53 protein-coding genes, 1 tRNA gene, 1 riboswitch and 2 other annotated features (2 of these 57 cut by a window edge) are annotated in these 57,671 nt (G+C 41.3%); of the genes, 6 read left to right on the top strand and 48 right to left on the bottom strand.

What is annotated here, in order from left to right:
- On the bottom strand, positions 1 to 671 hold the beginning of the coding sequence (hemA, locus tag QFZ72_RS08640) for a glutamyl-tRNA reductase (RefSeq protein WP_307431921.1). Its footprint begins 685 nt before the window's first position; only the first 671 of its 1,356 coding nucleotides appear in the window; the start codon lies at positions 669 to 671; its stop codon lies beyond the left edge, outside the window.
- Positions 672 to 884: 213 nt separating this feature from the next.
- Between hemA and QFZ72_RS08635 the strand changes: the two genes are divergently transcribed.
- Positions 885 to 1,370: a LiaF transmembrane domain-containing protein gene (locus tag QFZ72_RS08635; RefSeq protein ID WP_307431918.1), complete on the top strand. Its 486-nt coding sequence runs from the start codon at positions 885 to 887 to the stop codon at positions 1,368 to 1,370.
- Positions 1,371 to 1,472: 102 nt separating this feature from the next.
- Here QFZ72_RS08635 and yihA read toward each other — a convergent pair whose 3' ends face one another.
- The 26 genes from yihA to QFZ72_RS08505 form a co-directional block, all read right to left on the bottom strand.
- Positions 1,473 to 2,066 (bottom strand): ribosome biogenesis GTP-binding protein YihA/YsxC, encoded by a 594-nt coding sequence (gene yihA / locus QFZ72_RS08630; protein ID WP_223437030.1) that lies wholly within the window; start codon positions 2,064 to 2,066, stop codon positions 1,473 to 1,475.
- Positions 2,063 to 4,387 carry an endopeptidase La gene (gene lon, locus QFZ72_RS08625; protein WP_307431917.1) on the bottom strand — a complete coding sequence of 775 codons (2,325 nt, stop codon included), beginning with the start codon at positions 4,385 to 4,387 and terminating at the stop codon, positions 2,063 to 2,065. Before lon ends, yihA begins: the two co-directional genes overlap by 4 nt.
- Before the next feature lie 338 nt (positions 4,388 to 4,725).
- Complete coding sequence (gene lonB / locus QFZ72_RS08620) at positions 4,726 to 6,387, bottom strand: ATP-dependent protease LonB (RefSeq protein WP_307431914.1); 1,662 nt, start codon at positions 6,385 to 6,387, stop codon at positions 4,726 to 4,728.
- A gap of 174 nt (positions 6,388 to 6,561) precedes the next feature.
- Positions 6,562 to 7,827: an ATP-dependent protease ATP-binding subunit ClpX gene (clpX, locus tag QFZ72_RS08615; protein ID WP_307431911.1), complete on the bottom strand. Its 1,266-nt coding sequence runs from the start codon at positions 7,825 to 7,827 to the stop codon at positions 6,562 to 6,564.
- A 426-nt stretch (positions 7,828 to 8,253) separates the two neighbouring features.
- Positions 8,254 to 9,540, bottom strand: coding sequence for a trigger factor (tig, locus tag QFZ72_RS08610; protein ID WP_307431909.1), 1,287 nt, complete (start codon positions 9,538 to 9,540; stop codon positions 8,254 to 8,256).
- A 242-nt stretch (positions 9,541 to 9,782) separates the two neighbouring features.
- Positions 9,783 to 10,793: a tetratricopeptide repeat protein gene (locus tag QFZ72_RS08605; protein ID WP_307431906.1), complete on the bottom strand. Its 1,011-nt coding sequence runs from the start codon at positions 10,791 to 10,793 to the stop codon at positions 9,783 to 9,785.
- A gap of 81 nt (positions 10,794 to 10,874) precedes the next feature.
- Complete coding sequence (gene leuD / locus QFZ72_RS08600) at positions 10,875 to 11,471, bottom strand: 3-isopropylmalate dehydratase small subunit (RefSeq protein ID WP_307431903.1); 597 nt, start codon at positions 11,469 to 11,471, stop codon at positions 10,875 to 10,877.
- Positions 11,443 to 12,885 (bottom strand): 3-isopropylmalate dehydratase large subunit, encoded by a 1,443-nt coding sequence (leuC, locus tag QFZ72_RS08595; RefSeq protein WP_307431900.1) that lies wholly within the window; start codon positions 12,883 to 12,885, stop codon positions 11,443 to 11,445. Before leuC ends, leuD begins: the two co-directional genes overlap by 29 nt.
- A gap of 65 nt (positions 12,886 to 12,950) precedes the next feature.
- The gene (leuB, locus tag QFZ72_RS08590; protein ID WP_307431898.1) at positions 12,951 to 14,063 is read right to left on the bottom strand and encodes a 3-isopropylmalate dehydrogenase; all 1,113 of its coding nucleotides are present in this window, start codon (positions 14,061 to 14,063) and stop codon (positions 12,951 to 12,953) included.
- A 26-nt stretch (positions 14,064 to 14,089) separates the two neighbouring features.
- Positions 14,090 to 15,634 (bottom strand): 2-isopropylmalate synthase, encoded by a 1,545-nt coding sequence (locus QFZ72_RS08585; protein WP_307431895.1) that lies wholly within the window; start codon positions 15,632 to 15,634, stop codon positions 14,090 to 14,092.
- A complete protein-coding gene (ilvC, locus tag QFZ72_RS08580; protein WP_307431892.1) occupies positions 15,621 to 16,643 on the bottom strand; it encodes a ketol-acid reductoisomerase in 1,023 nt (340 codons plus the stop codon). The genes QFZ72_RS08585 and ilvC overlap by 14 nt, the downstream gene beginning before the upstream one ends.
- A gap of 29 nt (positions 16,644 to 16,672) precedes the next feature.
- Entirely contained in the window at positions 16,673 to 17,191 is a 519-nt protein-coding gene (ilvN, locus tag QFZ72_RS08575; RefSeq protein ID WP_307431891.1) for an acetolactate synthase small subunit, read from the bottom strand.
- A complete protein-coding gene (gene ilvB / locus QFZ72_RS08570) occupies positions 17,188 to 18,906 on the bottom strand; it encodes an acetolactate synthase large subunit (protein WP_307431888.1) in 1,719 nt (572 codons plus the stop codon). Before ilvB ends, ilvN begins: the two co-directional genes overlap by 4 nt.
- A gap of 109 nt (positions 18,907 to 19,015) precedes the next feature.
- Positions 19,016 to 19,270: a binding site (T-box leader), on the bottom strand.
- 21 nt (positions 19,271 to 19,291) lie between these two features.
- Positions 19,292 to 20,197, bottom strand: a complete 906-nt coding sequence (gene ilvE / locus QFZ72_RS08565) for a branched-chain-amino-acid transaminase (RefSeq protein ID WP_307431885.1) — start codon at positions 20,195 to 20,197, stop codon at positions 19,292 to 19,294.
- A gap of 525 nt (positions 20,198 to 20,722) precedes the next feature.
- Positions 20,723 to 20,798, bottom strand: a tRNA-Arg gene (locus tag QFZ72_RS08560).
- A 119-nt stretch (positions 20,799 to 20,917) separates the two neighbouring features.
- Entirely contained in the window at positions 20,918 to 21,436 is a 519-nt protein-coding gene (locus QFZ72_RS08555) for a metallophosphoesterase family protein (protein ID WP_307431882.1), read from the bottom strand.
- Between the two features lie 18 nt (positions 21,437 to 21,454).
- Positions 21,455 to 22,042: an XTP/dITP diphosphatase gene (locus tag QFZ72_RS08550; protein ID WP_307431879.1), complete on the bottom strand. Its 588-nt coding sequence runs from the start codon at positions 22,040 to 22,042 to the stop codon at positions 21,455 to 21,457.
- A 6-nt stretch (positions 22,043 to 22,048) separates the two neighbouring features.
- A complete protein-coding gene (gene rph, locus QFZ72_RS08545; RefSeq protein ID WP_307431877.1) occupies positions 22,049 to 22,807 on the bottom strand; it encodes a ribonuclease PH in 759 nt (252 codons plus the stop codon).
- Between the two features lie 122 nt (positions 22,808 to 22,929).
- Positions 22,930 to 24,015 carry a GerMN domain-containing protein gene (locus tag QFZ72_RS08540; protein WP_373464452.1) on the bottom strand — a complete coding sequence of 362 codons (1,086 nt, stop codon included), beginning with the start codon at positions 24,013 to 24,015 and terminating at the stop codon, positions 22,930 to 22,932.
- 388 nt (positions 24,016 to 24,403) lie between these two features.
- Positions 24,404 to 25,201 (bottom strand): glutamate racemase, encoded by a 798-nt coding sequence (racE, locus tag QFZ72_RS08535; RefSeq protein WP_307431874.1) that lies wholly within the window; start codon positions 25,199 to 25,201, stop codon positions 24,404 to 24,406.
- A 9-nt stretch (positions 25,202 to 25,210) separates the two neighbouring features.
- Positions 25,211 to 25,663, bottom strand: coding sequence for a MarR family winged helix-turn-helix transcriptional regulator (locus tag QFZ72_RS08530; RefSeq protein WP_223437064.1), 453 nt, complete (start codon positions 25,661 to 25,663; stop codon positions 25,211 to 25,213).
- A 224-nt stretch (positions 25,664 to 25,887) separates the two neighbouring features.
- Positions 25,888 to 26,112, bottom strand: a complete 225-nt coding sequence (gerE, locus tag QFZ72_RS08525; protein ID WP_029279253.1) for a spore germination transcription factor GerE — start codon at positions 26,110 to 26,112, stop codon at positions 25,888 to 25,890.
- Positions 26,113 to 26,246: 134 nt separating this feature from the next.
- Positions 26,247 to 26,714, bottom strand: coding sequence for an acyl-CoA thioesterase (locus QFZ72_RS08520; protein WP_307431871.1), 468 nt, complete (start codon positions 26,712 to 26,714; stop codon positions 26,247 to 26,249).
- Between the two features lie 98 nt (positions 26,715 to 26,812).
- Positions 26,813 to 27,577, bottom strand: a complete 765-nt coding sequence (gene sdhB, locus QFZ72_RS08515) for a succinate dehydrogenase iron-sulfur subunit (RefSeq protein ID WP_070876370.1) — start codon at positions 27,575 to 27,577, stop codon at positions 26,813 to 26,815.
- A 3-nt stretch (positions 27,578 to 27,580) separates the two neighbouring features.
- Complete coding sequence (gene sdhA, locus QFZ72_RS08510) at positions 27,581 to 29,341, bottom strand: succinate dehydrogenase flavoprotein subunit (RefSeq protein WP_307431868.1); 1,761 nt, start codon at positions 29,339 to 29,341, stop codon at positions 27,581 to 27,583.
- A 30-nt stretch (positions 29,342 to 29,371) separates the two neighbouring features.
- Positions 29,372 to 29,980 (bottom strand): succinate dehydrogenase cytochrome b558 subunit, encoded by a 609-nt coding sequence (locus QFZ72_RS08505; RefSeq protein WP_307431865.1) that lies wholly within the window; start codon positions 29,978 to 29,980, stop codon positions 29,372 to 29,374.
- A 344-nt stretch (positions 29,981 to 30,324) separates the two neighbouring features.
- Between QFZ72_RS08505 and QFZ72_RS08500 the strand changes: the two genes are divergently transcribed.
- On the top strand, positions 30,325 to 30,741 hold the full coding sequence (locus QFZ72_RS08500; protein WP_307439660.1) for a YslB family protein: 417 nt from the start codon (positions 30,325 to 30,327) through the stop codon (positions 30,739 to 30,741).
- A gap of 41 nt (positions 30,742 to 30,782) precedes the next feature.
- On the opposite strand, the gene QFZ72_RS08495 is transcribed toward QFZ72_RS08500, so the two are convergent.
- From QFZ72_RS08495 to zapA, 13 genes are all read right to left on the bottom strand, one after another.
- Complete coding sequence (locus QFZ72_RS08495) at positions 30,783 to 32,015, bottom strand: aspartate kinase (RefSeq protein ID WP_307431863.1); 1,233 nt, start codon at positions 32,013 to 32,015, stop codon at positions 30,783 to 30,785.
- 130 nt (positions 32,016 to 32,145) lie between these two features.
- A riboswitch (Lysine riboswitch) is annotated at positions 32,146 to 32,329 on the bottom strand.
- 67 nt (positions 32,330 to 32,396) lie between these two features.
- Entirely contained in the window at positions 32,397 to 34,169 is a 1,773-nt protein-coding gene (gene uvrC, locus QFZ72_RS08490) for an excinuclease ABC subunit UvrC (protein WP_307431860.1), read from the bottom strand.
- A 237-nt stretch (positions 34,170 to 34,406) separates the two neighbouring features.
- Positions 34,407 to 34,721 (bottom strand): thioredoxin, encoded by a 315-nt coding sequence (gene trxA, locus QFZ72_RS08485; RefSeq protein ID WP_223437075.1) that lies wholly within the window; start codon positions 34,719 to 34,721, stop codon positions 34,407 to 34,409.
- Between the two features lie 165 nt (positions 34,722 to 34,886).
- On the bottom strand, positions 34,887 to 35,864 hold the full coding sequence (locus QFZ72_RS08480; RefSeq protein WP_307431857.1) for an electron transfer flavoprotein subunit alpha/FixB family protein: 978 nt from the start codon (positions 35,862 to 35,864) through the stop codon (positions 34,887 to 34,889).
- A 54-nt stretch (positions 35,865 to 35,918) separates the two neighbouring features.
- A complete protein-coding gene (locus QFZ72_RS08475) occupies positions 35,919 to 36,692 on the bottom strand; it encodes an electron transfer flavoprotein subunit beta/FixA family protein (RefSeq protein WP_252201792.1) in 774 nt (257 codons plus the stop codon).
- A gap of 74 nt (positions 36,693 to 36,766) precedes the next feature.
- Positions 36,767 to 37,540: an enoyl-CoA hydratase gene (locus tag QFZ72_RS08470; protein ID WP_307431852.1), complete on the bottom strand. Its 774-nt coding sequence runs from the start codon at positions 37,538 to 37,540 to the stop codon at positions 36,767 to 36,769.
- A gap of 49 nt (positions 37,541 to 37,589) precedes the next feature.
- On the bottom strand, positions 37,590 to 38,174 hold the full coding sequence (locus tag QFZ72_RS08465; protein ID WP_307431849.1) for a fatty acid metabolism transcriptional regulator FadR: 585 nt from the start codon (positions 38,172 to 38,174) through the stop codon (positions 37,590 to 37,592).
- A gap of 221 nt (positions 38,175 to 38,395) precedes the next feature.
- Positions 38,396 to 40,084 (bottom strand): AMP-binding protein, encoded by a 1,689-nt coding sequence (locus QFZ72_RS08460; RefSeq protein WP_307431847.1) that lies wholly within the window; start codon positions 40,082 to 40,084, stop codon positions 38,396 to 38,398.
- 409 nt (positions 40,085 to 40,493) lie between these two features.
- Positions 40,494 to 40,898, bottom strand: a complete 405-nt coding sequence (locus QFZ72_RS08455) for a DUF350 domain-containing protein (RefSeq protein WP_307431844.1) — start codon at positions 40,896 to 40,898, stop codon at positions 40,494 to 40,496.
- A gap of 21 nt (positions 40,899 to 40,919) precedes the next feature.
- Positions 40,920 to 43,277 (bottom strand): endonuclease MutS2, encoded by a 2,358-nt coding sequence (locus tag QFZ72_RS08450; protein ID WP_307431842.1) that lies wholly within the window; start codon positions 43,275 to 43,277, stop codon positions 40,920 to 40,922.
- 29 nt (positions 43,278 to 43,306) lie between these two features.
- On the bottom strand, positions 43,307 to 45,028 hold the full coding sequence (polX, locus tag QFZ72_RS08445; RefSeq protein ID WP_307431840.1) for a DNA polymerase/3'-5' exonuclease PolX: 1,722 nt from the start codon (positions 45,026 to 45,028) through the stop codon (positions 43,307 to 43,309).
- A 138-nt stretch (positions 45,029 to 45,166) separates the two neighbouring features.
- Entirely contained in the window at positions 45,167 to 45,709 is a 543-nt protein-coding gene (locus tag QFZ72_RS08440; RefSeq protein ID WP_223437092.1) for a CvpA family protein, read from the bottom strand.
- Between the two features lie 8 nt (positions 45,710 to 45,717).
- Entirely contained in the window at positions 45,718 to 45,990 is a 273-nt protein-coding gene (gene zapA, locus QFZ72_RS08435; protein ID WP_373464451.1) for a cell division protein ZapA, read from the bottom strand.
- A 105-nt stretch (positions 45,991 to 46,095) separates the two neighbouring features.
- Here zapA and rnhC point away from each other — a divergent pair, with 105 nt between their 5' ends.
- On the top strand, positions 46,096 to 47,034 hold the full coding sequence (gene rnhC, locus QFZ72_RS08430) for a ribonuclease HIII (RefSeq protein WP_307431831.1): 939 nt from the start codon (positions 46,096 to 46,098) through the stop codon (positions 47,032 to 47,034).
- Positions 47,035 to 47,060: 26 nt separating this feature from the next.
- Here rnhC and bioD read toward each other — a convergent pair whose 3' ends face one another.
- Positions 47,061 to 47,777: a dethiobiotin synthase gene (bioD, locus tag QFZ72_RS08425; protein ID WP_307431829.1), complete on the bottom strand. Its 717-nt coding sequence runs from the start codon at positions 47,775 to 47,777 to the stop codon at positions 47,061 to 47,063.
- Positions 47,774 to 48,367 carry a biotin transporter BioY gene (locus tag QFZ72_RS08420; protein ID WP_307431826.1) on the bottom strand — a complete coding sequence of 198 codons (594 nt, stop codon included), beginning with the start codon at positions 48,365 to 48,367 and terminating at the stop codon, positions 47,774 to 47,776. The genes bioD and QFZ72_RS08420 overlap by 4 nt, the downstream gene beginning before the upstream one ends.
- 141 nt (positions 48,368 to 48,508) lie before the next feature.
- Here QFZ72_RS08420 and bioA point away from each other — a divergent pair, with 141 nt between their 5' ends.
- Positions 48,509 to 49,888, top strand: a complete 1,380-nt coding sequence (gene bioA, locus QFZ72_RS08415; protein WP_307431824.1) for an adenosylmethionine--8-amino-7-oxononanoate transaminase — start codon at positions 48,509 to 48,511, stop codon at positions 49,886 to 49,888.
- Positions 49,889 to 49,941: 53 nt separating this feature from the next.
- Here the strand turns inward: bioA and pheT are convergent, their stop codons facing one another.
- From pheT to QFZ72_RS08400, 3 genes are all read right to left on the bottom strand, one after another.
- Positions 49,942 to 52,356, bottom strand: a complete 2,415-nt coding sequence (pheT, locus tag QFZ72_RS08410; RefSeq protein ID WP_307431819.1) for a phenylalanine--tRNA ligase subunit beta — start codon at positions 52,354 to 52,356, stop codon at positions 49,942 to 49,944.
- 14 nt (positions 52,357 to 52,370) lie between these two features.
- On the bottom strand, positions 52,371 to 53,405 hold the full coding sequence (gene pheS / locus QFZ72_RS08405; RefSeq protein WP_252201805.1) for a phenylalanine--tRNA ligase subunit alpha: 1,035 nt from the start codon (positions 53,403 to 53,405) through the stop codon (positions 52,371 to 52,373).
- 62 nt (positions 53,406 to 53,467) lie between these two features.
- Positions 53,468 to 53,710: a binding site (T-box leader), on the bottom strand.
- Positions 53,711 to 54,103: 393 nt separating this feature from the next.
- Positions 54,104 to 54,862 carry a TrmH family RNA methyltransferase gene (locus QFZ72_RS08400; RefSeq protein WP_307431816.1) on the bottom strand — a complete coding sequence of 253 codons (759 nt, stop codon included), beginning with the start codon at positions 54,860 to 54,862 and terminating at the stop codon, positions 54,104 to 54,106.
- 265 nt (positions 54,863 to 55,127) lie between these two features.
- Between QFZ72_RS08400 and sspI the strand changes: the two genes are divergently transcribed.
- Entirely contained in the window at positions 55,128 to 55,340 is a 213-nt protein-coding gene (gene sspI / locus QFZ72_RS08395; RefSeq protein ID WP_029279208.1) for a small acid-soluble spore protein SspI, read from the top strand.
- Positions 55,341 to 55,374: 34 nt separating this feature from the next.
- On the opposite strand, the gene QFZ72_RS08390 is transcribed toward sspI, so the two are convergent.
- Together QFZ72_RS08390 and QFZ72_RS08385 are read right to left on the bottom strand one after the other, a co-directional pair.
- Positions 55,375 to 56,460, bottom strand: coding sequence for a M42 family metallopeptidase (locus QFZ72_RS08390; RefSeq protein ID WP_307431813.1), 1,086 nt, complete (start codon positions 56,458 to 56,460; stop codon positions 55,375 to 55,377).
- A gap of 62 nt (positions 56,461 to 56,522) precedes the next feature.
- Entirely contained in the window at positions 56,523 to 57,011 is a 489-nt protein-coding gene (locus QFZ72_RS08385; RefSeq protein WP_307431812.1) for a dUTP diphosphatase, read from the bottom strand.
- 138 nt (positions 57,012 to 57,149) lie between these two features.
- On the opposite strand from QFZ72_RS08385, the gene QFZ72_RS08380 reads away from it, so the two are divergent.
- Positions 57,150 to 57,545 carry a sigma-w pathway protein ysdB gene (locus QFZ72_RS08380; protein WP_307431810.1) on the top strand — a complete coding sequence of 132 codons (396 nt, stop codon included), beginning with the start codon at positions 57,150 to 57,152 and terminating at the stop codon, positions 57,543 to 57,545.
- Between the two features lie 6 nt (positions 57,546 to 57,551).
- On the opposite strand, the gene QFZ72_RS08375 is transcribed toward QFZ72_RS08380, so the two are convergent.
- Positions 57,552 to 57,671 carry the end of a TVP38/TMEM64 family protein gene (locus QFZ72_RS08375; RefSeq protein WP_307431808.1) on the bottom strand. Its footprint extends 489 nt past the window's final position, so only the last 120 of its 609 coding nucleotides appear in the window; the start codon falls outside the window, past its right edge; the stop codon is at positions 57,552 to 57,554.

Raw genomic sequence — 57,671 nt, 5'->3', positions numbered from 1 at the left:
ATCGCCAGATTCTCCGCTTTTTCAAGTGTACGGTTCATGACTGTCACTTTGCGCACACCGCTTCCGTGAAGATTCTGCACAGCGAGCTCTCCCATTTTGCCTGCACCGAGAATAAGAACATGCTTATTAGATAAATCACCAAAGATTTTCTTTGCAAGCTCAACTGCTGCATAGCTGACAGAAACGGCATTTGCACCGATATCTGTTTCTGAATGTGCCTTTTTGGCAAGAGTAATGGCTTGTTTAAATAGGTGCTGAAAAACCGTTCCAATTGTGTCTTCCGTTTGCCCAAGCAAGAAGCTTGACCGGACTTGTCCAAGAATCTGGGTTTCACCAAGAACCATAGAATCGAGTCCGCACGAAACGTTGAATAAATGATCGATTGCTCCATCATTTTCATACATAGTTAAAAAAGGTGAAAAAGAATCTTTATCGATTCCAAACCACTCTGATAAAAATGCTTTAATATAATAACGGCCAGTATGAAGCTGGTCCACAACGGTATAAATTTCTGTCCGATTACAAGTCGAAACAATGATATTCTCTAAGATGCTCTTTTTGTCTTTCAGAGCTTTCATCGCATCTCCGAGCTCATTCGGGTTAAACGTTAGTTTTTCACGAATTTCGACAGGGGCAGTTTTATAATTTAAGCCAACAACTAAAATATGCATGATCCTATACACCCCACATACAAGAATACTATTACCATTATACCATGACCTGCATTTTTCTCTTTTTTTAAATGTGAACAGTTCTTGAAAGCTTGTTCGTCTATGGTATGATACTATTTAAAAGCAAAAGCTGTTACATATTTGTCCACCTTGAACAATACCAAAAAAAGTGCTTACAATCAAGGAAATCGTTCTATTTAGAGGTGAAAATCAATGAAAAAATCGACAAATTTCTCTGCTCTCGCCCTGCTTGCTATCGGATTTTACTACTTTCTGCAAACCTTTCAAATCGAGCTGTTTGAAAATCAGCAGTCCTGGCAAACATTGCTCATCCTGTTTGGGCTGGTGTTTCTGATTGGCGGTCACTTCGATCAAGATGACAGCGCCATCCTGCCCGGCATACTCTTACTGGGACTCGGGGTTCATTTTCACAGCATTGAACGTTTTCCAAATTGGCCTGACCACGCACCTGCCATTATCTTAATAATCGGACTCGGCATGCTGCTGCGGGCAGCAAAAACCAAATCAGGCTATTTTCAAGGATTCATTTTACTCCTGCTCGCCGTTTTTCTCCACTCATTTGACTCGATTATAAACGGGCTCGGCTGGGTAGAACAAGGGATGCAGGTCATCCAGAGATTTTGGCCTGTCCTGCTAATTCTTGGAGGTTTTTACTTATTATTTATTAAAAGAAAGTAAATTATGTAAGACCAGGAATTTAAATGATGAAATTCCAGCCGCAGATTGCGGCTGGTTTTCTTATTCCCTATAGAAAGAACCAGCCGCGGGGCTGGTTCTTTCTTATTTCTTTAAATTTGTATAATGCTCAATTGCAGACCACGCTTCTACTTTACCCTGTCCAGTTTCTGAAGAGAAGCAAATCAGCGGATCATTTGGGTCTTTATCAAGTGTTTCTCTTACAACTTTCATATGTTTTTGCCATTTGCCTTTAGGAATTTTATCGGCTTTAGTGGCAACTACAATTGTCGGGATATCATGGTGCTTGAGAAACTCATACATCATGACATCATCTTTTGACGGCGCATGGCGAAGGTCTACAAGTAAAACAGCCGCACAAAGCTGTCTGCGCTTTGTGAAATACGTTTCAATCATTTTCCCCCATGCATCCCGCTCCGATTTAGAAACTTTTGCATAGCCATAGCCCGGCACATCGACAAAATGAAGCACTTCATTAATAATATAGAAATTTAAGGTTTGGGTTTTGCCTGGCTTGGATGACGTCCGCGCCAGGTTTTTCCGGTTTAGCAATTTGTTGATAAACGACGATTTTCCTACGTTTGATCGTCCGGCAAGAGCAATTTCCGGCAAATCCAGATCTGGATATTGCTCGGGCTTTACTGCACTAATGACAATCTCGGAACTTGTTACTTTCATTCATTCTCTCCTACTAACGCATGCTTCAGCACTTCATCCAAATGTGATACAGGCACAAATGTTAAATCATTGCGGACACTTTCAGGGATATCTTCAATATCTTTTTCATTGTCTTTTGGCATAATGATTTTTGTTAATCCTGCCCGGTGCGCACTCAGCGTTTTTTCTTTTAATCCGCCTATTGGCAGAACTCTTCCTCTTAATGTGATTTCTCCGGTCATGCCGACTTCTTTTCTTACCGGTCTTCCTGTCAGAGCTGAAATCAGCGCTGTGGCCATGGTAATTCCTGCTGAAGGACCATCTTTTGGCACGGCGCCTTCTGGAACATGAATATGAATGTCATGTTTTTCGTGGAAATTCTCATCAATATTCAGCTCTTTTGCCCGTGAGCGGATAAAGCTGAACGCAGCCTGAGCAGATTCTTTCATGACATCACCAAGTTTTCCGGTTAAAATCAGCTTGCCTTTTCCAGGTGATAAAGAAACTTCAATTGAGAGCGTGTCCCCGCCTACTGTGGTATAGGCTAGGCCTGTTGCAACTCCGATTTGATCTTCTAGTTCAGCTTGACCGTAACGGAACTTGTTCTTTCCTAAATAATCAGCAAGATTTTTATCTGTAATAATAATTTTCTTGCGTTCTTCTGAAACAATTTGTTTGGCTGCTTTTCGGCAGATCGCTGCAAGCTGTCTCTCAAGACTTCTGACACCTGCTTCACGGGTATGGTAGCGAACAATATTCTGTAAGGCTGACTCTCGGATTTGCAGGTGCGATTTTTTCAAACCATGATCTTTCAGCTGTTTAGGCAGAAGATGATCCTTGGCAATATGGACTTTTTCAATTTCGGTGTAGCCTGCAATCGTGATAATCTCCATCCGGTCACGCAGTGGTCCAGGAATTGTAGACAAGTTATTGGCGGTAGCAATAAACATGACTTTAGATAAATCATAGGTCTCTTCAATATAATGATCACTGAACGTATGATTTTGTTCAGGGTCAAGAACCTCGAGCAATGCAGAAGAAGGATCTCCTCTGAAATCATTGGACATTTTATCTATTTCATCCAGTAAAAAAACCGGGTTAATGGTTCCTGCTTTTTTCATGCCTTGAATAATGCGTCCAGGCATTGCACCGACATATGTTCGGCGGTGACCGCGGATTTCAGATTCATCTCTTACTCCTCCAAGCGAGATTCGCACGAAGTTCCTGTCTAAAGATTTAGCAACTGAACGGGCAAGAGATGTTTTCCCTACTCCTGGAGGTCCTGATAAGCATAAAATCGGACCTTTAAGAGAGTTTGTCAGTTTTTGTACAGCCAGGTATTCAAGCACACGGTCTTTTACTTTTTCAAGCCCGTAGTGATCTTCGTCCAAAATCGTTTCAGCACGTTTTAAATCAAGACGGTCCACAGTTGCATTAGACCACGGCAGTGAGATAAGCCATTCGAGATAATTGCGTACGACAGAACTCTCAGCTGAGGTTGATGGAACTTTTTCATAGCGTTCCAGTTCTTTCAAAGCAGTAAGTTTGATATGATCCGGCATGCCGGCATTCTCAATCTTTTCGCTCAGAACATCCACTTCACCTGTTTTGCCTTCTTTATCGCCTAGTTCTTTTTGAATGGCCTTCATTTGTTCGCGGAGATAATATTCCTTCTGCGTCCGCTCCATTGACCGTTTCACACGCTGGCCGATTTTCTTTTCAAGCTGAAGTACTTCTTTTTCATTGTGAATGATTTCAATGACACGGTTTAACCGCTCTTTAATATCAAGAGTTTCAAGCACTTCCTGTTTTTCTTTCAATTTAAGCGGCAGGTGGGATGCGATTATGTCTGCCATTCTGCCGGGCTCATCAATATCTGTAACCGTTAAAAGGGTTTCGCCGGATATTTTCTTTGAAAGTTTTATGTATTGATCAAAGTGATCGAGCAGCGTTCTCATGAGCGCTTCATCTTCAGCGTCTTTTTCTGTGCTCTCTTCTAAAGAGGCAGCACCTACTGCAAAGTAGTCACCCTCATCTACATATCTTGTGATTTTCCCCCGCTGCATGCCTTCTACAAGGACTCGGATTGTTCCATTAGGCAGCTTCAGCATTTGTTTAATTTTCGTTAAAGTTCCTACTGGAAAGATATCGTCTTCGGTTGGTTCATCAACTGAAATATCACGTTGAGTTGTTAAAAAGATTATATGATCATCCATCATCGCTTTCTCAAGCGCCTGTACGGATTTTTCGCGTCCTACATCAAGGTGAAGTACCATTGTCGGGTACACTAACAATCCTCTAAGAGGTAGGAGGGGGACGATTTTCTCTTCTTTTTTCGCCAACTTTCATACACCTCCATGACTATAGTATCAATCATTATAATATAATGAGTTCATTCTTGTACAATTCTAGCTCATCGGCAAAACCGTGTCTATTTGTAAATCATATAGTGTTACCTTATGTAGTATACCCTTTCCGCGTTCAGAAGACTAAAGAAATTACTTCCGTGTGATAAAAAAGCGGAATCGTCCGTTTAGCGCAGGCAGACAGATAAGAATCCGGCAGAAAAGTCCAGGTTTGACTTTTTTTCCAAATTTGTTCTGGCCGAGGAGTTGGGCGATGGAGCTGGACATTAATGAGCAAAATTCTATACTTCAATATCACTTAAAAAACCCCGAGATTACCCGAGGTCTTGTTTTATTAATGATGTAATCGGCGCAGGCACTTCAGTTGGAGGATTAAGCAGAGCTGCATCGAACACTTCCTGCAAATTCGTAACCGGGATGATATGTATACCTTCAACCGTTTTTAATATCGATTGCATATTCTCAGCTGGAATAATGACTGTTTTCGCACCAGCAAGCTTAGCTGCTTTAATCTTCGGCACAACCCCGCCAATCGGTTTTACGCTGCCATGAATGCTGATCTCTCCTGTCATGGCTACCGTATGATCGACTGGAATTTTGTGTATAGCCGAAAAAATGCCTGTTGCCATCGCAATTCCCGCTGAAGGTCCGTCTACAGGTATGCCTCCAGGGAAGTTTACATGGATATCATAATCATCTGCTTTTATGCCCATTGACCGCAAGACAGTTATGACATTTTCAATTGAACCTTTAGCCATGCTTTTTCTTCTGACCGATTTGCCTCTGTCTCCGATGCTCTCTTCTTCCACAATGCCTGTGATATTAATGTTGCCTTTATCTTTGGCATGAATGACCGTCACTTCTATTTCAAGCAGGGAACCTGAATTCGGACCATGAACAGCAAGTCCATTGACGAGACCGACTTTTGCATCCGCATAGATCTTTTTATCATATCTCGGTGTAAGCTGACTTGAACTTACCACCCATTCAATATCCTGCATCGTGATTTCTGTTCGGTCTTCTGTCATCGCCATGCCTGCAGCGATTTGCATCATGTTGACAACCTCGCGTCCGTTTCTCACATATGAAGTTAATGTTGCTATGCTCGGCTCGCTTACTTTCATATTTACTTTGACTGCTGCTTTTCTTGCTACAACCGCAAGCTCAGCCTGCTCCAAATCTCTGAAGAAGACTTCCAGACACCGTGAACGGATTGCAGGAGGAATTTCGTTTGGCGTTCTGGTCGTTGCCCCAATTAAACGAAAATCTGCCGGCAGTCCGTTTTGAAAAATATCATGAATGTGGTTTGGAATCTGGGTATTCTCTTCGCTATAATAGGCACTTTCTAAAAAGACTTTACGGTCTTCTAAAACCTTCAGCAGTTTGTTCATCTGTATCGGATGCAGTTCACCTATTTCATCTATGAAAAGTACGCCTCCGTGCGCATTCGTTACAGCACCCTGCTTAGGCTGGGGAATACCAGCCTGGCCCATCGCGCCTGCCCCCTGATAAATAGGATCATGTACAGAACCAATAAGAGGATCTGCAATTCCTCTTTCATCAAACCGAGCTGTTGTTGCATCTAATTCAATAAAAACCGCTGCAGGTTTAAATGGTGACTTCATATTTCTTTTCGCTTCCTCAAGCACAAGTCTTGCAGCCGCAGTCTTGCCCACTCCTGGAGGACCATATATGATTACATGCTGAGGATTGGGTCCGCATAAGGCTGCTTTAAGCGCCTTGATTCCGTCTTCCTGGCCTACAATATCTGAAAAGCTTTTAGGGCGAACTCTTTCTGCCAGAGGCTCCGATAATTTAATCGATCTCATCTTTTTTAATTGCTCCATCTCTTTCCGTGATTCGCGGTCGATTGATACCTTTTGTGTACGCTGATTTTTTAATAAGTTCCAAAAGTACAAGCCAATAATGACCCCGAAAAACAGTTGCACAAATAATGCAATTCCAGTCCAGCTCATAGTGGTCCCTCCTACTGCGATGTCATGTTTATAAGCTAGTATCTCCGAGGGTGTTGCGTAATAAACGTGAATAAACGAACTATAATTTAGATATTGATGTATAAAAACACGTAATCTTTCAAATGAAAAATATACAAAAAAGCCTTGCAGGATAATCCAGCAAGGCTTTCATTTTTATGCAGATGTTTTTGTGTCTTCTTCAATGATTGTTCCATCTTTCAGGACAAGCTTGGGCGGCACTTTGTCTGTTACTGTTTCAGGAGTAATGACACATTTCGTAATATCATCGCGTGATGGAAGTTCAAACATCACTTCAAGCATGATTCCCTCAATAATAGAACGAAGTCCGCGCGCCCCTGTTTTGCGCTCAATTGCTTTTTTAGAAATTTCCATCAGCGCATTCTCTTCAAATTCAAGTTCTACGCCATCTAACTCAAGCATTTTTTGATATTGCTTTACAAGAGCATTCTTCGGTTTTGTCAGTATTTCAATTAGTGCTTCTTCATCTAATGGCTGAAGGCTTGCAATAATCGGCAGACGGCCAATGAATTCCGGAATAAGTCCGAAACGCAGAAGATCTTCCGGAAGCACTTTTGAAAGAAGCATTTTTTGGTCAAGCTCATCATCTTTTTTGTCAGAGCCGAAGCCTATAACCTTTTGGCCTAAACGGCGCTTAACAATTTGCTCGATGCCGTCAAAGGCTCCGCCGCAAATAAACAAGATGTTTGTAGTATCAATTTGAATGAACTCTTGATGAGGGTGTTTGCGTCCGCCCTGCGGAGGAACACTTGCAACCGTACCTTCAAGAATTTTAAGAAGCGCCTGCTGCACACCTTCACCTGAAACATCACGTGTAATCGACGGATTTTCAGACTTGCGGGCAACTTTATCAATTTCATCGATGTAAATAATGCCTTTTTCAGCTTTTTCTACATCATAATCAGCAGCTTGGATTAATTTTAAAAGAATGTTTTCAACATCTTCCCCAACATATCCGGCTTCCGTTAAAGATGTAGCATCAGCAATAGCAAAAGGAACATTCAAAATGCGGGCTAATGTTTGAGCAAGGAGCGTTTTTCCGCTACCTGTCGGCCCGATCATCGCGATGTTACTCTTTGATAACTCTACTTCATCAATCTTGCTGTTGGAATTAATGCGTTTGTAGTGGTTATAAACAGCTACAGCAAGGCTCTTTTTCGCTTGTTCCTGCCCAATGACATATTCGTCTAATATTTCGCGAATTTCTTTCGGCTTAGGAACATCTTTAAATTCAACTTCTTCTTCTGTTCCCAGTTCTTCTTCAACGATCTCTGTGCATAATTCAATGCACTCGTCGCATATATAGACACCTGGTCCAGCAACTAATTTACGAACCTGGTCTTGAGTTTTACCGCAAAACGAACACTTCAGCTGACCTTTTTCGTCATTAAATTTAAACATGTTTTCACCCCTTATATCTTTGTATCATCAAAGTACCCATACATCTTCATCTATAGGAGAAGCTGCTCTGGATGGATTATCTTTCTTATTCCTAAGTATAAAGGTAATGGGAATGAATATCACGCAACTTACCTTAACCGCTGGTCCGAAGCGGTTAAAGTCTGAAAAATTGGTATGTATTGCATTGTACCATAAGTATGTAGAGTACAGGAAATAAAACCACTCTGCCTGTGCAGATTAGAGTGTTTGTATATATAATTCGCTCTTTGGTTTCAAAATCCTTGCTCCCGTAAAAAAATGAATCTTTTTCTTAACCTTATATGTATGTAGCATCCGGTAATTATATAGTACCCAATGCGATTAAAAATAAATCTATTTTGCAAAACAAGGCACGAATCATTTCGCGCCTTGTTTCTTTCTTATTTATTATGCAGCTTCTTTGCTGTTTTCAACAAGGAAGTCGATTGCTTTGCGCACTTTAAGATCTTCTTTTAATCCTTCTAAAGATCCAAGAGCTTGCTTGATGTTTTCAACAGGCATGTTGTACATTTCAGCCATTTTAGCAATCTCAGCATCTACATCTTCATCAGTAACTTCGATATTTTCTGCTTTAGCAATTGCTTCAAGAGTCAAATTGTATTTCACGCGTTTAGAAGCATCTTCTTTCATTTGCTCTTTTAATGCATCTTCATCTTGACCAGAGAATTGGAAGTACAACTCAAGATTCATGCCTTGTGCTTGAAGACGCTGTTCGAATTCCTGCATCATGCGGTTAACTTCGTTTTCGATCAATACTTGAGGAATATCAACTTCTGCATTGTCAGAAGCTTTGTCTACAAGTGAGTCACGAAGCGTGTTTTCCGCTTCCGCTTTTCTAGTTTCTTCCAGACGGGTTCTTGTTTTAGCTTTTAAAGCTTCAAGACTTTCCACTTCTTCATCTACGTCTTTAGCAAATTCATCATCTAAAGCAGGAAGTTCTTTTGCTTTGATTTCATGAAGTTTCACTTTGAAAGTTGCCGGCTTTCCAGCAAGGTTTTCAGCATGGTATTCCTCAGGGAATGTTACTTCAACGTCTTTTTCTCCGCCAGCCTCGAGGCCTACAAGCTGATCTTCAAAGCCAGGGATGAAAGAGCCAGAACCGATTTCAAGTGTATAGTTTTCAGCTGTTCCGCCTTCAAATGCTTCGCCGTCGACGAATCCTTCGAAATCAATTACGACTGTATCGCCATTTTCAACAGCGCCTTCTTCTTTAACAACCAGTTCAGCATGACGCTCCTGCAATGTTTTAATTTCAGCATCCACATCTTCTTCAGATACTTCTGCATTCATTTTTTCTACTTCAAGTCCTTTGTATTCGCCTAATTTCACTTCTGGTTTAACAACAACTTTAGCAGTGAAAATTAAGTTTTTGCCTTTTTCGATTTGTTCAACATCGATTTCAGGACGGTCGATTGGATCGATGCCAGCTTCTTCAACTGCTTGAGGATATACTTCAGGAAGAATGATATCCAAAGCATCTTGATAAAGTGACTCTACGCCAAAACGCTGTTCGAACATTCCGCGTGGTACCTTACCTTTGCGGAATCCTGGAATATTTACTTGCTTTGATACTTTTTTGAATGCTTCATCAAGGGCTTTGCTGAACGTTTCCGCATCAACTTCTACTGTCAGAACGCCTTGATTACCCTCTAACTTTTCCCATTTTGCAGACATATGTTTCCCTCCAAAAAATCTATTGAAATAGTGACATAATCTAGGTTAGGTTTGGCAAAGTATGCCTTGTCCATTTTAAACAAGCGCTTCCTCTGTTATACCCATATGTAGATGATTTACTAAATCGGCCAGTGTAGTGTATGATGTCTGCGCGCATAAGGGTACATTCCCTTTTGTACGGCTGATCATCATTTTACAACCATTTTATTATAACATAGAAAAAATTCCTTTCAACATTTACGTTAGATTTGCAAATAAGAAATTTCTTCTATTTCATAAATTTTTCTTGCTGCTTCAATCAGCCTATTTTCTTTTACTTCATATAAATAGCTGACCTCTTCTGCAGGTGCTGCAATTCCGTGCATTTCATAGCCGGCATAATGAAGAGCAGCTGCCCACAGCCTCGCTTCGGCAGGTTCAGGCAAAAATGGAAATAACACATACAAATGACGGACCCATACTTCTTTTACTGCTTCAAACAGCGCAGGATTCTCCTGACCAAGAATATCATCCAGCACATTCAGGACTTTCTTGGTAAACGGAAGCTCTGTTAGGTCTTCAAGCTCTGCAGGTATCAGCGACATCGTTTTGCCGAACTTAACAATTTTCACTTCTTTTGCCACCTCATTCTCCATAAGTAAATGGAGAATCATTGATTGAACAACAGGATGACTGCCTGCATTCTTTAAGATGGATTGAAGCTGCTGCATGTGTCTTGATACATTGCGGTCTTTTAAGGATTGAACATAGGCAACCTGCTGATTAATCGTATCAAGCAAATTTCTCGGTTCTGTATAGTTTTCATCATCCTCGTCATCATCTATCGGAAAATCATCGTCCTCCGTCATCTTCCGGCTGAAATCAAGAAGCTTGTAAAAATGCTCGGCCTGATCATGAGGCAGCTGATTTTCCTGAAGCACAGCCTCTATGGTCTGCTGCACTTCGCTGTATTGTCTAAGCTGAATAAGTACCGTCAAATAAACCTGCAGCACAGTAAAATAGTCTCCGATATCTTCGTGGAGCATTTTTCGGCAAACGGACTTTGCTTCTTCAAGCTCTCCAAGCTCCATCAGGCATAATGCGATTCCGAGATGAATTTCAGCCCTTTCCTCTCCAAGCTCCAGTACTTCATAAAAGAGGGAGAGTGCTTCTTTAAACTGTTTATTTTTCAGCGCTTCCAATCCTTTATCAACTAACCGCTCGCTTAAGTTAGGAAAGGGAATAACTTTTCTCTGTTTTTTTCCATCCATCATTATAGGATCATCTCCGGCTTGCTATTTGCCTACAAGTGTACCAATGGACGGTTTAGAAAACAAGAAAAGAAGAGCCCGGATTTACGGCATCCAGACTCTTCTTGATTTTTCATAATCCGCAATCTGTTCTTCATACATGAAAGTAAGGGAAATTTCATCATGTCCGTTCAGCAGCATATCTTTCCAGTATGGATCGACCGTGAACGTATAAAGAACTGTTTCACCTTCGCGAATTTCTTGTTTTTCAAGGTCAATCGTGCACTCAAATTGAGGGTTTGAGGTCTTCTCAATTAACTGCTGATGAAAGTGTTCCTCTACTCTAATAGGAAGCAATCCATTTTTCAGGCAATTTTGATGAAAAATATCTGCAAAAGAAGGAGCAATGATGACTTTGAATCCATAATCCCCTAGTGCCCAAGGAGCATGCTCTCTGGATGATCCACAGCCGAAATTCTCTCCTGCAACTAAGATGCTTGCACCTGCTGCTTCAGGCTTATTCAGTTCGAATTCAGGATTTTCTGTACCGTCATTTAAATATCTCCAGTCAAAAAAAGCAAATCTCCCATATCCGGTCCGTTCAATCCTTTTTAAGAACTGCTTCGGAATAATCTGATCTGTATCGACATTCGACCTGTTTAAAACAGCAAGTTTACCTTTGTGCACTTGAAATGCTTCCACTTGCAATCCCTCCCGTAAGTTCTCTGACATCTACAAATTTGCCGTAAATCGCTGCCGCTGCAGCCATGGCCGGACTGACAAGATGTGTTCTGGCCCCTTTTCCCTGTCGTCCCTCAAAATTTCGATTTGACGTTGACGCACAGCGCTTCCCTTCAGGCACAATATCATCATTCATGCTTAAACACATACTGCAGCCTGATTCACGCCATTCAAATCCTGCGTTAATAAAAATATGATGAAGGCCTTCTTCTTCTGCCTGAAGCTTTACTTTTTGAGAACCGGGAACGACGATCGCCTTTACAGATGGATTTACTTGTCTATCCTTAATAACTTCTGCAGCCTGACGCAGATCTGTTATTCTGGAATTTGTGCAGGATCCGATAAACACATAATCTATTTCAATATCCTGTACCCTGGTATCTGGTTCAAGCCCCATATAGAAATAAGCTCTCTCCGCTTCCTGCTTCTCTTCAACCTTATTGAACATGCTTGTGTTCGGCACTTTTTGATCAACAGCTACAGCCATGCCTGGATTCGTTCCCCAAGTAACCATTGGAGATATATCGGCAGCTTCAATGGCGATTTTATCGTCATATTCTGCCCCTGGATCACTCTTCAGGTTTTGCCAATAGGCAATTGCCTCCTTCAAGTCTTCTCCCTTTGGTGCAAATTCCCTGCCTTCAATATATGCAAATGTTGTTTCATCCGGAGCAATGAGTCCTGCACGCGCTCCCGCTTCAATTGACATATTGCAGACCGTCATCCGTTCGTCCATGGACATCTTTTCAATCGCTTCACCTGTGAATTCAATGACATATCCAGTTCCAAAGCGCACCCCGAAAGATCCGATTATATATAAAATAACATCTTTTGCTGTTACCCCCCCTTTTTTCAAGGAGCCGTCTATATGGATGTTTAATGTTTTCGGTTTTTTCTGCCACAGCGTTTGTGTTGCCAGCACATGTTCTACTTCGCTAGTTCCAATTCCAAATGCCAGGGCCCCAAAGGCACCATGTGTAGATGTATGACTGTCTCCGCAAACAATTGTTTTACCAGGCAGTGTAAGTCCAAGCTCAGGTCCGATTACATGCACAATACCCTGATCTGTACTACTCAGGTCAGCAAGCCTGATTCCAAATTCACGGCAATTGGCCTCAAGTGCGCTTACCTGAAGTTTTGCAACTTCATCTTTAATCTCAAATCGGTTAACCGTTGGAATATTATGATCCATGGTAGCGAACGTATTTGCAGGCCTTCTTACCTTTCTTCCGTTCTGCCTTAAACCTTCAAACGCCTGTGGGGAGGTGACCTCATGAATCAGATGCAGATCTATATACAGAAGATCTGGCTGATCATCTTTTCGGTAGACAACATGATCATCCCATATTTTTTCTACTATTGTTCTGGCTTTCAAATGAATACCCCCTTTAAAGTTTAAAAGATTGGCGCCTTTCATATAGATGAAAAGCGCCGAAAAAGTTATGCATAAGCTTCCATAATGTTAAAAATGGCATGATCATCCGCAAGGGCTGCTTTAATTTCTTCAACAAGCTTGGTAGTAGAAAGCGGTGTTTCTCCTTTTCTTGTTAAATCCGCCGTTCTTTTGCCTGAATCCAGTACATGTTTGACAGCATTTTCGATCGCTTCCGCCTCTTCTTCCATTTGGAAGGAGTGTCTCAGCATCATAGCTGCTGATAAAATCATGGCGACAGGATTTGCTTTGTCTTCACCCGCAATATCAGGAGCAGAGCCATGAACGGGCTCATAAAGATGGAGTCCTGTTGCACTCAAGCTAGCTGATGGCAGCATTCCAAGGGATCCTGTTAGCATAGAAGCCTCGTCGCTTAAAATATCACCAAACATATTTTCCGTTACAATTACATCAAATTGTTTTGGATTATGAATAAGCGCCATCGCTGCATGATCGACTAACATATGCTGAAGCTCTACTTCAGGGAATTTCATTGCAACTTCTTCAGCAACTTCCCTCCACATTCGGCTTGATTCTAAAACATTCGCTTTATCAACAGAAGTCACTTTCTTTTTCCTTCCCTGCGCTAGCTGAAAAGCTCTTTCAATGATGCGTTCCATTTCATCCCGCTTATAAAACAGAGTATCCACTACCGTGTGCTCCCCGTTTTTCACATTCCGTTCGCTTGGTTTTCCAAAATAAAGACCGCCTGTTAATTCTCTGACAATCATGAAGTCGACGCCTTCCACATACTCCCGTTTAAGCGGAGAGGAATCGAGCAGGCTTTCAACTGTTTCAACAGGCCGGAGATTAGCGTACAAATCAAGCTCCTTCCGAAGAGCAAGCAGCCCTTTTTCAGGTCTTAAATGAGACGGATTCTTATCCCATTTCGGCCCTCCTACTGAACCAAGCAGAACTGCGTCAGATTCTCTGCACATTTGCAGCGTTTCCTGCGGAAGCGGAGAATTCATTTCATCGATCGCCGCTCCTCCAATCAATCCATATTGAAAATGAAAACGATGATAGTATTGTTCTTCTATCGCTTTTAAAATTTCAACAGCACCATTCATAACTTCTTTTCCAATACCGTCGCCTGGCAATAATGCAATTTTCTTCTCCATTTATCTCTGCCTCCTTCATAATTTTATTAAACAGTAGCTTTTAGACTTTCCTGGGCCTGAGCCTTTAAAATGAGAATTCGATTGACAGCGTTCAAATAGGCTTTCGCAGAGGCTTCAAGAACATCTTGCGCCATTCCCCTGCCGCTTGATTCAACGCCTCCGACCATGACTTTTACAAAAACTTGAGCAAATGCATCCCGGCCGCTGCTGTTTGATTGAATCCGATAGTCCTGAAGTTTAATAGAAAAACCTGTGCACCTTTCAAGAGTATTATAGATGGCTTCTACACTGCCTCCGCCAGTAGCTGCTTCCTGTACAAGCTGCTGCTCCTGGTTTTTCAAAGTAACTGTAGCAGTCGGCACCTGGGTTGTTCCGTACTGGACCTGCAGGGATACAAGTTCAAACATATCCTCGCTTCTTTCAACTTTTTCCTCTATTACAAGTGCGGCAATATCTTCGTCTGTGAATTCTTTCTTTTTCTCAGACAGCGTTTTGAACGTTTTAAAGATTTTATGAGATTCTTCTTCTGTTACATTGAAGCCAAGCTCGATCAGCTTGCTTTTAAATGCGTGACGTCCTGAATGCTTTCCAAGAACCATTGAATTTGTGCCGACTCCTACAAGCTCCGGAGAAATAATTTCGTACGTCGTTTTTTCCTTTAGTACACCATCCTGGTGAATACCTGATTCATGGGCAAAGGCGTTTTTTCCGACTACAGCTTTATTCGGCGGAATCATCATACCTGTCAGCTTGCTTACTAAATCGCTTGTTTTCTTGATTTCATCCAGCTTCATATTGGTTTTTACACCAAAGTAATCTGAGCGAATATGGAGGGCAACGCCGATTTCCTCAAGTGATGCATTTCCTGCACGCTCACCTATTCCATTAATAGTACCTTCAATTTGCCCTGCTCCATTTTCAATGGCTGCCAAAGAATTCGCAACAGCCATTCCAAGATCATCATGGCAATGTGCTGATAAAATGACGTTCTCAATGCCCTTAACATTTGATTTTAAATACTGAAAAATCTCTCCATATTCTTTCGGGTTAATGTAGCCCACCGTATCCGGAATATTAATCACATTTGCACCAGCTGCAATCACTTCTTCAACGATTTTTGCCAAAAATGGAAGCTCGCTTCTGCATGCATCTTCTGCAGACCATTGAATAAGCGGAAAGAACTTCGATGCATATTTAACGGATTCAACGGCTGTTTCAATTACCTGCTCCGGAGATTGCTTTAATTTATATTGCATATGAATGGGCGATGTCGCAAGGAATACGTGAAGTCTCGGGTTTGCACCATCCTTCAGTGCCTCCCATGCTGCATCGATATCCGTTTTCAATGATCTTGCAAGTCCTGTAACAGAACAATTTTTAATGCTTCTTGCAATCTCCTGTACAGCTAAAAAATCTCCTTTTGAGGAAGCCGGAAACCCGGCCTCCATAATATCAACACCAAGGCGTTCAAGCTGAAAGGCAATCTGCAGTTTTTCTTTTGCATTTAAATTGACTCCGGCAGATTGTTCGCCATCTCTTAGAGTTGTATCAAATAGGTTAATTTTTCGCACTTCCGACCACTTCTTTCCGTTTCGGCTTAACAAATGGCATCATTTCACGAAGCTTTCTCCCCACTACCTCAATTTGATGTTCATTTTCACGATTGTTGATTGCGTTGAACTGAGGGCGATTGACTTGGTTTTCAATGATCCAGTCTTTAGCAAATTTACCTGATTGAATATCATGCAAGACTTCTTTCATTGATTCTTTTACTCTTTCATCTACAACTCTTGGTCCAGATACGAAGTCTCCCCATTGTGCTGTATCTGAAATTGAATATCTCATTCCCGCCATTCCATCTTCATACATAAGGTCAACAATCAGCTTCAGCTCGTGCAGACACTCAAAGTATGCAAGCTCTGGCTGGTATCCCGCTTCCACTAATGTTTCAAATCCAGCTTTTACAAGAGATGTTAATCCTCCGCATAAAACCGCCTGCTCACCGAAAAGGTCTGTTTCCGTCTCTTCTTTAAAGGTAGTTTCAAGCACTCCTGCACGAGCTCCTCCGATTGCTTTTGCATAGGCTAATGCAAGATCTTTTGCCTCACCTGTGACATCCTGATGGACTGCGAATAATGCAGGAACACCGGCACCGTCCTCAAACGTTCTTCTGACAAGATGTCCAGGGCCTTTAGGAGCAACTAAAAATACGTCTACAAATTCTGGAGGAACAATCTGATTAAAGTGAACGTTAAATCCGTGTGCAAATACCAATGCATTTCCAGGCTGCAGCTGGTCTTTGATTTCTGCTTCATATACTTTTTGCTGCTGTTCGTCAGGCAAGAGCACCATCACAACATCTGCTTGAGCTGCTGCTTCTTTAACCGTTGTAACCTCTACTCCGTCTGAAGCTGCCTTGTTAAATGAATTTCCTTTGCGAACGCCGACTACTACATCAATTCCGCTGTCCTTCAAGTTCAGTGCATGAGCATGACCCTGTGATCCGTAACCGATCACCGCAACCTTTTTACCTGCTAATACTTCCTCTTTAACATCACCGTTATAATATACTTTTACCATGTCCATTCTCTCCTTTTAATGTCAATTAGTTATACGATTGAATATGTTTTTGCGCTATTTGCAGAACGCTGTGTTCCTCTTGGGAAAGCGGTTGTGCCGGTTCTGGCAATTTCTTTGATTCCATAAGGTCTTAAAAGATCAATGATTGCTTCAATTTTTTCTGCTTCGCCTGTAACCTGAACAACTACGCTGTCACGGCTTATATCAATAACTGTTGCTCTAAAAGGCTCGATTACACCCTGAACTTCCATTCTGGTCGATGGAGGTGCAATGACTTTTATGAGGGCGAGCTCTCTGGCGACAATTGATTGATTCGTAATATCCTGTACTTTTAAAACATCAATCTGTTTATTCAGCTGTTTTGTAATCTGTTCAACTTCTTTTTCGTCTTCAACGTGAATGACAAAGGTCATTCTTGAGATGCCTTCAATTTCTGCATGCCCGACTGTGATGCTTTCGATATTGTAATGTCTTTTTGTAAATAAACCGGTAATCCGATTAAGGACCCCTGAGCGATTGTTGACTGTCAGCGTAAGAATTCGCTTCACGGTTTAACACCCACCATTTCATGTAATCCTTTTCCTGGAGCAATCATCGGGTATACATTTTCCATCTGGCTTACATTTACATTAATCAGAACAGGTTCATTTGATAAAAGAGCCTGTTTGAAAGCCGGAAAGTCTTCTTCAGTCTGAATCTTCAGTCCTTTCATGCCGTATGCTTCCGCTAATTTCACGAAATCAGGCTGCGATTGAAAAACAGATTGCGAATATCTTTCTTCATAGAAGATTTCCTGCCACTGTCTGACCATTCCAAGCACTCCGTTGTTCAGTAAAATCACTTTAACCGGCAAATTAAGTTCGTAGATAACAGATAGTTCCTGAAGTGTCATTTGAAAACCGCCGTCTCCAAGGATCGCGATGACATTAGCATCCTTTTCAGCAAGCTGGGCTCCAATTGCTGCAGGCAAACCGAATCCCATTGTGCCGAGCCCCCCTGATGTAACCCAGCGATTAGGCTGCTGCAGGCGGTAGTACTGCGCTGCCCACATTTGGTGCTGACCGACATCTGTTGTAATAATCGCCTCTCCCTTTGTCCATTCATGAATGAGTTCAATCATATGCTGAGGTTTTAGCTCTTCATCTGATTTTTTGTACCATAATGGCAAGGACTTTTTATTATTCTGTAAGGCTGCATACCAATCATCATGCTGGCTTCGTTTGCCGTTTTGATGAATGAGATTTTCAAGAACAAGTTTTGCATCGCCAACAACCGGAATTTTGGTTTCAACCACTTTGCCGATTTCAGCAGGATCGATATCAATATGGGCAATCGTTGCACTTTTGGCAAAATGATTTAAGTTCCCTGTTACCCTGTCATCAAAACGTGCACCGACACTGATTAATAAATCACATTCATATAACGCCATATTTGCGGTATATGTTCCGTGCATTCCGGCCATTCCAAGAAAGAGCGGATGATCTGCAGGAAAACTTCCCAGACCCAGCAGTGTGTTTACGACTGGTATGTGCTGCTGTTCGGCGTATTCTTTCAGCTGCTCGCTTCCTTTAGCATGAAGCACTCCTGCTCCGGCTAAAATGACCGGCTTTTTAGCACTGCTGACTGCTTCGACAAGCTTTCTGATCTGAAGATAATTCGGTTCAGTTTTTGGCTGGTATCCCGGAAGATGAACGGGAGTATCATAGTTGAAAATCCCTTCCGCTACTGCGATATCCTTTGGAACATCGATGAGTACCGGACCAGGTCTTCCTGTTGTTGCGATATGAAAAGCTTCTTTGATGATGCGCGGGAAATCATTTACATCCCGGACTTGATAATTATGCTTAGTAATCGGCATTGTGATACCAAGTACATCCGCTTCCTGGAAAGCATCTGTTCCAATGACGGAAGATGCAACCTGACCTGTAAATACAACCAGCGGCAGGGAATCAATCATAGCATCCGTAAGTCCTGTAATCAGGTTTGTTGCGCCTGGCCCTGAGGTTGCAATGACGACTCCAGGTTTGCCTGAAACTCTCGCATAGCCCTCAGCTGCATGAATTCCACCTTGCTCATGCCTTGTTAAAATGTGATACATGCCAGAGTTATAGAGTTTGTCATAGATTGGAAGAACAGCCCCTCCCGGATATCCGAAAATCACCTCTACTTTCTCCTGTTTTAAAGCTTCAATCATCATCATGGCCCCGGACATCGTTTTCGTACACTTGGCAGACTTTGCATCCAATTGTACCTTCATACTCATTGATTATTGCCTCCTTTTTTCCCGCTATCACCTAAAGCCTTATTTTTTATCTGATTATTTCAAAATAAAAAACCTCCTCGCCCCAATATTGCCCACGTGTAATGTGAGTCAAAGGGGCGAGAAGGTTTGAAAACACTTTTCGCGGTACCACCCTTGTTCATGGTCTGCATTAGACCACCTTATGAAAGCTCATGGCTTTCTTTTAATAACGAGTGCTGTGTAAAAGACACCCGGCTGATTCTACTAAATTTCAAATCAGCACTCAGAGGCGAGTTCACTTAAAAAGGGACCACCGGTTCTCAGCTCCACCAGCTCTCTTTAGATCCTTGTTTTCTAAGCTACTTATCCTCTTCAGCGTTTTAAATTATTGTTTTTTATGTTTTTATTAGCTTACACTCAGGCTTGAACTGCTTCCTTTTACTTTTACACCATCTGAGATTACTTTTTCTCTGAAACACTCGAGCAGACGATTCGTATGCTCTCCAGGCTGTCCATCACCAATTTCCCTGCCGTCTACCTTTACAACAGCAATGACTTCAGCGGCAGTTCCAGTCAGGAAAACTTCATCAGCTGTATAAACATCATGTCTTGTGAAAGGTTCCTCACGTACATCGTAGCCAAGTTCTTCAGCTATTTCGATGATGACATTTCGGGTGACTCCTTCAAGTGCTCCCAAGTAACCAGGGGGAGTAAGAAGTTTTTTGTTTTTATAGATAAAGACATTATCAGCAGATCCTTCTGCGACGTAGCCTTGATCATTCAGCATCAGCGCTTCGCTTACATTTGCGAGATGTGCTTCAATTTTTACAAGCACGTTGTTCAGGTAGTTCAATGATTTTACTTTAGGACTTAAGACGTCCGGTCTATTCCGCCTTGTAGGAACTGTCACAATATCAATTCCTGTTTCATACAGATGTTTAGGGAAGATTGACAGCGGCTCTACAATAATGACAACATTTGCTTGCTTGCATTTATATGGATCAAGCCCAAGATCACCGACTCCTCTTGAGACAACAAGTCTGATATAAGCGTCATCTAAACCGTTTTTCTCAACGGTCTTTACCGTTAAATCCGTCATTTCCTCTTGCGTATAAGGCATGTTGAGTAAAATGGATTTCGCTGACTCATATAATCTCTTCATGTGCTCATTTAATCTGAAGATGTTGCCGCTGTATACTCTGATTCCTTCGAAAATACCATCTCCGTAAAGGAATCCGTGATCATACACCGAAATTTTCGCATCTTCTTTTTTTACAAATTCGTTATTCAGAAAAATCCATTGGTCACCCATAAAGAGCACACCTTTCTTTTAAAGTCTAAACGCGTTAATCAGTTGAATTCTAGTGTGTAAAAAAAATCCGTATAACGATTGTTATGGACTCTTTTAAATGAACCTCACATGTTCATGTAACTTATATTTGAGCCTATATTACGCCCATTAAATAGCGGTGTCAACAGTCTTTTTTCGAATTGTTAGATAATTTCGATTTGTTTGTGAATTTGTATACGCTTACATGCCTGTCATAAAAGGAAATTCAATTTTTTGAAGTTTTTTTAAAGTTTTTTTCTGTGAGATTGTCTGACAAGGTTTTGGCTGATTTTATAAGGGGTAAATAGGGGAGAAAAAAATGTTTTGAACTTATTTTTTATAGAATTTTTTATCATACCCAGAATGAAATTTGTTAGAAAAAAAAGGATATGAAAAGCGATTTTCAGCCTGCCTGAATATAACAAACTTTTTTTGATCGATTAGGTTTTTAAAATCAACAAAAAAACTTCTTTCGATAAACCCGAAAGAAGTTGTATGTATAAAGTATGGCGTCCCAGGAGAGATTCGAACTCCCGACCAACGGCTTAGAAGGCCGTTGCTCTATCCACTGAGCTACTGGGACATGTTTTTTGTTAACATCGTTGATTACGTATCAGCGACATTTTTTATTATATGCTCCATCAGATTAAAAGTCAATAACTTTTTCTAAAATTTTATGAAAGAGGGGGGAAAATCCCTCTTTCATGATGAAGCCAGCTCAAACCTTTGTGAGAGGCCGGATACAGGAGATCCGTCCATCTCAAAAAAGGTAACTTGTGCAGAATGATTTTGTATTTCTAATATAACATATGTTTTTTCAGTTCGCATCCGCGGAAGTCTAATACTGCCAGGGTTAATGAAGAGGATATGATCGACATATTCCGCTCCCGCCAAATGCGAGTGACCAAAACAGACAATCTTCGCGCCATGCAGAACAGCACTGTACTTCAAATTTATAAGAGTCGACTTTACATTGTGCATATGGCCATGAGCGACAAAAAATCGATATCCTTCCACATCTTCAATGACTTCATTTGCAAACCTTGCTTCAAAATCACAGTTTCCGCGTACAGAAGCATACCCCTGCATGGCAGGATGATCTGCCTCAAGTTCAGAATCCCCGCAATGAAACATCGCTTCTGTTTCCCCTTCATGGCGTTTTCTGATCTCCTGAAGCTCATCCGTTAAGCCATGGCTGTCACTGATAATTAAAACTTTCACGTTTAAAACTCCCCATCGTCAGGCTTTAAGCAGTTTTGCAAGCTTTTGCAGCGCAACTGCGCGATGGCTGATTTTATTTTTCTCATCCTTTGTTAATTGCGCCATCGTTTTTGCTTTATCTTTCACTAAGAAAATGGGATCGTATCCGAATCCATTCCCGCCAATAGGCTCCTCTGTAATATAGCCCTCAACTGAACCTTCTACTGTGACGGTTTCACGGCCAGGTTCAGAAAGTGCCAGAGCACACCGGAATCTTGCATTCCGTTCTTCCTTTGAAACACCCTTCAGCTGCTGAAGCACTTTTTCGATATTGGCTGCATCACTTTTCTCAGCTCCTGCATAGCGTGCTGAATAAACCCCAGGTTCACCGCCAAGATAATCTACTGATAGTCCGGAATCATCCGCAATGGCCATTTTTCCGTAAAGCTTTGAAATTGCCTCCGCTTTTAAAACGGCATTTTCCTCAAACGTTGAACCAGTTTCTTCAACTTCTGGCGAATCTTCAAGGTCCAGTAATGAAATGGCCTTTAGATCATACTGAGATAAGATTGATTGAAATTCAATTAATTTGCCTGCATTTTTCGTTGCAATAATAACTTCCTTCATAATGATTCATCCCTTTCCATCTTTTTGATCGATGATTTTTAGAGCTAAATCTCCAAGGGCCTCCATTTGAATAGAAATTAACGAGTTTATTCCTTTTTCAGCTAAATCAAGCAATTCATTCAGTTCTTCTCTTGAAAAAGTCGCTTCTTCTCCAGTTCCCTGAAGCTCAACGAATTTTCCGGAAGAAGTCATGATGACATTCATATCCACTTCTGCAGATGAATCCTCAATATAGTTTAAATCTAAGATCTCTCCAAGCTTTGAATCCATTCCGACTGATGTCGCAGCCAGGAAATCCGTGATTGGCAGCGTGCTTAATTTTTTTTGAGACATCAGCTTTCCAAGTGCTATTGTCATAGCGACAAAAGCTCCGGTGATGGAAGCTGTGCGGGTCCCGCCATCTGCCTGTATCACATCACAATCAATCCAGATTGTGCGTTCCCCTAACTTTTCAAGATCAACAACCGCCCGCAGAGCTCGTCCGATCAAGCGCTGAATTTCCATTGTACGGCCAGTAATTTTACCTTTGGACGATTCTCTGATCGTCCTCTGTTCAGTAGCACGCGGCAGCATTGAATATTCCGCTGTGATCCATCCCTTACCTTCTCCCCGCATAAATGGAGGCACGCGATCTTCAATGCTTGCATTGCAGATCACCTTTGTATCACCAACACTGATTAACACTGAACCCTCAGGGTGCTTCACATAATCTGTCAGAATTTCAACTCGTCTTAATTCATCTTGTTTGCGTCCATCATGTCTCATCATATTCCTCCGATCAATCCTATTGCTGACCTAAGCTTTTGTCTTATGTATAAACGATAAAGAAGAGGCAGCGCTTATGACCACCTCTTAGTTTCTCTATATAGTATATCAAAAATCAGCGATTAAAAACTACCTGTGTTCACTTTGACTGGACGGGAGACAGGTTCTGTGATCTTTTTGCCTTCTTCATTAACAAGCTCGGCTTTCCCATCAACGGTCAAAACGACATTTTCGATTCCAGGCTGTTCTGTCAGTGATAAAACAAGAGAATTCAGAACATGTGTCGAAACCATTTTTTCCTCTCCATCTGCACTTCCATAGATAGATTCGTTAAAATTAAGAGTTACAGTGCCATCTTCAAGCTTAGGCTCTTCAAGCAGCTTCACATCCTGCTCCAAATCGGTTAACAATGCACGTGAGATGGAAGGTTCCTCAGTTAATTTTTTCACCACTGCTGCAATTGGATCCTCTTCGTCATTGCTGATTCGTGTTGTAACAGGTACATAGTAGGTCTGATCATTATGCTGAGCTGTATAGTAAACCGTCAGAGGTTTTGTATCCGTAATATCCATTACGCCCGCTGTATCAAGATTAATGCCGTCAGCTCGGCTCAGCTCGCTGCTGATCGGAGTGCCTCCGACAGGCATTTCATTTTGTTCATGACCGTTAATCATAATTTTGACTGTTTTCACAGAATCGAACTGAGTCAATGTCCATGTAATCGATTGAAGAATTTTCAATTCATCTTCAGCTTGATAGTTTTTAAACTCCTTAGAGAAATCTACGATGGCTGTACCATCTTTAACATTCACACCCACTTGAGTATCCTGCGGGATAACGGCTCTGAAGCCATCAGGAAGGATATTGCTGACAGGCCCGCCCTCTACAAGGTATTCAAGCACTTGCTTGGCTACGCCTTCTTCCTTAGGCAAATCAAATGTCTGGGCGACAACAAGCCCGTTGCTGTCAATCAAATATAACTGCCTAGAATAGGTTTGAGCCGACTCTTCACCTTTTTCACCTTCTGCTGTTGTTTTTTCTTCTTTTAAAGTTTCTTCATTCCCTTTATCTGCATCTTCAACATATGAAACATCTTGCGGAGGATCAATTTCCTTTGCTTTTTCCCCGCCGAATAATCCGCATCCTGACAAGAGCAGCGTCGATGTTACAACAGTAGCAGCAATCTTCATGTTTCTATTTTGAGACATACAATTCCCTCCTAAGGCAGTTTGTACTACTATGTATACGAGCTGTTTATTGAATTAGACCGATTTTGAAAAGTATTTTTGTACAGGCAAAAATCGTTCATCCAAGTAAAAGAGGACCGGCTTCATATTTCGGATTATGCTTGATCGTCAATTAGTGAAGCCGTTATCCTGTTTCTTACAGTCATTTTGAGGAGTTTATTAGCTATCCGCTATACGGCCATCTCCCTCGGCTGCCTTACATAAGAGTTATTCAGGGCAATAAAAGCAGGACCAGCTAATAGTGAGCTTAGCAGAAAAGATCAGCTGACAATCAGAGAGCTGCTGTATCCGCGGTCACTTCACAATAGCCGGAACGAAAAAAAGAGGAACCGCGATCGGCTCCTCTTTTTTATAGGGTAATGGATTTAACATTTTCAACTGGCTGCTCAAACAATTGAGAAGCAATTCTCTGAAAAAGCTCCTGTGATCCTGTCGTTAAAAATAAATGATGATTCTCTTCCTGTGTCTCATTTAAAGCATCTTTATAAGACAGGATTGTACTGACTTCACGGGCTGTTTCATCACCCGAGCTGATAATTTTCACCTTGGGACCCATATAATCCTCAATTAACGTCTTTAAGACTGGATAATGTGTACATCCCAGGATCAGCGTATCAATCGGCTGATCTTTTAAAGGAAAAAGAGATTCCCGTACGATGGATACGGCATAATCATTTTCGTAATCTCCGCTTTCTACAAGCGGCACGAATGCCGGACATGCCAAGCTCTCAACTTCAACTGTCTTCTTAATCGTTTTAAGAGCCTTCTCATATGCACGGCTTGCAACTGTATTAACAGTTCCGATTACACCGATATGATTATTTCTGGTGACTTTAATCGCTGTTCTGGCCCCAGGGAAAACGACCCCTACTACGGGGATATCAAGTTCTTCCTGGATTTCCTGCAAAGCGATCGCTGTTGCCGTATTGCAGGCTATCACAAGCATTTTTATATGATGATTTGATAAGAGATAATTCGTCATTTGCCAAGTAAATGAGCGCACCTCTTCCTGCGGTCTCGGTCCATATGGACATCTTGCCGTATCACCTAAGTAGATGATGTCTTCGTTTGGTAACTGCCTCATGATTTCGCGTGCAACGGTCAGTCCGCCGACACCGGAATCAATGACGCCAATTGCTCTGTTCAAAAAATCGCCTCATTCTTCTCTCATTTCTAGATGTAATTTCATTAATGAGCTTTCAAGCTGGATAATTTCCTGCATATCATAATTTTTGATTACATTCTTTAAGTATTGTTGACGCTTTTGTATAACTTCTTCAATGATGCGCTGCCCTTCTTCAAGAAGATGCACCCTCACAACTCTTCGGTCATTTGGGTCTTTAATCCTTACTACCAGTTTGTTTTTCTCCATTCGGTCAACAAGATCTGTTGTGGTGCTGCATGCAAGGTACATTTTATTAGATAATTCACCGACTGTCATGTCGCCATGTTCTGAAAGCCATTGCAGCGCTACGAATTGAGGCGGTGTAATCGGAAATTGATTAAGAATCTCCCTGCCCTTCTGTTTGACCATAACAGAAATATGCCTTAGGGATTTCTCCATATCAGCTACCATTTTATCACTTAATACATCATTATGAACTGTCATCAGCAACCCTCACTCATTCAATCTGACCGCACAGAATGAAACTTAACAGTAGGAATGTGCGTATCATATCTATTTTCTATGTTTTTATGAAAAATTGCAAGTTTCATATTTTAGCTGACCGATATGAAAAATAAGAAAAAGCATAGTCAGATTAGCGCAGCCCCGCTTTTTCTGCACAGAAATAATAACCGGCTACCCTTAAAATCAAGGTCAGCCGGTACGTATTAGAGCTCAAGTTCACCCATACGAAGGAGCTCAACAACAGCTTGTGATCTCCCCTTAACACCAAGCTTTTGCATCGCATTGGAAATATGGTTCCGAACTGTCTTTTCACTAATAAAGAGCTCGCCCGCTATTTCTTTCGTTGTTTTGTCTTGAACTAATAATTCGAATACTTCTCTCTCTCTTTTCGTGAGTAATGGCTTTGATTGAAACTCTTTCTCTTTCAAGAATTGTAACCCTCCTTGCTAGGTGCGAGCCGATCTAACGAATGGGTATAAGATTAGTCAACATATAGTATGTGCACACTGTAATGGCGGTGACAGGAATCTTAGATGAAAGCAAGAAATTCCGTGTCTATTTTTCAAGTGGCAAATATGGCAGACTGAGTAAGGATCTTTTTCTCCACTTCCAGAAAGGGTACACTTTTTCCATTGTATTTAGATATTTGCACAACGGTGCCTCGTCCTGTAAAGCAAACTTCATTTTTTTCATTCACAGCACAATAATGCAGATCCATCGATGAATTTCCGATAGATGCCACTTTTACATAAAGGCGGATTTTCTCATCAAAAAAGACCTGTTTCACGTAATCACAATGAATATCTGCAACGACAGGAATCAGCTCCCCGTCTTTTTTCAGCCAGTTTTCCATAATTCCTGCGTGCTTAAGGAACTCAATCCGCGCTTCTTCAAAATATGAAATTGGCGCCGTATTGTTCATATGTCCAAACATATCTGTTTCGGAAAAACGCACTTTTATCGGTAAGTAAAAAGAAAAAGAATCTTTCCATTCCTGAAAAGGCAGCTCTATGTAAGAGATTTGTTTCATGATTGTTTCCTCATTTCTGCTTTAAGTGAAAAAACACCTCTTCATCGAAAGGAAGAGGTGTTTTCTTAATAAATGATTTCAAAATGGATATCTGTGTTTTAAACCTGATCGCTTCCGAAGAAATTACGGAATGCCTGGAACGTTGTATCTCTGTTGAGTGCAGCAATTGAAGTTGTTAAAGGAATGCCTTTAGGACATGACTGCACACAGTTCTGAGAGTTTCCGCAGTTGGCAAGACCTCCGTCTCCCATAATGGATTCCAGACGTTCTGCTTTATTTAATGCTCCAGTTGGGTGAGCATTAAACAAGCGGACTTGTGAAAGCGGAGCAGGGCCGATGAAATCTGAATTGCTGTTTACATTCGGACAAGCCTCTAAGCAGACACCGCAAGTCATGCATTTTGATAATTCATATGCCCACTGACGTTTTTTCTCAGGCATACGCGGGCCAGGGCCTAAGTCATAGGTGCCATCAATTGGAATCCAGGCCTTTACTTTTTTCAGGGAATCAAACATTCTGCTGCGGTCAACCTGAAGGTCGCGGACAACAGGAAATGTTCTCATCGGCTGGAGGCGAATTGGCTGCTCGAGCTGGTCAACAAGGGCTGTACAAGACTGCCGCGGCTTGCCGTTAATCACCATAGAACATGCTCCGCACACCTCTTCGAGACAGTTCATATCCCAAGTAATCGGAGTTGTTTCTTTCCCTTGTGAGTTAACTGGATTTCGTCTGATCTCCATTAAAGCAGAAATCACGTTCATATTTGGACGATAAGGAATCTCAAACGTTTCATCATAAGGGGCTGCTCCGGGCTGGTCTTGGCGAGTAATAATAAAACGAACTACTTTCTTTTCACTGTTCATTTTTTATTCCCCCTTTTTCTTCTTCGAATAGTCGCGTTTACGCGGTTCAATTAAGCTTACATCCACTTCTTCATAGTGGAACTTAGGAGCAGCTTTTTGACCGGCAAATGTGGCCATTGTCGTTTTTAGGAATTCTTCGTCATTACGTTCAGGGAAGTCCGGTTTGTAATGAGCACCGCGGCTTTCATTGCGGTTATAGGCACCAATTGTCACAACACGTGACATTTGAAGCATGTTTTGCAATTGACGCGTAAACGTCGCACCCTGGTTGCTCCATTTCGCAGTATCATTGATGTTGATATTGTCATATCTTTCAAGAAGCTCTTGAATTTTTTCATCTGTTTTAAGAAGCTTATCGTTGTATCGGACAACCGTTACATTGTCAGTCATCCATTCGCCAAGCTCTTTATGAAGGACATAAGCATTTTCAGTGCCATTTAAGTTCATGATATTTTGCAATTTTTCTTCTTCCTGCTTCACATGACCGTCAAATAATGAAGAAGAGAGATCTTCAGCGGATACTTCAAGACCGCTCACATATTCAACTGCTTTTGGTCCGGCAACCATACCGCCGTAAATAGCAGACAATAATGAGTTGGCACCTAATCGGTTAGCTCCATGCATCGAGTAATCACACTCGCCTGCAGCAAATAATCCAGGGATATTCGTCATTTGATCATAATCAACCCATAGTCCGCCCATAGAATAATGAACAGCCGGGAAAATTTTCATTGGAAGCTTGCGGGGATCATCACCCATGAATTTTTCATAGATTTCAATGATTCCGCCAAGTTTGATATCAAGCTCTTTCGGATCTTTATGAGAAAGATCAAGGTAAACCATGTTCTCTCCATTGATTCCAAGCTTTTGTGAAACACACACGTCAAAAATTTCGCGTGTTGCAATATCACGAGGCACAAGGTTTCCGTATGCAGGATATTTTTCCTCAAGGAAATACCAAGGCTTACCGTCTTTATACGTCCAGACACGTCCGCCTTCCCCGCGTGCTGACTCACTCATCAGGCGGAGCTTATCGTCTCCGGGAATAGCCGTTGGATGAATTTGAATAAATTCTCCATTTGCATAATGAACACCTTGCTGATAGACGATTGAAGCAGCTGACCCCGTGTTGATGACAGAGTTCGTTGATTTTCCGAAAATGATTCCTGGTCCGCCTGTTGCCATAATAACTGCATCCGAGCGGAATGATTTCATTTCCATTGTTGTTAAGTCTTGTCCGGTAATTCCGCGGCAGACTCCATCATCATCGATGACAGCACCAAGGAATTCCCAGCCTTCATACTTCGTTACTAATCCAGCAACCTCATAGCGTCGAACCTGCTCATCAAGCGCATATAGCAGCTGCTGGCCAGTTGTTGCGCCGGCAAATGCTGTACGGTGATGCTGTGTTCCTCCAAAGCGGCGGAAGTCAAGAAGACCCTCTGGAGTACGGTTGAACATAACTCCCATGCGGTCAAGCAAATGGATAATGGAAGGTGCAGCTTCGCACATTGCTTTTACAGGAGGCTGATTCGCAAGGAAGTCCCCGCCGTATACAGTATCATCGAAATGCTCCCAAGGAGAATCGCCTTCCCCTTTCGTGTTAACTGCTCCGTTAATTCCGCCCTGAGCACAAACGGAATGAGAGCGCTTAACAGGAACTAAAGAAAATAAATCTACATGAACGCCAGTTTCTGCAGCTTTGATCGTAGCCATTAGGCCCGCTAAGCCACCACCGACGACTATTATTCTACCTTTACTCATCTGGCCCACTCCCTTTGATTCTATTACCTATCAAACAAATGCAAAAATAGTACTGACTCCAACGTAAGATAAAGCCAGGAAAAGTGCGATCGTCACATAAGTTGAGATCAGCTGAGATCTTGGAGTCACAGTAATTCCCCAGCTCACAGCAAATGACCACAGTCCGTTTGCAAAGTGGAAAATCGTTGAAACAACACCTACAACATAAAATACAATCATGAATGGATTACTGAAAATGGAGGCCATCATGTCAAAATTCACTTCGGCGCCAAATGCGGCTGCAATTCTTGTTTCCCATACATGCCAGGATACAAAGATTAATGTAATCACGCCTGTAATCCTTTGAAGCATAAACATCCAGTTACGGAAGTAGCCAAACTTGCTTACATTATTTTTAGCTGTAAACGCAATGTAAATTCCATAGATCGCATGGTATAAAAGCGGCAGGAATATAATAAAAGTTTCCAGAACAACTCTAAATGGCAAGCTTTCCATAAAATGTGCAGCATTATTAAACGCTTCTTCTCCTCTTGTTGCAAAGTTATTTACAACAAGATGCTGAATTAAGAAGACGCCAACCGGGATAACTCCAAGCAAAGAATGAAGTCTGCGGTTTAAATATTCTCTGTTTCCAGCCATCTCACATTACCCCCTAGTAATCTTAAAATCTTTTTTTTAATGTTTCTCCTATTCCCGGCAACCTTTTTTAAAAATAAACATTGTATGATAAAATGTGACAAATTTATTGTACTCCCAACGAGTTACAGCGTCAAGAAAACGCGTTCATAAATTTTAATTTTGTGACAAATCTTATTTTCCACCTATTTTTATTTTCCTGAAATACTTTCACATCCGTTTTGGAGCTTGTAATTTACTTTTATTGCATGTTCTTACCCGCCCTACTTGATATATAATATAGGCAGAAAGAGGGGAAGAATGTGAAAAAAACCAGCGAACAAATCGATATAACGCAGCTGAGGGATATGCAAGTGCCCGCATTCGCCTATGAGCTGTTAAGAGAGGTTCTCATTCCGGATATTCTCGGTAGAGAATCCGCATCTATGCTTTACTGGGCAGGTAAAAGCCTTGCGCGCAAATATCCTGCTGAATCAATAGAAGAGCTTATTGCTTTCTTTTCATTAGCCGGCTTTGGAACTCTTTCATTGGTACATAAGAAAAAAGATGAAATGGAATTTCAGCTTGAAGGCGAACTGATCAAAACAAGATTCAAAACGATGAAAGAGCCTTCTTTTCAGCTTGAAGCGGGATTTCTGGCACAGCAGGTGCAGAGAATGAACAAGCAGATAACAGAAACCTATGAACAAGTAAAAAAACGTGCGGATAAAGTGCACTTTACAGTGAAATGGGATTACAAAGACATGGAGTTCGACAACGATTAAAGGGATGGGTATTCATGATACCCACCCCTTTTTTATTTTATTTACAGCACTTCTGCAGGATGCTGTGATAATTCAAAGGCATCATGCAGCGCTTCTACCGCCTTCACCATATCTTCATGGCTGATAACAGTTGACACTTTAATTTCAGACGTGCTGACCATTTTCACTTCAATACCTTCTTGAGCAAGAACATGGAACATTTCTGCCGCCACTCCCGGATTTGAGACCATGCCAGAACCGACGATGGAGACTTTTGAAAGACCGCCTTCTGATTCTATTTTTTCAAAGCCAAGCTCGGATTGATAGGTTTCAAGAACATGAACGGTTTCTTCCACATCACCTGTTTTCACAGAAAAGGAGAGAGAGGCCAAGCTGCTGTCTGTCGAACTTTGAATAATAATATCCACATTAATCCCGTGGCTTGCAAGTGTTTTGAAAATAGTAGACAGGGTCAGGAGGCCGCTTGGCAATCCGCAAACCGTGATTCGTGATACTTGATCTTCAAACGCAATTCCTCTTACAACTAAATTCTGTTCCATCTTTGTTTCCTCCTCAATTAAAGTGCCTCTTTCTTTTTCTGAGCTTGATCTGACTTCCAAAGGAACTCCGTAATTTTTTGCAAATTCAACAGCACGGGGGTGAAGGACACCTGCGCCAAGATTAGCAAGCTCGAGCATTTCATCATATGAGATGCCGTCTAACTTTCTTGCACTTTTTACAAAACGCGGATCTGTCGTAAATACACCTGTTACATCTGTATAAATATCGCATTTATCTGCTTTAAGAGAAGCTGCCAATGCAACAGCTGTCGTATCTGAACCGCCGCGGCCGAGCGTCGTTATTTCCTGTCCGTCTGCAAGTCCCTGAAAGCCTGCAACGACAACAACTTTTCCTGCTTGGAGCTGCTCATTGATTTTATCTGAATCAATCCCTGAAATTCTCGCATTGCTGTGGACATTTTCAGTCTTTATGCCAGCCTGCCATCCTGTGTATGAAACAGCATCGTATCCTTGTGCCTGAAGAGCCATAGTCAAAAGAGAGATCGTCACTTGTTCACCAGTTGAAAGCAGCATATCCATTTCGCGCTTGCTTGGTTTTTGAGTGATTTCCGCTGCCAGGGTAACTAAATGATCCGTTGTTTTCCCCATTGCTGAAACAACAACAACGACATTATTCCCATTATTTTTTTCCTCGATTACTCTTCTTGCAGCATTCATGATTTTTTCCGGAGATCCAACAGATGTGCCTCCAAATTTTTGTACAACTAAACCCATATCAGCCTCTCACCTTTCCAGTTATATTGATCGTCAGCAGGTAAAAGGGAGAATCTCAGAAAACGCAAAAAAAGCAATGAGATTCCCTATCTCATTGCTTGCATAAACGAATAATGAAACTTCATTCATACAATGAGATAGCGCTCCAAGAAAAATACATCTTCTTGACAATTTTACGTCTATTAAACGCAAAACCAGCAAAAGAAAGAAATGGCTCTTTATTTGCTTCGGCGACTCTCCCCTTTCACCCATCTTCAAAGGAATCCATTTTCCTCAGAAGGGCTACTCTTGAAGTTCGCACCTCTACCATCATTTAACGAACTAAACGATCTGGTTATGAAATTAGTTAAAATTGTAGCAAAGAATTTGACTTTATGCAATCTATTCTTGCAATTTTGCTGCAATAAGCTGTGCTATGTTTGCCGGAATCCCTGCCGCAATCAGCTCCTCAAGGCTTGCATCTTTCATTTTTTTCACGGATCCGAAATGCTTCAGCAGGGTTTTGCGCCGTTTTTCCCCTACTCCCGGTATATCATCCAAAATCGATTGAAAGGCTGTTTTTCCTCTTGTCTGTCTGTGAAAAGTAATCGCAAAGCGATGCACTTCATCCTGGATACGCTGCAGCAGATAAAACTCCTGGCTGTTGCGTTCAAGTTCAATAACAGTTGGCGGACTTCCGATCATTAAATTAGAGGTCCGGTGCTTCTCATCCTTCACAAGTCCTGCAACAGGGATCGATAAACCCAGTTCATTTTCCAGAACGTCCTGTGCTGCAGCCAGATGCCCCTTGCCTCCGTCGATGATTATCAAATCTGGAAGAGGCAGTTCCTCTTTCAACACCCGCGTGTACCTTCTGCGGACAACTTCACGCATAGATTCGTAATCATCAGGTCCCTGCACTGTTTTAATTTTGTACTTGCGGTATTCTTTTTTGGCTGGCTTTCCATCTATAAACACAATCATTGCAGATACAGGGTCTGTCCCTTGAATATTTGAATTATCAAAAGCTTCGATTCTTGCAGGTGTATAGATGCCCATTTTTTCACCAAGCTGATCAATTGCTTTGATTGTTCTTTCTTCATCACGCTCGATGAGAGAAAATTTTTCTTTTAAAGCAATTTTGGCATTTTGGTGTGCAAGCAATACAAGATCCTTTTTCTTTCCGCGCTTAGGGTGAATGGCTGAAACATGAAGAAGCTGCTCTGCCATTTCATGGTCCACACTTTCAGGCAGCAGAATTTCTTTAGGCAGAATATGATTGTTTTTGGAGTAAAATTGGCCAAGAAATGTTAAGAATTCTTCTTCTGGCTCCTGATACAGCGGAAACATAGCAATATCACGTTCTATCAATTTGCCCTGACGGATGAAGAAAACCTGAACGCACATCCATCCTTTATCATAGGAATAGCCAAACACATCACGATCGACAAAATCATTCAGCGCCATTTTCTGTTTTTCCATGGTTGCATCAATATGGGCGATGGAATCACGATATTCCTTTGCCCGTTCGAAATCCAAATTTTCAGCAGCAGCAAGCATCTTCTTTGAAAGTTCTTCTTTAATCTGCTTGAAACCGCCTTTTAAAAAACGGGACATCTCATCGACCATTTGACGGTTTTGCTCTTGTGTCACCTTATAGACACACGGGGCCAGACACTGACCCATATGATAATAAAGGCAAACGCGGTCTGGAAGCGTTGAACATTTTCTAAGCGGATATAGCCGGTCCAGCAGCTTTTTCGTCTCTCTCGCAGCCTGTACGTTAGGATATGGACCAAAGTATTTTCCATTATCTTTTTTGACATTCCTTGTGACAATAAGACGCGGATGACGTTCAGCTGTAATTTTAATAAATGGATACGTTTTATCATCCTTTAGCATAACGTTGTATTTAGGATCATGCTTTTTAATTAGATTTAATTCTAAGATCAGCGCCTCGATGTTCGAAGATGTGACGATATATTCAAAATCCTTGATTTCATTTACAAGCCTTTGTGTCTTGCCGTCATGTGAGCCGGTAAAGTAAGACCGAACCCTGTTTTTAAGCACTTTTGCTTTTCCCACATAGATAATGGTTCCGAATCGGTCTTTCATTAAATAACAGCCCGGCTGATCTGGCAGAAGTGCCAGCTTTTCTTTTATTAGTTGTTCCATAGCGGACACTCCGTTTCCCTGAAGTTAAGCGCAGAATAAATATCGATTAATTACGACTAGTTATTCCTTTTATTGTACCATTTTAGAGCGCCGGAGTCTTTTCTTTACCTCCATGGGTGCCTTACCTTGCCTCCAAGGCGCCAAATCATTTCCTGAGCAATAATTGACAATTTTTTTGGCAGCTGTCCTGTCTTCAAAAATAAAAAAAAGATCCGGATAAACCGGATCTCATTTTTATTATGCGTGTTTATTTAATAGTTCTGCTAATGCTTCTTTAGGCTGGAAGCCGACTGTTTTGTCAACAACTTCGCCATTTTTGAAAACAAGCAATGTAGGAATACTCATAACGCCGTATTTGCCTGCAGTTTCTTGGTTTTCATCAACATCAAGCTTAACGATTTTCACTTTATCGCCTAGTTCCTGATCAAGCTCTTCAAGAACTGGTGCAATCATTTTACAAGGTCCGCACCAAGGAGCCCAAAAGTCTGCCAGAACGACACCTTCGCTAGTTTCAGTTGTAAAGGTTTGATCTGTTACATTAGTAATTGCCATTATATTTTCCTCCTAATTGTTCAAGTGATGCCTAAAGTATAGCATTAAAGAATGTGACCTGCTAATTTTTTGCTCACTATTCCTTTTCCCTTACTTTGTGATGAAAAACATTTTTTCATTCAAATTAAAAACACGCCCTAAGTGCGTGTTTTTATGAAAATTAGATTATGAATGAACTTTTAATTTTTTAAACTCTTCTGTTAACATAGGAACAACTTCAAATAAATCTCCTACAATTCCATAATCGGCTACTTTGAAAATGTTTGCTTCAGGATCTTTATTAATTGCTACAATAATCTTTGAGTTAGACATTCCGGCTAAATGCTGGATTGCTCCAGAAATACCGCATGCAATGTATAGATCAGGAGTTACCACTTTTCCTGTTTGGCCGATTTGCAGGGAGTAGTCGCAATAATCAGCATCGCAGGCACCGCGGGAAGCTCCAACTGCTCCGCCGAGAACATCTGATAGTTCCTTCAGCGGATTAAAGCCTTCTGTGCTTTTTACTCCGCGTCCGCCGGCTACAATGACTTTAGCTTCAGAAAGATCCACGCCTTCTGTTGCTTTACGCACCACTTCTTTTACGATTGTGCGAAGATCTTTGATCTCTGCGGTAACAGAAGAAACTTCACCTGTTCTTGTTTCATCTTTTTCAAGCGGAGCAATGTTATTTGGTCTGATTGTTGCAAAAATTGTTCCGTCTGTCACAATCTTTTTCTCGAAAGCTTTTCCTGAATAGATCGGACGGGTGAAAACGACATTTCCGCCTGCACTTTCTAAATCTGTAGCATCTGAAATAAGACCGGATCCAATCTTAGCAGCGATTTTTGGCGATAAGTCTTTTCCAAGAGCTGTATGCCCGAAAACAAGACCTTCCGGTTTTTCTGCTTCGATAACGGCAAGCAATGCCTGTGAATAGCCGTCAGGTGTATACGTTTTCAATTTCTCATCTTCAACTGTAATGACACGGTCTGCGCCATAATGAATCATTTCTTCAGCTAACGATGCAACGCTGTCTCCTACTAAAACGGCTGAAACCTCGCCGCCTTCAGAAATCGTTTTACCTGCAGCAATTGCTTCAAAAGAAACATTGCGCAATGATTGATCGCGTACTTCTCCCAATACCAGTACTTTTCTTGCCATTATAAAGTCCCCCTGTTATACGTTTGATTGAAAAATTCACTTTTAGGTAAATACTTAGATTACTTTTGCTTCGTTGCGAAGAAGTGATACTAATTCCTTCACTTGTGCATCCAGATCGCCCTGAAGTACTTTACCCGCTTCTTTTTTAGGCGGCATATAAATTTCGATTGTCTTTGTTTTAGGTTCAACGTCATCTTCTTCAAGATCGAGATCATCCAGTTCCAATTCTTCTAAAGGCTTTTTCTTTGCTTTCATAATACCCGGCAAAGATGGGTAACGCGGCTCATTCAATCCCTGCTGTGCTGTTACAAGCAGCGGCAATGTTGTTTCAATTACTTCTGAATCACCTTCAACATCGCGGACGACTGTTGCTTTGTTTCCGTCAATCTCAAGCTTTGTAATCGTTGTTACATAAGGAATATTCAGAAGTTCAGCCAGACGAGGTCCTACTTGTCCGGATCCGCCATCAATCGCCACATTTCCTCCTATGATAAGATCTGCATCTTTATCCTTGAAGTACTCAGCAAGAATTTTAGAGGTTGTAAATTGATCTCCATCTTCAAGGTCGTCTTCCGTATTAATTAACACAGCCTTGTCACACCCCATAGCAAGTGCTGTACGCAATTCTTTTTCAGATTCTTCACCGCCGATTGTCACTACTGTTACTTCACCGCTGTTTGCATCGCGGATCTGAATTGCTTCTTCAATGGCATATTCATCATAAGGATTAATAATGAATTCTGCGCCATCTTCATTGATTTTGCCGTTTTGAAGCGTTATTTTTTCTTCCGTATCAAACGTTTTTTTCATGATTACATAAATATTCATGTCCATCCCCCTATTTACGTTAAGCATTCAATTTAGTTGTATAGAAAAAACGTCAGGAACGTTTTATCAATAATTTATTCGCCTTTAAACTGAGGCTGTCTTTTCTCAAGAAAAGCACTGATTCCTTCTTTTGCATCTGCGCTTTCAAATACAGTCCCGAAATAGCCCGCTTCTTTTTTCACCCGATCATGATACGGAAGGGTTTTAGAAGCATTGATTAAATCAATGGCTGCACTGACAGATATCGGACTTTTCGCAGCAAATTTCTTTGCAAGCTTCATCGTTTCATCTAATAAGGATTCTTCTGCAAAAGCATGGTTGGCAAGACCGTACTTGACTGCCTCTGCTCCTGAAATCGGTTCACTTGTCAGCAGCATTTCAAGAGCTTTTGCTTCTCCAACATACTTGGGAAGACGCTGCGACCCTGAGAAGCCTGGAATAAGTCCAAGCTGAAGCTCAGGCAGCCCAAGCTTTGCATTCTCAGTGACAAGTCTTACATGGCAGCTCATTGCAAGCTCAAGGCCCCCGCCTAGAGCAGCACCATGAATTGACGCGATGACAGGTTTTGAAAATGTTTCAATTCTCTCAAAAAGTTCCTGTCCGTTTGCAGCAAGCTTAGAGAACTCTGCACCATTCGGCACTGAAACAAATTCCTTTATGTCAGCCCCTGCAGAGAAGAATCGTCCCTCGCCATTAATGACAATGACCCTGACTTTATTATTTGCTTCAAACTCATCCATAAGGGATGAAAGCTCTTTCAAAACATAAGATGAAAGGGCATTTGCGGGAGGTTGGTGAATGGTTACGACCGCAACATAATCTTCTACTTTAACATTTAAATAACTCACAGCTCAGGCCTCCTTATGTATTAAAACTATTACGTCAGGAAGGGTTTTCTTAAACCCTTCCGCAGCCTTTGATCATGAGTTCATGAACGCTTCCTGCAAGTGCAGTTAAATCAAATTTCTGATCATTCATGACCCATGTTGTCACCGTTTCATCAATGGTTCCAAATATCATCTGCCTCGCTAAGCGTATATCCAGGGCTTCACTGAATTCGGATGTTTCTTTTCCTGTTTGAATAATCGAATCAAGAATATTTAAATATCCTTTCAGAACCTCGTTGATTCTCAGGCGCAATTCTTTATTTGACTGCCTGAGTTCAAGCTGGGTAACGATGGCAAGATGATGATCTTCAGCTAAAAGAGAAAAATGTTTTTCTATCAACATGTATAACTTCTCCGCCGCCGTGTCCTTTCCTGCTATTTCTTGTTGGATTTTTTCGATAAATACGCCCATTTTTTCCTGAAACAAGGAAATCAGGATGTCTTCTTTATTCTTAAAATAAAGATAAATGGTTCCGTCTGCGACTCCCGCCTGCTTGGCAATCTTTGAAACCTGTGCATGATGATAGCCGTTTTCAGCGATGACAATGACAGCTGCATCTATAATTTGGAGATATTTTGGTCTTTTCTGTTTCAATATCAAATCGTCCCTTCAAAATGAATGAATGAATCATCATTCATATTTCAATCATAAAATTACATCATCCATCTGTCAAGAAGAAAGATGATTTATCTATCTTCATCATAATAGATGAAAAGAACCCTCTCAGCAATAGGAAGAGATGGTTCTTTTCTATTTTTTATTCTTATTGCTCTTCATTTTATTGAATAAGGCCATTTATATAAATGGTTTTCTGATTAATTGGCATTTTTCAGTTTTTCTTTTTCTTCTTCTACAAGTGAGCGCCTCAAAATTTTTCCGACTGCTGTTTTTGGCAGCTCTTTGCGGAATTCATAGATTTTTGGGATCTTGTAAGCTGCCATATGTTTGCGGGCAAATTCATCAAATTCCTGCTCTGTCGCCACAGCCCCTTCTTTTAAAACGATATATGCCTTTACCGTTTCTCCCCGGTAAGGATCGGGAATACCGGCTACTACTACTTCCTGCACTTTTTCGTGCTCATATAAAACCTCTTCGATTTCACGCGGATAAATGTTGAATCCCCCGGCGATAATCATATCTTTTTTCCGGTCAACGATATAGAAATATCCTTCTTCGTCCATATATCCAATGTCACCGGTTAAAAGCCAGCCGTCTCTTAATACGGCATCAGTTTCCTCTTGTTTTTTCCAATACCCTTTCATAACCTGCGGACCTCTCACAGCAATTTCTCCAAGCTCATTGTATTCTGCCTGCTTGCCTGTTTCAAAAGACAGAATAATAGAGTCTGTATTAGGCCAAGGCACACCGATGCTTCCTTTTTTCCGGTGCGACCAGATGAAGTTGGAGTGCGTAACAGGGGATGCTTCTGACAAGCCGTATCCTTCCACAAGCTTACCGCCAGTTTCGCGCTCGAACTTCTCCTGAACTTCTGCCGGAAGAGGAGCTGATCCGCTTATACACGATTCCACGGATGAAAGATCATAGTTTTTCAGATCCGGATGATTTAGTAATGCAATATAAATAGTAGGAGCTCCCGGGAATAGGGTCGGTTTTAATTTATCAATAGCTTTAAGCGTATCTGTCGCATCGAATTTGGGGAGCAGGATCATTTTAAAACCTTGCATAATCGATAGATTCATAACCGCTGTCATCCCGTAAACATGGAAAAACGGCAATATGCCAAGCACGGATTCTTCTCCGCGTTTACATTTATACATCCAGGATGAGCACATGGACGTATTTGCAACCAGATTTTCATGCGTCAGCATAACTCCTTTTGGAAAACCGGTTGTACCTCCTGTATACTGCAGCAAGGCAATGTCCTCTTTAGGATTTGTTTCTATTTCCTCAATAGAAGTGTGCTGCCGTTTCATGATTTCTTTGAATAAATGCGTGTGTCCGCTGTGCTCTATTTTTACCACGATTTGATTTTGCTTTTTCTGCACAAACGGGTACAGAAGATTTTTCGGGAAAGGGAGATAATCTTTTATGCTTGTCGCAATAATATGCTCAATGCTTGTCAGCGCTTTCATTTTTGAGACTCTTGGGTAAAGGAGATCAAGCGTAATGATGTATTTCGCATCAGAATCATTCAGTTGATACTCAAGCTCCCTTTCCATGTACAGCGGATTTGTTTGAACGACAATACCTCCCGCAAATAAGATTCCATAGTAAGCAATCACTGCCTGTGGACAATTCGGGAGCATAATGGATACTCTTTCGTCTTTCTTTAATCCAAGTTCCTGGAGGTAGCCTGCAAGTTTTAAAGATTGTTCATAAATCTCTGTAAAAGTCAGTTCCTTGCCTAAAAAGTGAATAGCTGTTTTTGTCGGAAATTCTTGTGCTGCTTGTGCGAGATAAGATTGAAGAGGCTTGTTGTCAATTTCAGCATAATGAGGTATTTCTTCAGGATATAGATGAAGCCAAGGTTTTTGAACTTCCATTTCATTTCCTCCCTTTGTTGCCATTATGACTTTTGGCTTATAAAGAAAGTATATCAAAGATATATTCAGAATATAGAATGTTTTTTAATTATTTTAAATAGATTAATGAAAGCGCAAGCGCCCGTTTAGCTCAGTCATGACAGATAAGAATCCGGCAGGAAAGTCCGGGTTTGACTTTTCCCGCGGCTTTGTTCTGGCCGAGGAATTGGGCGCATCCGCTTGCCATCAATGCGAAGAACTTTATACTTATCTTATTAAAAAAAATCCGGATTCATGTCATGAAATCCGGATTTTCTTCATACTATTAAATTTTTCAAGCGAAAAAAACCATAAAGATAATGCCTATTACAATAAACAAACCGCATACTCCAAGCAGTACTTTTGCTAATGTTTCCACTGTTTTCTCCCCTTAAATGCCTGCGCCGATAACGTAAGATAGACCAATTGAAATCACCATTGAAATAAAGCCTACCGCACGATTGTCATTTTGAATTTCATCATCTATTCTGAATTTAGGCGTTAAAAACTCATAGATAAAATAGCCTAAAAGCAATAATATGAAGCCAAACATTCCCCAGCCAACCATCTCAAGAAGGGTATCATGCTGCCCAATTGAAAAACGGAACACATTGGCAATTCCAAATATCTTTCCGCCCGTCGTCATTGCAACTGCAAGATTCCCTTTTTGAATTTCTTCCCAGTTATTATATTTCGTCACCAGTTCAAAAATGGTCAAAAACACAACAATGCATAAGATGACTACGCTAAAATACGCTGCTGTCTGAACGAATTCATTCTCCCAAAATTGATTCATTTCTTATCTCCCATAATTCGATTATTTTAATTCAACAATCGTAACGCCTGAACCGCCCTCGCCGGATTCCCCGTACCGGGTGCTCTTAACGTTTCTATGCTTTTTCAAGTATTCCTGCACTCCTGTTCGAAGTGCTCCAGTCCCTTTGCCGTGAATAATTGAAATTCTTGGATAGCCGGCGAGCACAGCATCGTCCATATATTTTTCTACTCTGAGGAGAGCATTTTCATACCGTTCACCTCTTAAATCAAGTTCGAGGGAGACATGATAATCCTTGCCTTTTACCATTGCAAGAGGCTTGGTTTCAACAGGCTTAGGTCTGCTGATGTACTGCAGATCATCTTCTTTCACCTTCATTTTCAGAATGCCGATCTGCACCTGCCATTCTTGGTCGCCTACTTTTGACAGAAGATGCCCTTTTTGGTTGAAGCTGATGACTTTCACTTCATCGCCTTCTGCATACTGATGCTTCTGCGGCTTGCTCTTCGGCTGCTTGCTGCTTTTTTCAAACTCAGGCACCGCTTCTTCAAGACGTTTTTTGGCTTCGATTAATTCATGTTCTTTAATACCTGTCCGGTGTTCTTTTTGCATCTTTCTTAATTCACGGATAATGGAGTCTGCTTCCGCTTTTGCAGCTTCCACTTTTTCTGCCGCTTTCTTTTCTGCCTGTTCGTAAAGCTTATCGCGTTCTTCGTTAAAAGAAAGAATTTGATTTTGCAGCTCTGAATGAAGCTTTTCTGCATCTTTACGCAGCTGTTCTGCTTCAGTAAGCTCTGTGTCAGAGCGTTTTTTGCTCTCTTCAAGCGAGGCAATCATTGAATCTACTTCATTGCTCTCAGTACTCATATGAGATTTTGCTCGGTCTATGACAGTTTGCATAAGACCTAGCCGCTTTGAAATTTCAAATGCATTGCTTCGGCCGGGAACGCCGATTAAAAGCTTATAAGTCGGGCTTAATGTTTCAATATTGAATTCAACACTTGCATTGACAACACCTTCACGGTTATATCCATAAGCTTTCAGTTCAGGATAATGCGTTGTGGCGATCACTCTTGCCCCGCGATGATGAACTTCATCCAAAATGGAGATGGCAAGTGCAGCGCCTTCCTGCGGATCTGTTCCTGCACCCAGCTCATCGAATAGGACGAGGCTGTTATTGTCAACGCGTTTTAAAATATCAACAATGTTTACCATGTGAGAAGAAAACGTACTTAAGCTTTGTTCAATTGACTGTTCGTCTCCTATATCAGCATATACATTTTCAAATACAGCCATTTCAGAACCGTCAAGAGATGGAATCTGCAGGCCGGATTGCGCCATCAATGTAAAAAGACCGACCGTTTTAAGGGTTACTGTTTTTCCGCCTGTATTCGGACCTGTTATAACAATTGTCGTAAACTCCCTGCCAAGTTCAATGTCATTTGCGACAACTTCTTCGGCATTCAAAAGCGGATGTCTTGCTTTAAACAGCTTAATTCTTCCGCTGTTATTCATTTCTGGCTTTGAAGCTTTTATTTTTTTCGCGTACGCTGCTTTCGTAAACATAAAATCCATTTCGCTCAGGGCTTCCACATTAATCAAAAGAGGATCAGCTTCTTCAGCCACTTTCACAGTAATTTCTGTTAAAATGCGGTCAATTTCGATTTTCTCTTTCATGCGCGCCTGCTGAAGCGTATTGTTTAAGTCAACCACTGCCTGAGGCTCGATGAATAAGGTTGCCCCTGATGAAGACTGATCATGGACAATACCGCCGTATGCTGAACGGTATTCCTGCTTAACAGGAATCACATACCTGTCATTACGTATGGTAATAATCGCGTCAGATAGCATTTTTTGAGCAGATGAGGATCGGATCATCGACTCAAGCTTTTCTCTAACCCTGGACTCTGTTGTTCTTAATGATGTCCGGATTGAACGAAGAGCATCGCTTGCTCCGTCCAGAACCTCTCCATTATCACCAATACAGTGAAGAATGTGCTGTTCTAACTCCTGCAGTGGCTGAATTTCAGCCGCGAATCCGTCCAAATGGGGGATGTCGATTCCATTTTCCACCATGTCCTCAATAAACCTTTTCATGTGCTTGCCTGCATAAAGAGTTCCGGCAATCTCCATCAGCTCATGCGGATTCAGCATTCCGCCGATTTGAGACCGTTTAATGCTTTGGCGAATATCAACGAGACCGCCTAGGGGAGCATTTCCTTTCAGCCTTAGGACTTTTGAAGCCTCATCAGTCTGCTCCTGCCATTTCCTTACCTCATCATAATCAGTGGATGGAACAAGCTTCTCTACTTTTTCCTTTGCTAAAGAAGAAGATATATGCTTTAGAAGCTGTTCTTTCACTTTATTGAATTCTAATACTTTAAACACACGCTGCTGCACGGTATACAGCCTCCTTGCTGTCGTTTAGGCTACTTATTATGCCTGTTAAAAAAGGATTGCAGTTGATTCAGATCCCAAGTATTGATTACGTTTTCTGCTTTCACCCATCCTTTAATTGCTGTTGAAACACCTGTTTTCATATCTTCAAGCATGTCTATATTATGTGCATCTGTATTAATTGCAAGTTTTACACCTGATTCATGTGCTTTTTTAATGTGCTCAGCACTTAAATCCAGTCTGTTCGGATTTGCATTCAGCTCTAAAACAGTATTCGTTTCTTTTGCAAGCTGAATCAGCATCTCAACATTCGGCTCATATCCGTTTCTCTTGCCTATCAGCCTGCCTGTAGGGTGTGCGATCATATCCACATGATGACTTTCAAGAGCCGTCTTCAGTCGCTGCATAATGATATCCTGTGATTGAGAAAAGCTGGAATGAATGGATGCAATGACAAAGTCCATGCCTTCTAATACTTCATCATCATAATCAAGAGTGCCATCCGGCAGAATGTCCATTTCAACTCCTGCAAAGATTTTAAAATCCTCATATTGTTCATTTAATTTGTCAATCTCATCCCGCTGAGCTTTCAATCGTTCAGGAGTCAGGCCATTTGCCACTTTAAGATACTGGGAATGATCCGTAATAGCCATATACTCATACCCGCGCATTCTGCACGCTTCTGCCATTTCACTGATTGTAAAAGCTCCATCGCTCCAAGTTGAGTGCATATGAAGATCGCCTTTTATATCATCGGCAGATATCAGCTTGGTATCCTTCAGGTATTTTTCTACTTCTGTCCCGTCTTCCCGGATTTCAGGCGGAAAGAAAGGAAGATCAAAGTGAGCGTAAAATTCTTCTTCTGTTGAAAAAGTTGTGATTTCACCTGTCTCACTATTTTCCACACCATATTCGCTTATTTTTTCGCCGCGTTCCTTTGCAAGCTGCCGCATTTTTACGTTGTGATCCTTTGAACCGGTAAAATGATGAAGTGTGGTAGCAAATTCATCAAGAGTAACTAAACGAAAATCTACACCGATTTCATATTCATATTGCAGCTGAACAGAGACCTTTGTGTCTCCGTTTGCAATGATTTCAGAGAGATTAGGGATTTTTATGAGCTGATCTCTGACATACTGGGGGTGTTCCGTTGCGATAATAAAATCCAAATCTTTGACGGTCTCTCTCATTCGCCTGAGACTGCCTGCCCTGCTGTACTTTTGAACCTCTTCACACGATTCCAAATACGTCTCAATTTCCTCTGCAATCGGCAGAGCAAATGATAACGGCAGCCTTTCAGGACGCGTTCCAATTTCAGCAATCGCAGCAAGAATTTTTTCTTCTGTTTTTTTCCCGAATCCGGCAAGACTCTGAACCTTTTCTTCAAGACAAGCTTTTTTTAGAGAATCAACGTCCGTTACCCCAAGCTCTTTATAAAGCTTTGCAATTTTTTTGCCTCCAAGTCCTGGGAGTTTCAACAATGGAATCAGCCCTTGCGGAACTTCTGACTGAAGCTGCTCCAGAGTTTCAGATTTGCCTGCTTGAATAAACTCAGTGATAACCGCAGCTGTTCCTTTTCCGATTCCTGCGATTTTTGTAAAATCCTCAATTGAAGACAAGCTCCGCTCATCTGTTTCGAGTGCATTGGCAGCTTTGCGGAAAGCAGCAATCTTAAATGGATTTTCTCCTTTTAGTTCCATGTGTACAGCTATATACTCAAGTAATTTAATCACATCTTTTTTATGTACGCTCATTGTTTCCTTCACCTCGGGTCAAGTCGTTTTTCCATCTATTTTGGTTCATTTAAAATGATACAAATTATTTCTGCAAAAGTACAACAGAAGAGATAAAGGGCTTTTTACCAAAAAAACTTCTCCTAATTGGAGGAGAAGTTAATTCGGTGCATATTGCAGCCATAATTCCTGAACTTTATCAGAAAAATACGGCGTGTGATGAACGATTACTTTTGCAAGTCCTGAATCCCCCATTGCTGACTGTACTTCCGGAACCGGAAGCAGCCCGCCAATAAACAGCAAGATAAAAAGAATTAAATAGATTTCAAGAAATCCTAAAATGGCGCCAGCCCATTTATTCAGCTGTTTAAGAATTGGAAGGTATGTAACAAAATCAAGCATAGATCCTACTACTTGCAGCAAGATCTTTGTGCCGATAAATAAAATGACAAACGCTACGGCTCTATAGTAAGCATCTTCAAGATTTCCGCCTGTAAAAAAGGAAATAGCCGATCCGCTCTCGCCAAGCGTTGGGTATGGAACCCACAGCTCTAACTTTGGCGCCAAAACACCAAAGTATTTATATGCTACAATATAGGCGATGATAAACCCAGTAAGATGTATGAATTGAAGAATAAAGCCGCGTTTTAATCCGACTAACAGGCCCATTGCCAGGATGATGAAAAGTGCAATATCAAGCATTTACCGCGTCAATCCTTTTCTATGATTTGTTTCTCTAGTTTTTCAAATTCATCTCTTAATTTTAAATAGTCATGCACAACATTCACTGCAGTTAAGACTGCCAGCTTATTAATATCAAGATTAGGACTTTTGCTGCCGATTTCACGCATTTTATCATCAACAATAGAAGCCACCAGGCGCACATGACTTGTGCTTTCCGTGCCTACTATTGAAAATTGCTGTCCATATATATCAACTGTCGTTTTCTTTTTTGAGTGGTTATCCAACGAAAAATCCTCCATTCTTGAGAATCCTAATCTTTATCATAACATGATATCTAGTATAATGGAAAGATAATGCCAATCAATATCTAGTATCAATTATTATTTTAAAAGAGGTGTCATCTCTTGTCCAATGCCGTTATTAAAATCGATCAGCCGACCATCCTGAAAATGAAATCCTATTACTCTTCGGATTTGGGCTCAAAGCTCCCGCCGGGTGCTGTGTTTACTGCTAAATCAAATGGATGTACCATTACTGCCTATAAGTCAGGAAAAGTTCTGTTTCAGGGTAATCTGGCAGCGGAAGAAGCAGAAAAGTGGTCTAAGCCAGAGCAAAAGACTACTAAGAAACCTTCGAAGCCACTTACTGTTTTTAGTCCGCCGGCGAACATATCCACTCTCTCCATCATAGGATCGGATGAAGTCGGAACCGGTGATTTCTTCGGCCCGATTACCGTGGTTGCAGCCTATGTGAAAAAAGAGCAGATTCCGCTGCTTCAGGAATTAGGCGTAAAAGATTCGAAGCATTTAAATGATAAACAAATTACAGCCATTGCCAAAAATCTGCTATCTATCGTACCCTACAGTCTGCTAGTCCTGCATAATGAAAAATACAATCAGCTGCAGAGCACTGGGATGTCACAAGGGAAAATGAAGGCCATCCTTCATAATCAGGCAATCAACAAACTTTACGACAAAATTGAGCCGGAAGTGCCGGAAGCTGTGCTGATCGATCAATTTGCAGAGCCTTCCATCTATTTCAAGCATCTTAGCGGAAATTCCTACCGTAAAGAAAATACTTTTTTCAGCACAAAAGCAGAAGGAATACACCTTGCGGTTGCAGCTGCTTCTATTTTGGCAAGATACGCCTTCCTTAAGGAAATGGATCGTCTGTCTGAAAAAGCCGGCATGACACTTCCCAAAGGTGCTGGAGCGAAGGTTGACGAAGCTGCAGCAGCAATCATTGTGAAAAAAGGAGAAAGCACATTAAAAAGCTTAACAAAGTTTCATTTTGCCAATACAGACAAAGCAAAAAAATTGGCTGCAAGAAAAAAGGATAGATGAAACCTAATAAAAACAGCGGCAAAATCTCAATGATTTTGCCGCTGTTTTTTCACGATTTGTTCCAATGAAATAAGAGACTCTCTATTTAATAGACTTTCAAACTTTCCCTTCGAGTATGGAATTTTCCCAATCACAGGCACCCCGCTCAAGATTTCAATCATCCGCACATTGTCCTGTTCCATTAAAGACTCTTTCTCAGACACATTGTTGATGATAAATCCAAGAATGGTTATATCATTTTTCTTTGCATATTCTGCTGTCAGCAAAGAATGATTTATCGTTCCAAGCGAGGGATGAGTGACAATCAGGACAGGAATGTCGAGATCTCTAATAAGATCTTTCGTTAAATAGATTGCATCTTCATTTTCAGCAAGAGGAACTGCGAGACCGCCTGCACCTTCTACGATCACAAGATCATTTTCCTTTTGAAGCTTTAGATATTGATTGACCAAACGGTTCTTATCGATTTTAACACCTGATATTTTTGCGGCTAAATGGGGTGACACGGGTTCTTCCAGACAGTATGTACAAAGCTCATCTTGCTGGTAGGGCAGATTTGCAGCCAGACGATATTCTTCAATATCCTCTGCGACAAGAATGCCCTCCTCCCGCCTTCCGCCACTTTGAACTGGTTTGTACGGTACGGCTTTTATACCGGAACGCTGAAGAATTCCCAGTAAATACGCCGTTACAAACGTTTTGCCAATGCCTGTGTCTGTGCCTGTAACAAATACTCCGCTCATCCTTTAGCTGTCCCAAAATAGGATACTTGACCTTTTTCTAACGGCCTGCGCACAGATTTATACAATCTTAATGCTAATAGCGATGCTCCAAAACAAAGAAGCAAGTCGCCGAATATACTCAGCAAAAAACCGCTGTAAAATGCTGCACCAAAAGAAATCCCTGTTCCAATCCAAGTGTTTAACGAGAGATATAAATAGCCTACGCCGAACAAATAAACAATGATAAGACCAGTAAAATGGGCGAACAGAAAATGCTTCAGCTTCGGCTGATTGCATCTCTCAAGGATATAGCCAATGACAAAACTGGCGGCAGCAAATCCCATTAAATAACCGAATGTCGGCTGAAAAATATAGGAAAGCCCTCCACCGTTTGAAAATACCGGCAGTCCGGAAAGTCCGATTGCAATATAAAGACATTGACTCATTGATCCAAGCTTACTGCCCAGCAAAGCACCTGCAAGGTAGACAAATAGAATCTGCAATGTAAATGGAATAACCGGCATTGGTATTTTAATAAATGCTCCTACTGCTGTTAAAGCTGCAAACATTGATACAACTGAAATGGAATAAACCGACAGCGAACGCTTCATCCTTTTTCTTCCTTTCCTTCTATTTGTCTTCATTTTATCTGCAGCAAAATATATATGTCAACTTAATTATTTTTTGGTTGACATATATTGTTTACTGTCGATACGATAGAGTTATAACAATATTCTTAAAGGGGGCAAACCATGTATAAAAGTCCGGAACTCGCTGAAATCACCTACGAAGAACTGGCAGCAAAGAACAAGCAATATATTTGGCATCCTTTTACCCAAATGAAAGAGTACATAGAGGATCAGCCTGTTATTATCGCTGAAGGAAATGGCCTAAAACTAATTGATGTAAACGGCAAAGAATATTGGGATGGCGTCTCTTCCATCTGGTTAAATGTGCACGGCCACAATGTAAGAGAATTAAATGAAGCTATCACTCAGCAGCTGGATAAAGTAGCACACTCCACCCTGCTTGGAATGGCCAATGTTCCTGCCATTCTTTTGGCTGAAAAAATCATTAAACTTATGCCTGATGGCCTCAGCAAAGTGTTTTATTCAGACTCAGGTGCAACTTCTGTAGAGATTGCTGTTAAAATGGCCTTTCAATACTGGCAGCATAAAGGAAAAGAAACTAAGAGACAATTTATCACTATGAAAGAAGCATATCATGGAGATACGATTGGCGCGGTTTCAGTGGGAGCCATCGACCTGTTTCATAAAGCCTATTCATCCCTGCTTTTTGACTGCGTTAAAATTCCTTATCCAACGGTATACCGTTCACCATACGGCAATTCTGAAACTGTCATCGTTCATGAATTGTTAAAAGAGTTAGAGACTCTGTTGGCCCAACGTTCTGATGAAATTGCTGCTCTGATTATTGAACCAATAGTACAAGGTGCAAGCGGAATTATTGTGATGCCTGAAGGTTACCTGAGAGGCGTGAGAGAGCTTTGTACCAAATATGAGGTTCTTATGATAGCGGATGAAGTCGCTACGGGGTTTGGCAGAACAGGGAAAATGTTTGCATGTGAGCACGAGGATGTAACTCCTGATCTTTTAACAGCCGGAAAAGGATTGACAGGAGGATATCTTCCTGTCGCAATTACAGTTGCTTCTGAAGAGATTTACACTGCATTTTTAGGAGACTATGAGGAGCAAAAAACGTTTTTCCATGGCCACAGTTACACCGGAAACCCTTTAGGATGTGCTGCTGCCATTGCAAATCTTGAATTAATAGAGAAGCGGAATTTAATACAGGAAGTAGAGATCATGTCAGAATATCTGGCAAGTCAATTAACAGCTTTTTCACAATTAGCCCACGTGGGTGATATTCGGCAAAAAGGATTTATGATCGGGATAGAATTAGTGAGGGATAAGGATACAGCCGAACCGTTTGATTGGAAGGACAGGGTGGGAGTTAAAGTCTGCAGACGTGCAAGAGAGCTCGGCATGCTCCTCAGACCACTGGGAAATGTCATTGTATTTATGCCGCCGCTTGCAGCTGCAAAAGAGGAACTGGATGAGATGACTGACATACTTTATCAGTCTATCAGAGACGTTACAGAGAAAAACTGAATGCAAAAAAGCAGTGAAATCTCATTAGATTTCACTGCTTTTCATGTCATTCATTAACCTCTCAGCACAGCTGCGTATTTCTCTTCAACTGCACGAAGCACTTTTTCATGAGCTTTCGTTACTTCTTCATCCGTTAATGTGCGCTCCGGGTCGAAATAGCGCAGAGAGAAGGCGAGCGACTTTTTATTTTCTTCCAGTTTATCGCCTTCATATAGATCGAATACAGACACTTCTTTTAGAAGCTTTCCGCCTGCTTCAGAAATCGTTTCTTTAAGATCGCCTGCGACAATTTCTCTGTCAACAACAAGGGCAATATCCCTTGTCATTGAAGGGAAACGAGGGATCACAGAAAACTTTAATTCTTCCAGATTCGCCTTCAGCAGCTGCTGTAAAGCAAGTTCAAATACATATGTTTCAGTTAGGTCCATTTGTTTTTGAAGCTTTGGATGAACTTGGCCGATAAATCCGGCAGTGATCCCATTTAGCAAGACTTCTGCCGTACGACCAGGATGCAGCCCATCGCGCTTAGCTTGTTTGTATGTGATCTGCTCTTTCAGCCCAAGGACATCAAACAATCCATCAAGAATTCCTTTTACTACATAGAAATCAACAAGCTTCTTTTCACCCTGCCATTGATTTAAATGCCACAAACCAGTAACAGCACCGCTTAGTCGTTCTTTTTCAACAGGCTGTTCGTCTGCTCCATTTGAAATGAAAACCGAACTCATTTCATAAAGCGCTACTTGGTCATTTTGACGAGCAAGATTGTATTTCAGTGTTTCCAGCAAATGCGGAACCAAGCTTAAGCGGAGGACGCTTCGCTCTTCGCTCATCGGCATAGCAAGACGAGTATAATTTGATGCTTCAAGAGCAAATTGAGATGCTTTTTCTTCACTTGTTAAAGAATACGTAATCGCCTGGTACAAGCCTGCTCCTTCCAGATAACGGCGTGCTTTGCGGCGGTTTGACTGATATCCAGTCAGTCTGCCTGGTGAAGAAGCGCTGACCGGGAATGTTGATGGAATATTATCATAGCCATACAGTCTTGCTACTTCTTCAATTAAATCTTCTTCAATCGTAATGTCTCCGCGTCTTGTCGGAACAGTAACCGTAAACGTTCCGTTATCTTCCTTTACTTCAAAGCCAAGACGAGTGAAGATCGACTGAATTTCATTTACTGAAATGTTCATGCCGAGCACTTTGTTGATTTTATCTACATGAATGCTGACAACAGCAGGCTCTGCTTCTAAGTAGTTCACTTCTGCAGATCCATTTAATACTTCTCCGCCTGCAAGCTCCATCATTAATTGTGCTGCACGTTCTGCTGCAGCGCAGACACGGTTTGGATCAACGCCCTTTTCAAAACGTGCACTAGCTTCACTGCGCAGCCCATGATCCTTGGAAGATTTGCGGACGGTTTGACCGTTGAAGTACGCAGACTCAAGCAGGATCGTTGTTGTATCTGAATGAACTTCAGAATTTTCTCCGCCCATCACGCCTGCTAGAGCAACAGGCTCTTTCCCATTTGTTATAACAAGGTGTTCAGGAGTAAGGACACGTTTCTGTCCATCTAATGTGATGATTTCTTCCCCTGCTTCAGCAAGGCGAACAAGAATTTCTTTTGAACCTAAGCGGTCATAGTCAAAGGCATGCAAAGGCTGACCGTATTCGATTAATACATAGTTGGTAATATCCACAACATTATTGTGCGGACGAATTCCTGCAGCCATTAACCTTGTTTGAAGCCAAAGAGGTGATGGAGCAATTCGTACATTGCGGATCACTTTAGCAACATATAATGGATTCTCTTCTTTGGCCTCTACGGTTACAGAAATAAAATCTGATGCCTTTTCAGAAGCTTCCTCATGTGTAAGATCAGGATATGTGACACTTCTTCCTAAAATTGCCGCTACCTCATGTGCGACACCAAGCATGCTTAAGCAATCTGAACGGTTCGGAGTTAACCCCAGTTCAAGAATCTGATCATCACGGCTCAGCTCAGCTAGAGCATCTGCACCTGGCTGAACGTCATTCGGGAAAACAAAAATCCCTTCAGAAAATTCTTTTGCCACAAGCTTTGACTCAATTCCCAGCTCCTGAAGAGAACAAATCATTCCGTTTGATTCTTCACCGCGAAGCTTCGCTTTTTTAATCTTAAAGTTTCCAGGAAGAACTGCACCCACAGTTGCAACTGCTACTTTTTGGCCTTTATCGACATTTGCAGCACCGCAAATGATTTGTACAGGCAGTTCTCCCCCGACATCGACTAAACATTTGTTCAGTTTATCTGCATTAGGGTGTTGTTCTTTTTCAAGCACATGACCGATGACAACACCGCTCATACCCTCGTTCAGCGCTTCAACACCTTCTACTTCTATCCCGCTTCTAGTAATTTTTTCTGCCAGTTCTTCTGCTGATATTCCGCTGAGATCAACGTAATTCTGCAGCCATTTATATGAAACAAACATCGGTAAACCTCCTTTTATGCTCTTTTAAATTGTTTTAAGAAACGTACATCATTTGTGTAATAGTGGCGAATATCGTCAATGCCGTATTTCAGCATGGCAATGCGCTCAGGTCCCATTCCAAATGCAAATCCGCTGTATTTTTTCGAGTCAAATCCAGCCATTTCAAGCACGTTCGGATGAACCATTCCTGCACCTAAAATTTCAATCCAGCCAGTGCCCTTACATACATTGCATCCATGTCCTCCGCATGCAAAGCATGAAACATCAATCTCGACTGAAGGCTCTGTAAATGGGAAGAAACTTGGGCGCAAACGAATTTCTCTGTCCTCACCAAACATCTTTTTAGCAAAGGCTTCCAGCGTTCCTTTTAAATCGCTCATGCTGATGTTTTCATCGATCACTAACCCTTCAATTTGAGTGAATTGATGAGAATGTGTCGCATCATCGTTGTCGCGGCGGTACACTTTACCCGGACAAATAATTTTAACAGGACCTTGCCCTTTATACTTTTGCATCGTTCTAGCCTGAACAGGGGATGTATGTGTACGAAGCAGCGTTTCATCTGTAATGTAGAATGAATCCTGCATATCCCGGGCAGGATGTCCTTTAGGAAGGTTCAATGCTTCAAAGTTAAAATAATCCGTTTCAACTTCAGGGCCTTCTTCAACTGAATAGCCCATTCCGAGGAAAAGATCTTCAATTTCCTCAATAACAGCTGTAATAGGATGATGGTTTCCAGATCGGACCGGGCGTCCAGGAAGAGTTACATCGATTGTTTCTGCTGCCAATTTTTCCTCAACCGCAGCTTCCTCAAGTCCCTCCTGTTTTGCTGCAATGCTTGTTGCAATGCTTTCGCGGACCTCATTTGCAAGAGCACCCATTAACGGACGCTCTTCTGCAGATAGTTTTCCCATACCGCGAAGCGCTTCTGTAATCGGTCCTTTTTTGCCTAAGTATGAGACACGGATGTCATTCAGGCTTTTTAAATCATTAGCTGTTTGTATTTTTTCAAGTGCTTCTAACTGAAGCTGTTTCAGTTGCTCCTGCATGCTGTTTCCTCCTTTATTTCAAATGATTGCTCATTTTTTTCCAAAATAAAAAACCCGCCCCAAAAAGGGACGAGTTGAATATCGCGGTACCACCCTTGTTAACAGCCCAAAAAGAAACAGCTGTTCACTTCGTTCTAAGATAACGGAATTGATCCGGAACATCTTTACATTCAAAAACCGAATGGTCCTGATGCCAGCTAAAGAGGTGAATTCATTTACTGCTGTCAAAAAAATGCTCTCAGTCACCGGCATTTTCTCCCTGATTGACGCTCCCGTAAACTACTCTTCTCTATCATCGCTGTTAGAGTATGTAACTGTATCTTATTATAATGAAAAGAATATGTTCATGCAATACCGAAAAGCGGAATCGACTGATCAGACCCGACAGACAGATAAGAATCCGTCAGAAAAGTCCGGGTTTGACTTTTATGGCCGATTTGTTCTGGCCGAGGACTGACAATCCAGCTCAGATTGGGATGAACATTTAGCCGAATTTGGAGTTTTATTAGCCAAAACTTCATATTTTCTAGCGGAAATTCCGTTTAATTTAGCGGATTTTGGAATTATTTTAGCCGTTCACTTTTTTGTTCTAGCTGTTTTCTTGTGCATTCAGCCGTTTTCATTTCTATTTAGCAAAACTCCTAATTTATTAGCCGAAGCCGCCGTAAATTAGGAGTTGGGGAAATTTTACTATTTTTTTATTTACTTCCTATACAATGATACATAAGAATGCCCGCTGCAATTCCTGCATTTAAGGATTCTGCTTTTCCTAGAATCGGAATGTACAGATTTTGATCAGTGAGCTGTAGATATTCTTTATTTACTCCGCTTCCCTCATTGCCAATAAGAAGACCAAATGAAGCTGCTGCTTCGGTTTTGCGGTAATCAACACCATTTTGAAGCGAGGTTCCGTATATAGAGACATTTTGCAGTTTAAGCTCTGAGATTGCCTCATTCAATTTTCTTTTTACAATTGGAATATGAAAGATTGATCCCTGACTGGAACGGACAACCTTTGAATTGTATGCATCCACAGTTCCGTCTCCAAGAATGACTCCATCCATCCCTGCTGCATCTGCAGTCCTGATGATTGTTCCAAGATTCCCCGGATCCTGAATGGCATCTATCAGCACGACCTTTTTCCAGGCACTGATTTCGTGCTTTTCTGATTGAACACAGACTGCAGCTGCACCCTGAGGCGATTCTGTTTCAGAGATAGCTTTCATGATTTCTTTCGTGACATATATAATCGGCAGATCATCCGCATTCCAATGAGATGGAATGGATGCTTCTTCTGAAATGATCAATTCTTTAATCACTGATTTATCTTTTAAGGCTTCTTCTACTAAATGCAAGCCTTCAATTAAAAATGTATTCGTTGTGTCACGTTCTTTTTTGGTATGTAATTTACGCCACTGCTTTACTTTTTGATTTTGTATAGATTCAATTCGTTTCACGAGTACTGCTCCTTTATAGCTGCTTTTCTTCTATATAATTAATGGAACTTTTAATATTCTGCTTATATCTTTTGTCCAGCTGAATCGCCAAACGGCTTCGCCATAAAAGTCATATCCGGGCTTTTATGGCGGAGCTTTATTTGTCATGCCTGAGCTAAACGGGCGATTTCACTTTTCTTTATTATATCTTATAAAACATACATAAAAAACACAAACTAACACAGGATATAGATAGGTAAATATTATATGATGTGGAGTGATTATGTTGGATTTAAATCTAAGAAATGCCATTATCTCAAATGTATCAGGCAATGATCAAGGTCAGCTTGAGGATACGATTGTAGATGCGATTCAAAACGGCGAAGAAAAAATGCTTCCTGGCTTAGGCGTTCTGTTCGAAGTGATCTGGCAGAATTCAAGCGAGGATGAGAAAAATGAAATGCTGACGATTCTTGAAGAAGGTTTAAAGAAGAAATAAATGCTGGGCAGACTGCCCAGCATTTTTATGTTATTTAATCAAAGGTAATCGTTTTAACGGTTTCTTCGTCTAAACGTTTAATAACCTCAGTAATTAATTTCACTGCATTTTCATAATCATCCCGATGCAGCATGGCAGCATGAGAGTGGATATATCTAGTAGCAATCGTAATGGAAAGAGCCGGAACGCCATTCGCTGTCATATGGATTGCGCCTGAATCTGTTCCTCCGCCTGCAATCGCGTCAAATTGATATGGGATGCTGAGTTCATCGGCAACACCTACAACAAAATCACGCAATCCTTTATGAGACACCATTGATGCGTCATAAAGAATAATTTGCGGGCCTTCACCCATTTTACTTGATGCTTCTTTCTCTGAAATTCCTGGTGTATCACCAGCGATTCCAACATCAACGCCAAATCCAATATCAGGCTGTATGGCATGTGCTGACGTACGTGCTCCGCGAAGCCCTACTTCCTCTTGAATCGTACCCACACCATATACAACATTTGGATGTTCAGCATCTTTCAGCCCTTTTAGGACATCAATTGCAATTGCACAGCCGATGCGGTTATCCCACGCTTTTGCAAGCAGCATCTTTTCATTGTTCATAACCGTAAATTCAAAATACGGGACGATTTGATCTCCAGGCAAGACACCGAACTCCATTGCTTCTTCACGGCTTGATGCCCCTATATCAATAAACATATCTTTAATGTCGACCGTTTTTTTTCTCACTTCAGGAGGAAGGATGTGCGGCGGTTTAGAACCGATAACACCTGTAACATCCCCTTTTTTTGTAGTGATCGTCACACGCTGTGCAAGCATAACCTGTGACCACCATCCGCCAACCGTCTGAAAACGAAGAAATCCTTTATCATCAATTTGCGTGACCATAAAGCCTACTTCATCTAAGTGGCCGGCAACCATAATTTTCGGGCCGCCTTCTTTGCCTGTTTTTTTGGCGATTAAGCTCCCAAGACCGTCTGTCGTAACCTCATCGGCATATGCCGTTATGTATTTCCTCATGACTTCTCTCGGCTCTCTTTCATTGCCGGGAATGCCTTTTGCATCTGTTAAATCTTTCAGCATCTGCAGTGTTTCATCTAATTTCGCCATTCATTTACCCCCCTCTTTTACTATTTCCTATTATACTAAACGCTGGAAAGTAATTCAAAATCTTAATAGCCCTGTTTTTGACGATCATGGTTTACTTCATTCTTTTTAACATAAGCAGCCTCAATATCTTCAGCCGAAAATCCAAGAACTTTTCCAAGCAAAAGATACTGCTGAAACATTTCAAGATAGTGTGCTTCAGAATGGCTTTTTTCAAACTGCGCTATCTTTTCATATACATGAACAAAATGTGCTGTTAAAGAAATTTCTTCATCGAGCAGTTCAAATTCATAACCCTCTGTCATGCCAATCTCAATTCCAAGCGATAAAATGAAATGTATGCCATCCACATACTCCTCAAGAATGACGCTTGTTTCAGCTGGAGGTTTTAAACTCCAAAATTTAAAGCACCTTGTTTCATTGGCAAGTTCGCCAACTTCAACTAGCAAAGCTAAAATTTTCTTTTCAAGCAGCGGTTCCTCTTCCAGGCCGTGCTGTTTTTCAATTTTCAAATCAAGGTCCTTCTGCATCTCAATCAATTTCAATAAATTCATTGTTCATCACTCCTATACTTCGCCAAGTTTACCACTTACACTTGTTTACTTCAAAAAAATTTAATCATACATAAAAAAACTGAAACCTTATGAATGCTTCAATCGTATTGTAACAAAATACGTTTGGGAGGCACTGCCATGATAGTAATCCTGTTACGATTACTTTTGCTTGTTCTTATTGTCTTTGTCCTATATTCTCTTGCAAAATATGTGCTGAATCCCAAGCGGAAGCTTGAGCTTGCACAGGAAAAAAAGCAGTTTTTTCTGCTTGATGAACGTGACAATGTGCGCAAAAACTTCTTGTTAACTTACAAGGGTGTTTTGTTCGAAGGCGAGAAATACCTTGGAACAACAGATCAGGCGTTTGAGGTTGTATCCATCTTTATTTGGACCGAAAGCCTAAGTAAACTTCAAGGGCTCTCCCTCTCTGATTTTGAATTTGTAGAAGAAAAAGTGAGGGAACGATATCCTCATGCTTCTCTTGATTGGAAAAGTCCCGTGAAAGAATTCTTGTTAAAAAGCCAAAAGCCGTGACAGAGGTCACGGCTTTTGCATGGTTTTTGCAAAAAAATCATGCCATTTAATAATGACTCTTTTTTCTCTCAGCAAATAGACAAATAAAATCAGCGTTCCAATTAATACAATTGTTGTAACAAGAGA

The sequence above is a fragment of the Bacillus sp. V2I10 genome (assembly GCF_030817055.1).
GTDB lineage: Bacteria > Bacillota > Bacilli > Bacillales > Bacillaceae > Bacillus_P.
This window is presented reverse-complemented; position numbering and strand designations above follow the sequence as displayed.

Excerpts from the sequence above, each read along its gene's own strand:
- trxA (WP_223437075.1), bottom strand. The coding sequence starts at position 34,721 with ATGGCAATTACTAATGTAACAGATCAAACCTTTACAACTGAAACTAGC.
- QFZ72_RS08440 (WP_223437092.1), bottom strand. The coding sequence starts at position 45,709 with ATGCTTGATATTGCACTTTTCATCATCCTGGCAATGGGCCTGTTAGTC.
- QFZ72_RS08530 (WP_223437064.1), bottom strand. The coding sequence starts at position 25,663 with ATGACAGTTCATAATGATGTATTAAGTGATAAAATGGTAGCTGATATG.
- sdhB (WP_070876370.1), bottom strand. The coding sequence starts at position 27,577 with ATGAACAGTGAAAAGAAAGTAGTTCGTTTTATTATTACTCGCCAAGAC.
- QFZ72_RS08605 (WP_307431906.1), bottom strand. The coding sequence starts at position 10,793 with ATGATGGATGGAAAAAAACAGAGAAAAGTTATTCCCTTTCCTAACTTA.
- clpX (WP_307431911.1), bottom strand. The coding sequence starts at position 7,827 with ATGTTTAAATTTAATGACGAAAAAGGTCAGCTGAAGTGTTCGTTTTGC.
- QFZ72_RS08385 (WP_307431812.1), bottom strand. The coding sequence starts at position 57,011 with ATGAATTTATTGAAATTGATTGAGATGCAGAAGGACCTTGATTTGAAA.
- QFZ72_RS08480 (WP_307431857.1), bottom strand. The coding sequence starts at position 35,864 with ATGGCAAGAAAAGTACTGGTATTGGGAGAAGTACGCGATCAATCATTG.
- QFZ72_RS08520 (WP_307431871.1), bottom strand. The coding sequence starts at position 26,714 with ATGAAACAAATCTCTTACATAGAGCTGCCTTTTCAGGAATGGAAAGAT.
- lonB (WP_307431914.1), bottom strand. The coding sequence starts at position 6,387 with ATGAGCTGGACTGGAATTGCATTATTTGTGCAACTGTTTTTCGGGGTC.
- zapA (WP_373464451.1), bottom strand. The coding sequence starts at position 45,990 with ATGGAGGATTTTTCGTTGGATAACCACTCAAAAAAGAAAACGACAGTT.
- QFZ72_RS08550 (WP_307431879.1), bottom strand. The coding sequence starts at position 22,042 with ATGAAGGAAGTTATTATTGCAACGAAAAATGCAGGCAAATTAATTGAA.
- QFZ72_RS08540 (WP_373464452.1), bottom strand. The coding sequence starts at position 24,015 with ATGTCTCAAAATAGAAACATGAAGATTGCTGCTACTGTTGTAACATCG.
- ilvE (WP_307431885.1), bottom strand. The coding sequence starts at position 20,197 with ATGGGTGACCAATGGATTTTTCTGAATAACGAATTTGTAAAAAAAGAA.
- QFZ72_RS08380 (WP_307431810.1), top strand. The coding sequence starts at position 57,150 with ATGATAGTAATCCTGTTACGATTACTTTTGCTTGTTCTTATTGTCTTT.
- QFZ72_RS08635 (WP_307431918.1), top strand. The coding sequence starts at position 885 with ATGAAAAAATCGACAAATTTCTCTGCTCTCGCCCTGCTTGCTATCGGA.
- bioA (WP_307431824.1), top strand. The coding sequence starts at position 48,509 with ATGTATAAAAGTCCGGAACTCGCTGAAATCACCTACGAAGAACTGGCA.
- ilvC (WP_307431892.1), bottom strand. The coding sequence starts at position 16,643 with ATGGTAAAAGTATATTATAACGGTGATGTTAAAGAGGAAGTATTAGCA.
- leuB (WP_307431898.1), bottom strand. The coding sequence starts at position 14,063 with ATGGAGAAGAAAATTGCATTATTGCCAGGCGACGGTATTGGAAAAGAA.
- QFZ72_RS08505 (WP_307431865.1), bottom strand. The coding sequence starts at position 29,980 with ATGGCTGGAAACAGAGAATATTTAAACCGCAGACTTCATTCTTTGCTT.
- sdhA (WP_307431868.1), bottom strand. The coding sequence starts at position 29,341 with ATGAGTAAAGGTAGAATAATAGTCGTCGGTGGTGGCTTAGCGGGCCTA.
- pheS (WP_252201805.1), bottom strand. The coding sequence starts at position 53,405 with ATGCAGGAGCAACTGAAACAGCTTCAGTTAGAAGCACTTGAAAAAATA.
- rph (WP_307431877.1), bottom strand. The coding sequence starts at position 22,807 with ATGAGACATGATGGACGCAAACAAGATGAATTAAGACGAGTTGAAATT.
- QFZ72_RS08475 (WP_252201792.1), bottom strand. The coding sequence starts at position 36,692 with ATGAATATTTATGTAATCATGAAAAAAACGTTTGATACGGAAGAAAAA.
- tig (WP_307431909.1), bottom strand. The coding sequence starts at position 9,540 with ATGTCTGCAAAATGGGAAAAGTTAGAGGGTAATCAAGGCGTTCTGACA.
- polX (WP_307431840.1), bottom strand. The coding sequence starts at position 45,028 with ATGAGCGTACATAAAAAAGATGTGATTAAATTACTTGAGTATATAGCT.
- QFZ72_RS08420 (WP_307431826.1), bottom strand. The coding sequence starts at position 48,367 with ATGAAGCGTTCGCTGTCGGTTTATTCCATTTCAGTTGTATCAATGTTT.
- QFZ72_RS08495 (WP_307431863.1), bottom strand. The coding sequence starts at position 32,015 with ATGGGTTTAGTTGTACAAAAATTTGGAGGCACATCTGTTGGATCTCCG.
- QFZ72_RS08455 (WP_307431844.1), bottom strand. The coding sequence starts at position 40,898 with ATGAATCAATTTTGGGAGAATGAATTCGTTCAGACAGCAGCGTATTTT.
- QFZ72_RS08460 (WP_307431847.1), bottom strand. The coding sequence starts at position 40,084 with ATGGAAGTTCAAAAACCTTGGCTTCATCTATATCCTGAAGAAATACCT.
- bioD (WP_307431829.1), bottom strand. The coding sequence starts at position 47,777 with ATGAGCGGAGTATTTGTTACAGGCACAGACACAGGCATTGGCAAAACG.
- pheT (WP_307431819.1), bottom strand. The coding sequence starts at position 52,356 with ATGTTTGTTTCATATAAATGGCTGCAGAATTACGTTGATCTCAGCGGA.
- QFZ72_RS08390 (WP_307431813.1), bottom strand. The coding sequence starts at position 56,460 with ATGGCGAAATTAGATGAAACACTGCAGATGCTGAAAGATTTAACAGAT.
- yihA (WP_223437030.1), bottom strand. The coding sequence starts at position 2,066 with ATGAAAGTAACAAGTTCCGAGATTGTCATTAGTGCAGTAAAGCCCGAG.
- QFZ72_RS08500 (WP_307439660.1), top strand. The coding sequence starts at position 30,325 with ATGCAAGTGCCCGCATTCGCCTATGAGCTGTTAAGAGAGGTTCTCATT.
- ilvB (WP_307431888.1), bottom strand. The coding sequence starts at position 18,906 with ATGAGTATGAAGGTACAATTGGATGCAAAGTCTGCCAAGTGTACGAAA.
- uvrC (WP_307431860.1), bottom strand. The coding sequence starts at position 34,169 with ATGGAACAACTAATAAAAGAAAAGCTGGCACTTCTGCCAGATCAGCCG.